This window comes from Curtobacterium poinsettiae (assembly GCF_047226435.1).
GTDB classification, from domain to species: Bacteria; Actinomycetota; Actinomycetes; order Actinomycetales; family Microbacteriaceae; genus Curtobacterium; species Curtobacterium poinsettiae.
The window spans coordinates 1591319-1645851 of record NZ_CP178434.1 but is presented as its reverse complement, the minus strand read 5'-3'; the positions used below and the strand labels follow the sequence as shown (position 1 = coordinate 1645851).

The window sequence follows — 54533 nt, the reverse complement described above, 5'->3', positions numbered from 1 at the left end:
TAACCTTACTGATGCGCGCGTCAAGCAGGGATCACCCAGGTGACGCCGAACCTCCGAGAGGAAGCTCCCCCACGATGAGCTCGAAACCCAAACGCCAGCAGCACGTCTTCGTCGTCGACCGCACCGAGCGACTCTCGCCCCACATGGTGCGCGTGCACCTGGGCGGCTCGGCGTTCGAGGACTTCGTCGCCCAGGCCGACCCCGACCGCCTCGCCGCCACCGACAAGTACGTGAAGCTCCTGCTCGCGAAGCCGTCGCTGGGGCTCGTGCCGCCGTACGACCTCGAGGCCCTGCGCGAGACCCTGCCGAAGCACGACCGCCCCGCCCGCCGCACCTACACCGTGCGCGCCGTCGACCACACCACGCGGACGATCGCGATCGACTTCGTCGTGCACGGCGACGCGGGCCTCGCCGGTCCGTGGGCAGCCTCCGCGCAGCCCGGCGACCGGATCGCCCTGTCCGGACCCGGCGGCGGCTACGCACCGACCACCGACCCGGCCCTCACGCACGTGCTGCTCGGTGACGACAGCGCCCTGCCCGCGATCGGGGCCGCACTCGAGTCGATGCCCGACACCGCCACCGGGGTCGCCCTGGTCGAGGTGGCCGCGCCCGCGGACGAGCAGGACCTCCGGCACCCGGCCGGGGTCGACCTGCGGTGGCTGCACCGGGACGCCACCGGCGCACAGCCGGGCACGCTCCTGCTGGAGACGGCCCGCGGGCTGCCGCGTGCCTCCCGGCCGGTCCAGGTCTTCGCGCACGGCGAGCGGACCGCGATGAAGGCGATCCGTCGACTGCTGCAGGACGACTGGGGGCTGGAGAAGCGCGAGATGTCGCTGTCGGCGTACTGGGCGCTCGGTCGTGGCGAGGACGAGTTCCAGGAGGAGAAGCGCGAGCCGGTCGGGGTGATCTTCACCGACTGACGGCGGGCCTGCGTGCCCGTTCTAGGTCGGTACGCCCGATTCGACCAGGGACGCCCGGCGCGCGCAACGGCCGGGAGGGCCGGGGCACGTCGGTGGGTCCGGCTAGCGTTCGGCGCATGGTCACCTCGTCGTGCTGCGTGCCGGGTTGCGCAGGCGTCCTCACGGACGGACTCGCGGGCGTCCCCCTGTGCGGCACGCACGTCGCGTTGGTCGCCGACCTCGCGGCCGAGCACCCCGGCGTCGAGGACGCCCTGCCCGGCCCGTGCCCGGTGTGCGCGTCGCGGATCGGGGTGCGCTACCCCTCCGGTGCGGTGTGCGCCCGATGCGAGTGGCGGTGGGGCGAGGTACCCGACGGCGATCTGGCTCCCCCACGGGTCGACGTCGTCTACTACCTGCGCATGCGCGACGACTTCGGTGACCGCATCAAGATCGGCACGACGATGAACCCCCGGCAGCGGCTGGCGGCCATCCCGCACCAGGACCTGCTGGCGTTCGAGCTCGGTGACCGGACGCTCGAGCGCCGGCGGCACGCCACGTTCGCGGCCAGCCGATACCCGGGTACCGAGTGGTTCCGGGTGACGCCGGAGCTGCTCGCCCACGTCGACGCCGTCGCCGCCGGGGCCCACGACCCGTGGGACCTGCACGCCCGGTGGACGAGCGAGGCGCTCGCCTTGCGGGGCTGAGCCGCGGCAGGGCGGTCGGGGCGCGTGCGCAGCCGGTCGGGACGCCTGCTCAGGCGGCCTGCAGCATGCGGTCCGCGGTGCGGAGCGAGAGCGCCATGATCGTCAGCGCCGGGTTCGCGATGACCGCGCTCGGGAACACCGAGTTGTCAGCGATCCACAGGTTCGGGACGTCCCACGAGCGGCCGTCCTGGTCGACGACGGAGGTCTCGCGGTCCGTGCCCATCCGCGCGGTGCCGATGGTGTGCGCCGTGCGTTCGAGCACCCGGACGTCCTTGCCGCCGGCAGCCTCGACGATGGTCGTCATCGTGCGGACCGCGTGGCGGCGGATCGCTTCCTCGTTGGAGCCCGGGGTGAACGAGACCCGCGCACGCGGGACGCCGTGCTCGTCGAGTTCGTCGGAGAGCTCGAGCCGGTTGTCGTCGTACGGCAGGCACTCGGCGTTGATGCCGACGCCGGCCGAGAACGGGTAGTCGTGCAGCGCCCGGACGAGTTCTGCGCCGCGGAGTCCGCCGCCTCTGACCAGCGACGTGGCGAAGGTCTGCGGCTGCGCGCCCAGGCTCTGGATGAGGTAGCCGCCGGCGAAGTCGGCGTCCGCCGGCCGCACGAAGTCCTCGGTGATGATCGACGACGGGTACCCGCGGTACGAACGCATCGACTCGTCGAACCGCGCCCACACCTGGGTGGCTCCGTGCGCGGTGAAGTTGCGACCGACCTGCCCGCTGCCGTTCGCGACACCGGTGTGCAGCAGCAGCCGCGGGGTCTCGACACCGCCCGCGGCGAGGACCAGGGACCGGCAGCGCTGGCGGTGCTCGCGCCCACCCGCGGTGTACACGACCGCCTCGACGCGACCACTCGAGTCGAGCTCGATGCCGTGCACGAAGGACTCCGGTCGGATCTCGGCACCGAAGGCCACGGCCGCCGGCAGGTAGGTCGTGTCCATCGACACCTTCGCACCGTTGCGGCACCCCTGGTGGCACGACCCGCAGGACACGCAGGCCTGGCGCAGCCCGTGGTGCTCCTGGTGGCGGTCCTCGGTGGTCAGCCCGACCGGGGCATCGGTCGCGGTGATCCCTGCGGCAGCGGTGCCGCGCATCATCATGTCCGAAGAAGCGTTCCGGGCCGGCGGGCGCATCCGGTAGCGGCGGGACGGGTCCCACGGGTAGTGCTCGGGACCGGCGACACCGACGTCGTGCTCGACCTGCTCGATCCATCCGGTGAGCTCGGCGTGGCTGATCGGCCAGTCCTGCCCTTCGCCGCTCTCGGTGCGGAGCCGCAGGTCGTGGGCGCTCGGCCGCGGGGTGAACGCGCCCCAGTGCAGCGTCGAACCGCCGACACCCGTCCCGCTGTTGTTCGGACCGAAGGCCGTCGGGGCTCCGCCACCGCTCAGCCGCTCGTCCATCCAGTTGATGTCACCGGGGGCGGCGACCTCGTCCGGCACGTGGTCGCCCGGCTCGGTGTTGCGGCCGGCCTCGAGCGCGACGACCGTCAGGCCACGGCGGGCCAGCGATGCGAGGAGCGGGGCTCCGCCGGCTCCGGTGCCGACCACCACCACGTCGACGACGTCGTCCGTTCCGTACGTGCGTTGTCCGTCGAGTCTCATCGTGCAGCTCCGGTCGTCGGTGCGGTGTCGATCGTGGTGTGGGGTGCGGCGGCTTCGGGCTCCCAGGCCTCGCGCTCCCCCGCCGCGAACAGTCGGAAGCCCTGCTTGCGGACGCCGTCGCCACCGTTCGCGTAGCCGTCGAAGTCGATGGCGGCCATGGTGGCGGGGTGCGCGAGCCAGTGCTTCACCAGGTCGACGCTGGCGTCCTCGAACCACGCACGCAGCTGTTCGGCGTCGAGGCCACCGTCGGCGCGGTACCGACCGACCGCCACGGCCTCGAGCGCCTGGTCGAGCGCACCGTCGCGGGCGGGTGCGGCGAGGACGTCGAGCGCGGCACGGTAAGCCTCGGCGTCCACCGGCAGCCCGTCGGGTCGCCAGCCGTCGCCGAGCCCGGCGGCGAGCTGCGCGTCGACCCGCAGCGCCAGGTCGACCTGGTCGGAACCGGGCTGCGGGACGACGATCCTGGCGACCGCACGGAGGGTGTCCAGCTGCGTCGGGGTGAGGGCCTGCGGTGCGGCGGCCGGGTCATCGGGCAGGGCACGAGCGGCGAGCAGGCCCCGGGTGCGGGCGCTGACCCGCGGCGAGGCGATCACGCGGGCGTGCTCCACGGGGACGACCGGTGACCCAGCGACCCGGCGTTGCCAGAAGTCGCGGATGCGCGCGGCCACGGCCTCGGGCTGCTCCCACGGCAGCAGGTGGGCGGCGCCGTCGACGACGTGGAGCTCGTTGTTCGGCCAGTGCGGCACGGTCAGGCGGCGCTGGGCGTCGGCATCGAGGTCGCCGTCCTCGGCACCGGCGAGCACGAGGGCGGGCACCGGGTTCGGCGCCGCGTCGGACCAGTCTTCACGGCTGCCGCGGGTCAGCCAGTCCCGCCAGGCCTCGGGGTCGGTCCGCTCGACGTCTCGCACCGCCGCCGTGTGGCGCGACGGTGCGAGGGCCGACGCCGTGTTCGCGGCGACGAACTCCTCGGCGTCGTCGGCGCTGATCGGGCCGTCGGCCGCCCACGACAGCATGGACCGGCGGCGGTCCTCGTCCATCGGCTCCGGGGCGAGCGGGGACGCGGCGAGGAGCACCACGGCACGCAGGCCGAACAGACCGTTCGCACCGGAGATCGTCCGGTCGGCGACCACCGTGGCGACCTTGCCGCCCATCGAGTGCCCGAGGAGTACCCATTCGGTCGAGCCGCTCGCGCCGATCGCGCGCTCCACCAGGACGGCCATCTCCTCGACGGTGGTGCCGGACGACGCCGGGCTGCGGCCGAAGCCGGGCAGGTCGATGCCGATCAGGTCGAGGTCGCCGACGAGTTCGGCGCGCAGCAGCGCGAACTCCTCGGAACTCGCGCCGAGGGCGTGGAGACAGAAGACGGTGGTCACCATGTATGCCTACCCGTCCCTTGCGGCCGCTCCCAGCCGGGCCGTACCCCGCCGGGTCGTGCGTGTACCCCGATCGACGGCGTCACCGGGCGTACGCGTCGACGAACAGGGCGCCCCGGAGATCACGCAGGGTGTCCGCCAGGCGATCGACGGTGCGGCCGGAGATGCCCGACACCTGCAGGTCGTGCGGGCCGAGCGCCGGCAGCCGTCCGGTGCGGATGCGGACGACCTCCCACCCCACGGCGCGGACGGCGCGGTCCTTCTTCCGGTCGGTCTCCTGCCGCGGGCCGACGTGCTCGAGCCCGTGCCGCCCGGTGGAGTCGTACTCGATGGCGACGCGCAGCTCGGGCAGGATGATGTCCGGCCAGGCCTCGACGTGGTCGAAGAACGGGCGGTCGAGCCGGATCGCGGAGTGGTCGTAGGTGAACGCGAACCGCTCGGACAGCATGCCCCGGAGCTCGGCCTCGACCGCCGAGGCCGTCGCCGGGGCGCAGACGCTCGTGAACGACTCACCCGACGGCAGCCGCGGGGTCTTCGGGCAGATCGTGCGGGGAACGGACTGGGCGCTCCGCCGTGGCGCCCCACCGGCCGACCCGGCGACGGGCCGACGGGACCGGGAACGGCTCGACGCGACGGCGCCGGCCGGGACCCCGCGCACCGGAGCCGCGGGCAGCGTCTGTCGTCCCGCGCTCCGGACGACCCGCTGCGGCACGGGGACCGCCTGGGGCCAGTCCGACGGCAGCACCGGCCACCGCTGCGGCTGCGCCTGCACCGCGCACTCGGGGCACCAGACGGAGCGGCGGCGCTCACGGCCCGGACGGGACCGCTGTTCGGACGGGGTCGCCACGAAGACGTGCCCGACGTCGCACTCCCAGGTGAGCAGGACCTCGGCCGCCGGGGGGACCTGGGTCAGGACGACGCCGTGGTTCCAGTCGGGGTGGTACTGCCGGATGAGCACCGGGTACGGCGCCCAGTCGGCGCGGAACTGTCCGACGGCGTACGGCACCGCTTCGCCGCGCGACCACTGTCGGCGGCGCCACCACGCATCGACGGGTTCGGCCACGCCACCACGCTAGGAACGACCACCGACAACCACCGCGGCCGGCATTGTTCGGTGCGAGGTTGCCCTCTCGGTGCGGTGGAACAGGGCGGCACGGAGCGGGCAACCTCGCACCAGACTGGGCCAGGGGCGGGCGGGCGCGCACCGTGCGAGGATCGCCGGATGGTCTCGTCGTTCCTGACCCACGCTGAAGTGGTCGTCGACCCCGCGGTCCCGATCGAGTCGTGGGGGCTGTCGCACGAGGGCCGCGCACGGGCCAGGGCCGCGCACCCGTTCGCGTGGACCCCGGACTCCCGCCGCATCGTCTCGAGCACCGAACGCAAGGCCGTCGAGACCGCCGATCTGCTCGCCCTCGCCGTCGAGCTGCCCGTCGAGCAGGACCCCCTGCTCGGCGAGATCGACCGGAGCGCGACCGGCTACCTGCCGCCGTCCGAGTTCGAGGCCGTCGTCGACGCGTTCTTCGCCGAGCCCGAGCAGTCGGTCCGCGGCTGGGAACGGGCGGTCGACGCGCAGGAGCGCATCGTCGCGGCCGTCCGCCGGCACTGCGCCACCGGCGACGTCACGATCGTGTCGCACGGTGCGGTCGGCGCGCTGCTCCTGGCCCACCTGCGCGGCGTCCCGATCACGCGCGCCCTCGACCAACCCGGCATGGGCAGCGTCTTCCACTTCGACGCGCCCGCCTGGCGGGCGACCAGCGACTGGAGACGCGTCCCCGCGCCCTGACGGGAGGCCCGGGGCGGGGCCGCCACGGGCCTCCCGTCCGCCGCCTTCGCGGCCCGACCGCCGCGCTCGTCAGACCACGCGCGTCGCGCCCGTCACGGGGCCGGGAGCGGCGTCCTCGTCGTCGGCGTCGTGCAGGGTCCGCTCGGCCTGCCCGAGCAGGTGGTGCACGGCGAGGCCGATGGAGCGGGCACCGACGACCGCGACGAGCACGCTCAGCAGCGCCAGCAACGCGGCGGTGGGGATCCAGGCGGACGGCAGCGCGAGTGCCCGGAACCACTCCACTGCGGCGGTGGCGACCGCGGCGGCCGGGAACACGAACGACCAGAACCCGAGCGAGAACGCCAGGCGGACGTACCGCGGCAGCAGGGCCAGCTGCACGAGGACCATCAGGACGCCGAGGCCCGCGATGGCCTGCACGGGCAGGGTCACAGCACCGTCGGTGAGGGCGAACACCGACAGGGTGGCGACCGCCGGCGGCGCGACCAGGATCGCCATCGTCGGCACGAGCGGCCCCGGCAGCGCCGGTCGGAACGCCAGCCGGATGAGCAGCAGGCCGGTCATCACGCCCCAGAAGAACACGCCGACGCCGAGGGCCGGCCAGGACAGCCAGCCGACGCCGACCTCGTGCGTGGCGACCGAGGCGACCAGGGCCGCGGCGACGGTCGGCAGCAGGTAGCCGCCGTGCACGGACTCCAGGGCGAGCCGGCCCTCGAACCAGGTGCTCAGCAGCCAGGCGGCGAACCCGGCAGCGGTGGCCACGGCGGCGAGCACGACGACCTGCCCGGCGACGGGGGCGAACCGCGCGAGGTCGACGCCGAGCAGCATCGCGGTCGCGGGGACGAGCGCGGCGATCGGCCCCTGGGCCGGGTGGCGGAGCTGGTCGACCAGCCGTTCGCTGACGCGTGCGCCCCGGACGGCGTGCGCCCCGAGCAGCCACACCCACGCGACGGCCGCGATCGCCCAGAACACCTGCGGCACCACGGTGGGCAGGTGCAGCACGGGGGCGGCGTACGACCACGTCTCGGCGAAGCCGGCGAGGCCGAACGGGACGGCGAGGGTGTTGAGCGGGATGCGGGAAGTGGGTCGTGGCATGGCTCCCCTATTCTCGTGGACGGGTTGGCTGCGCCGGTGCGCGGCTGGGGCCGGGCGTGCGCGGCGGGGCGTGCGTGCCCGCGGGCCGTGTGTGCTCGGCGGGCCGTGCGTGCTCCGCGGTCAGGCGGCGGGCAGCTGCTCGCCCGCCTCGATCGCCACGTCGAGCCGGTTCTCGGCGGGCGGCAGCGGGCAGGTCGCGTGCGGGGTGTACGCGCACGGCAGGTTCGTCGACCGGTTGAAGTCGATGCGGGTGGCACCGTCGGCATCCGGTGCGGCGATGTCGAGACTCCGGTTCGCCGCGTACGTCGTGACCCCGCTCGTGCGGTCGGTGAACAGCACGTGCAGGCCGCCGGCGTGCCCGTTGAACGCCAGGAGCGACCGTGGCCCGTCGAGGTCGAACGTCAGGACGCCGGGGGCCTCGTAGACGTGCAGCAGGCCGTCGACGACGCTGCCGACGGTGACCTCGCGCGGGGTGTCGAACGGCTCGAAGTGGGCGTCCACGACGAAGCGTTCGGTGGGTGCGTACGCGGGGGTGCCGCGGTACGCGACGCGCGTCGGGTTTGAGGGGTGCCGCGGACGCAGCAGGTCGCTGCCGCCGCGCCGGGCGACCTCGATCACCACGGTCTAGTCGCCGTCGCGCCACACCACGTTCGTGCTCGAGCGCTCCGGCAGCGGGCCGAACCGGTGCGTCCCGCTGACGTGCTGCCCGTCGACCTCGATCGTCTCGTCCTCGGCCAGTGCGACCATCGGGCCGTCCTCGTCCGTCGACCAGCTGCCGGGTGCGTCCTCGAAGCGTTCCGGCGTGGCGGTGAGCCAACGGATGCTGGTGATCGCGAGGAACCCGTGTTCGCTCGCCCGGTCCTGTTCGTGGTCGTCGTGCCAGGCGGTCCACGCTCCGGCGAAGGTCGGAGCGGCCGGGGTGGTCGGGTTCGTCGTGCTCATGGGTCGACCGTACGATGGGCGGCCCGACGGCGCGACGATCGTGTCCCCGTGCGTCGGCGGGCGTGCGCGGGCCGGGGCGGGCGGCGGGGCGGGCGGCGCGATGCGCGGCGGCGCGGGCGGCGCGATGCGGAACGACACCGTCGACGTCGCACGACATCGACCCTGTCGTTCGCACGCGCCTGTAACCGTCCGCGCGCGCAACGAGCGACCGAGTCGGTGTCGGACGACGTCGGCCATGTCGTTCGACGTCCGCACGCATCCACAGTCGCGGAACGTAACGGGCCCGATCCCTCGTGGCAGAGTGGCACTGCAGCGCACCGCGAAGCCTCGCGCGCGGCCCCCGACTCCCGACAGTCCGCACCCATCGAGAGGAAGGCAGCGCATGCCCTTCGAGAACACCGACCGCATCCAGGCCACCACCGCCGGATCACTCCCCCGCACCCCGGAGCTCATCGCCGCGAACGCCGCGCGGCCCGTCGCCGCCGACGGCTTCACGCTCGAGACCACCGACGAGGTCCGGGCCCTGACGAGCGCGGCCGTCGACGACGTCGTCGCACGGCAGACCGCGCTCGGCATCACGCAGCCCGGCGACGGCGAGTTCGGCAAGGCGATGTCGAACAGCGTCGACTACGGCGCCTGGTGGGGCTACTCGTTCCAGCGCGTCAGCGGCCTGAGCCTGACCGACGAGAACATCTTCTCGCAGCAGCCGGTCCGGTCCGCCCCGGGGAACATCCGGCTGACGAGCTTTCCGGACCGCCGCGACTGGACGATCTTCCACGACGCCTACACGGACCCCGAGTCGGGCATCGGCACCGGCAAGAACGCCACCGCGTTCCCGACCACCACGGGCCCGATCACCTACACCGGACACGAGGCCGCGGCCACCGACGCCGCGAACCTCAAGCACGCGGTCGAGGCCGCCGGCGCGGACAACGGCTTCATCACGGCACTCTCCCCCGGTTCGGCCGCCCGCATCGCGAACGAGTACTACGCGACCGAGGAAGAACACATCTGGGCCTGGGCCGATGCTCTGCGCGAGGAGTACACGACGGTCCTCGACGCCGGCCTCGTGCTGCAGATCGACGACCCCTCGATCGCCGAGAACTGGGACCAGATCAACCCCGAGCCGAGCATCGAGGACTACCGGGCCTTCACCCGCATCCGCGTCGAGGCGCTCAACCACGCGCTCCGCGGCCTCGACACGAGCCGGGTGCGCTTCCACCTGTGCTGGGGGTCCTGGCACGGCCCGCACACCACCGACATCGAGCTCCGCCACATCGTCGACCTGATGCTCGACATCGACGCCGGCGCGTACTCGTTCGAGGCGGCGAACGCCCGCCACGAGCACGAGTGGGCGCTCTGGCAGGACGTCACGCTGCCCGACGGCAAGGTCATCGTCCCAGGGGTCGTCAGCCACGCCACGAACGTCGTCGAGCACCCCGACCTGGTTACGCAGCGCATCGAGCGGTTCGCCTCGGTCGTCGGACGCGAGCGTGTCATCGCCAGCACCGACTGTGGCCTGGGCGGACGGGTGCACCCGCAGATCGCCGCGGCGAAGCTCGAGTCGCTGGGCGAGGGTGCCCGGCGCGCGAGCGCGAAGCTCTTCTAGCCGCCCGTTCCTTCCCAGAACGGCTGCGGTACCTGGCGAGACCGGGCGCACGCACGAGCGGACTGGAGGCCCGGTGCCAGCTGGCACCGGGCCTCCAGTCCGTCAGCGGCGTCGGCCCAGGGCGACGGCCGCGATCGCCACGAGCGCTCCGGCCCACAGCACCGGGCGCGTGACGCGCCGTCGCTTCGCGACCCAGCCGCCGTCCGTCGCGTTCGCGGCGTCGGCGGGGGCGTAGAGGTTGCCGTCGGTCGGGGCGCCCTTGCCGCGGAGCGCGAACGTCTCCACCATCGGCTTCGTGATCTTGTGGAACAGGCCCGGGAACACGTACTGCAGCGGCACGAGCGATGCCTGCAGTCGCCCGACGAAGCGGTAGCGCTTGGGGTGCGTGGCGGCGTGCACCACGGCACGGCCGGCACGCTCGACCGAGACGGTGGGCGGCAGCGGGTGCGAGTTCTTGCCGGTGTAGTTGGCGCCGTTCTGGTAGATCGGGGTGTCGATCGTGGACGGCAGCAGGGCGGTGAACCTGATGCCGGTGCCCGCGAACTCGTCGCCGAGCACGTCGACCAGGCCGAGCGCCGCGTGCTTGCTCGTCACGTACGCCGACTGGTACGGGGCGGACAGCAGCGACTGGATCGAGCCGACCAGCAAGTAGGTGCCCTTCCCGCGCTGCTTCCAGTGCGGCAGCAGGTGCGTGATGGCGTTGAGGTGCCCGTAGAGGTTCGTGTCGACGACGCGCTTGAACGCCTCGGTGGGGGTCTGCTCGAACAGGCCGTAGACGAACAGCGCCGCGTTGCCGACGAAGACGTCGATGCGACCGAAGCGCGTCGTGACGGTGCCGATGAGGTCCTTGACCTGGCGCTCGTCGGCGACGTCCGTCGGGATCGCGATCGCCTCGGCGCCGAGCTTCCGGCACTCGGCGGCAGCGGCCTCGAGCGAGTCGTGCCCGCGCGCGGCGAGCACGAGTGTGGCGCCCTGCCGGGCGAACTCGTGTGCGGCGGCCCTCCCGATGCCGCTCGATGCTCCGGTGATGACGACGATCTTCCCGCGGTACCGATGTCCCATGCGTCCTTGGTACCCGTCGTCGGTCCGTTCCCGCACAGCCGGGCCGTACCCCTGAGCACGGTGCGAAGATGGAGCATGCGCAAGGACGACCTGACCGTCGACGAAGCCGCGGTCATCGCCGAACACGCCCGCTCCGGTGCCCTCGACGTCGACGACCCCGAGGTGCGGAAGGTCGTCGAGCAGGCGAACCGGGTGCTCGTGCGTGCGCAGATGTGGGGCGAGGAGCGGAGCCCGAAGCTGCGGCGCCGCCGACGGTTCATCGCGATCGGCGCCCTCGTGATGGTGCTCGTCTGGGTCGCCGGGTTGCTCGTGCCGCTGGCACTGCGCTTCGGCTGACGGGTCCGTCAGCGCCGGCCGCGGTGTGCGCGGTGTGGACCGAACACGGTCAGACCCTGGTCAGACGCGCCCCGATGGTGCATGATCCGACGACCACACCACCGCCGCGCTGCAGGGAGCACGACTTGGACCAGCACATCGATCGACGGCGCTTCGTGTCGCTCGGACTCGCAGGCGCTGCCGCCACCGCGCTCGGCGTCTCGGCGATCGGCGCGGACGGGTCGGCGCAGGCGGCGACCGGGGCTGCGGCCCCGACTGCCGAACCCGTCCTGCTCGCCGCCGACGAGTTCGACGGCCCGGCCGGCAGTGCACCGAACCCGGCGGTCTGGCGGTACGACCTGGGTGCCGGCGGCTGGGGAAACGCCGAACTGGAGACCTACACGGACTCGCGGCGGAACGCGGCGCTCGACGGCGCGGGCAACCTCGTCATCACCGCACAGCGCGAAGCCGACGGCTCGTACACCTCGGCCCGGCTGAAGTCCGAAGGCACCTCCACCGCGCAGTACGGCCGCATCGAGGCGCGGATCCGGATCCCTCGGGGGCAGGGCATCTGGCCGGCGTTCTGGATGCTCGGCGCCGACATCGGGCAGGTCGGCTGGCCCGCGTGCGGGGAGATCGACGTCATGGAGAACGTCGGGTACGAGCCGGGGATCGTGCACGGCACGGTGCACGGGCCCGGGTACTCCGGTGCCCAGGGCATCTCGGCGTCGTACACGGCTCCGTCCGGCGCAGCGTTCGCCGACGACTTCCACGTGTACGGGGTCGACTGGCGCCCCGGTTCGATCACCTGGACGGTCGACGGTGTCGCGTACCGGACCCTCACCCGCGACGACGTGGGGTCGAACCCGTGGGTCTTCGACAAGCCGTTCTTCGTCATCCTCAACGTCGCGGTCGGCGGCACGTGGCCCGGCTCGCCCGACGACTCGACGCAGTTCCCGCAGCAGATGACCGTCGACTGGCTGCGGGTCCACCAGAACGCCTAGCCGGAGTCGCGCCGCGGCAGGAGCGTGTCAGGGACGACGGTTCGCCCGGGCGACGAGCCACAGGTAGGTGCTGTGCCCGACCAGGGCGAGTCCGAAGAACACCGCGGCGACCGCGTACACCCGGTCGAGCTTGCCCTGCCCGATCACGAGCATCACGACGCAGAACACGACGGCGATCGCGAGGACACCGACCTGCACGGTCGACCAGATCCGTCGGAAGCGCGGCATGCCCGTCTCGTTCACGTCACCCATTCTGCCCGATGCCGTCAGTGCTTCTCCGGGTCGTGTCCCCAGTTCATGAGCGAGTACCGCCACGGGGTGTCGTGCACGTCGCCGTCGGGGCGCTGCTCCGCGTGCCGGGCGACGTAGCCGACGACCTTCCGCATGTGCGCCAGGTCGTCGTCGGTGCGGTCGGCCTTGTGCTTCTGGAGGATGCGGATGATGTGCCGACCGCTCTCGTGCCCGGTCGACTCGCTGCCGCCGGAGGGCTTCTGCCCGACGGACTTCGACTCGTCGGTGTCGAGCCACTTCCGCAGCTCGGTGGCGGTCATGTTCACCGCGTCATCGAAGTCGGCCCGGGTCTGCTCGTCGTCGTGCTCGCTCATGCGGTCGAGACAACCCGTCGGTCCTGGACGACTGCGCAGTGCGGGCCGGGTCAGATGGGAATGGAACGACCCCGCGCGGTGTCGAACTCTCCACTGACCACGAAGGAGCCCACCATGAGCGTCGACCTCCACGAGAGCACCGGCACCCGGATCGTCATCGACGAGCGGACCTGCCTGCAGACGACCGTCCTGCCGAAGCTGCACGACGAGCGCACCCCGTCCTTCGGCCGCTGGCTCGGACAGATCAACCACACCGGCTGAGCCGGCGCCCGGCGACGGCACGCACGGCCCGGCCCCGACGCCACTCCCCCGTCGTCGCCGCCGCCGGGCGCTGCTACCGTGCACCCATGTCCTGGGGCCGGCGGTACTACGCGCTGCAAGCCGTCGGCGGAGCGGCCTGGTGGATCGCCGTCGCCACGCTGCCGTGGGTCCGGACCACCACGCTCGGTTCGCTCGACCCGGTGCTCGTCGCCGTCCTCGACGTCCCGTTGTTCGTCGTGGCCTCGGCCCTCGCCGCCGCCGGTGTCCGGGCCGCCGCGGTCGTCACGACGGGATGGACCGCCGTGGTGCTCTGCGCGCTCGCCGTCTGGGCAACGGCCACCGGCGAGGCCGGCTGGGGCGTGCTGATCATGCTCGCGGCCACGATCGGCTCGGTGCTCGCGCTCGGTCTCGTACTGCTCGGACGGATCCCGACCGAGTGGGTGACGAGCGGCCCGCTGCGGATCCGCACCGCCGACGCCGACGCCCCGCGGTCCCGGCACGTCGCCGCGACCGTGCTGCAGATCGTCGTGTTCTGGGGTCTGTTCCTCGGGGTGTTCCCCCTGGTCATCGCGTTCGCGGAGCACCGATGGGGCCTGCACCCGGACCCGCCCGTTCCCCTGGTGAGCGCCTCGACCGTCCTCGGGGTGGTCGTGCTCCTGCTGGCGAGCGCACTCGGCATCGCGTCGGCGGCGGCCATGTCGACGAAGGGCGGCGGCACCCCGCTGCCCTCGGCGACGGCGAACCGCCTGGTCGTCGCGGGGCCGTACCGTTCGGTGCGGAACCCGATGGCCCTGGCCGGCATCACCCAGGGCGTCGCCGTCGGCCTGCTGCTGTCGTCGTGGCTGGTCGTCGTCTACGCGGTCGCGGGTTCCGTCGTGTGGAACTGCATCGTCCGACCACTCGAGGAAGCCGACCTCGACGAGCGGTTCGGCGACGACTTCCGCCGGTACGCCGAGCAGGTGCGCTGCTGGGTGCCTCGGTGGCCGATCCCCGCTCGGGTGGGCTCGGTGCCGCTCACCTCGTCGCGCCGCTGAGCGGTTTAACGACGCCGGCGTCGTCGTTCGGCGCCGCCGGGTCGTCGAGACGCCTCCGTTTGGGGCGGCGTCTCGACGACGGGGCGGCGTCTCGACGAAACGGCGGCGTCTCGACGACGGGGCGGCGTCTCGACGACACGCCGGCGTCTCGACGTGACGCCGGCGTGTCCGGACCGGCACCGACACCGGCCTGGAGGCGCCAGGCGGCGCCGCCACGGGCCTCCTGTCCGTCAGCCGGCCGGGTCCACCACCGGCGGCCGCGCGGACGGGGCGAGCGCACGGATCCGCTTGGCGGGGACGCCGGCGTAGACGCCGTGCGCCGCCAGGCGGCCGACCACCACGGCGCCGGCTGCGACCACCACGTCGTGCTCGATGTGGGCCCCCGGCAGGATGGTGGCCCGACCGCCGATCCAGACGTGCTCCTCGATGAGGACCGGGCGGCCCGTCGGGACGTCGTTCCACCGGCCGTCGGCGTCGATGTCGTGGTGGCTCGTCATGATGAGCACCTGCATGCCGATCGCGGTGTTCGCACCGATCGTCACGGGTGCCACGGCCTCGACGGTGACGTTCCGGTTGCAGAACACGCCCCGGCCGATCGTCAGGTGCCTGGGATCGCCCGTCAGCGAGAACCCGGCGCCCACACCGGACTCCGCGCGGGCCCCGGCGACGAGCAGCAGGAGCCGCCGCACGATCCGCGGCAGCAGCGCCGACCCGAGCACGGCGGTGAAGAGCAGGTGCTCCCTGGCGTGTGCGGCATCCTCGAGGAGCCGCCGACCGAACGTCGACGGGGCAGCAACCGCCGGAGCGGGTGCCGAGGTCGGGACGGGTGGTGCTGCTGAGCCGGCCATGGGGTCTCCAGTCGTCGTGGCTGCGTGTCCGTGCAGCGCCACCGTAGGACGACGACCGTCGGCGACCGGCCGGACGACGGGCGGTTGCGGGATTCTTGCGGGGCCGCGCCGCTCGGCGGCCACGCGCCGGCTCGGCTACGCGCGTGCGCCGTCGCGGGCGGTGGACGCCGTCTGCCGGGGCAGCTCGCCGAACTCCTCGCGGTAGCTCCCCGCGAACCGGCCCAGGTGGGCGAACCCGGTGGCACGGGCGATCTCGGCGACGCTCCGGCCGTCTCCGGACTCGAGCTGTTCGCGCGCGAGCAGCAGCCGGATCCGACGCAGGTACATCGTCGGGGTGATGCCGTGGTGGCGCTGGAACGCCGCCTGCACGCCGCGCACGCTCAGGCCGGCGGCCTCGGCGACGTCGTCGACGCTGATCGGTTCGGTGGCGTGCTCGAGCAGGAACGTCTCGGCTCGGGCGAACCGGGCCGTGGCGGCCACGACCGGTTCGTGCTGGCCGACGGGCCAGTGCGGGATGGCGGTGAGCAGGCCACCGGCCGCGAAGCGGGCGAGTTCCCGCTCACGCTCGACCGGCACGGTCTCCGGTCCGGCCAGGACCTCCTGGGCGACGGACCGGACCATCAGCCACCAGGCCGCCAGCGGTGCGCCCTCGGGGACGTGCCGCGGACGGAACTCGAGCGGGCCCGGGGCCCAGTCCCCACGCTCCGCTGCGACCTGCTCGACGATCGCGCGGTCGATGCGCAGGACGTCCTTGTTGCAGTCGATCCACCGGAAGCGCTGCGGGCCCTGCCGGAACAGCATCGGGCGGCCGATCTGCACCGGCTCGCCGTCGAGCTGCGCGACGCCCGACTTCATCCAGACGATCATCATCTCGCTGCCCGGCTCGATCGCTCCGCGCAGGTCGCCCGTGCAGCGGGTGGACTCGAGCGACAGCAGCGACGTCCCGCGGATCCGTTCCTCGAAGACGAACTCGGCGTCCGTCGGCTCGACCGACAGGTCGTGCGTGGTGTGCGTCCGAGCCAGGGCCTCGGCCGCGACCGACGGCTCGACGGTCTGGATCTCCCGCAGCAGGCGGTGCATCGTCTCGGGCACGTGACGATCCTCCCGAGATCTCGGCGTCCGCGCAACGAGCGACGCGCCGGGTTCCTGGACGGCGACCAGCGAGGGCACTGTTTGCTGTGCTCCAGGAGGTCGCCACATGAAGCAGATCCAGTACGACCGCTCGACGATCCTGACGAGCGACGACGTGGCCGATGCCGTGATCGAGTACGCCGCGGCCCTGGCCGGCGGCAACCGGGCGGACACCGTCGCGATCCCCTCGGTGGCGGCGGACGGCACCATGACGACCACCAAGGTGCTCATCGGCCCGTCGAGCCAGCTCGTCGTCGCCGATGCCGACGAGGACGAGCTCGAGCGCGAGGACGCGGACTTCGTCGAGCGGTTGCGTGCCGCCGCACTGACGTTCGAGCACGACGAGGTGATCCACGCGGACACCCGGTCGGACCTGACCGAGGGGCCCGTGGCCTAGCAGGGCCTGCGGGCGCGGGGAGGTGGACCGCTGGACTAGCGCCCGAAGTCCGGCGGCTCGGCGCTCGTGTCCACGGCGAGCACCGCTTCGGTGCGGCGCGCGACCTCGAGCAGGAACGCTTCGCCCTCGGGTTCGAGGTCGTCGTCGGGTGCGGGCTCCACCGCGACCGGGACACCCGGGGCCAGCAACACCTCGACGGTGCTCGCCACCCCGAAGTCGTCGGCGGTGGGGATCGACACGACGTCGCTCAGTCGGCTCTGGTGCAGCGCGGCCGCGTAGCGGATCACCGCTTCGGCGATCGAGTCGCTCGTCAGGACACGGACGGTGCCCGCGTAGTTCACGTACTTCAACGTTGCTCCCTGGTGAAGAGGAGCATCCGCCGCGGTGACGGTTCCCTGATCCGGTGCCACGGTAGGCCGCCGTCGGGCCACGCACACATCTTCGCGGACAGAACGGGGTACGCGGCGCCCGGCCGGTCGGTGCCGGGTGACCGGTGTCGGGGGACGCTCCCCCTGAACCGTCGCCCACCGCGAGCGGCCTACGTTCTGGCCCATGTCCACGCGAGCGAAGACCGTCACGGCGCTGTTCGGCGCCGCCACCGTAGCCCTGCTGCTCACCGCCTGCGACCCCGGCGGAGCGCAGAACATCGACCCCGTCGGCAAGGTGCCCGGCTCCGAGCAGAAGTCCCAGTCGGCGCAGTGCGATGTTGCCGCGAGTGCCACCGTCGACATGATCGACGAGGCGGTCGGGTCGCACGACACCACCGAGTTCGCGAACGTCCAGGAGGGCGACGGCGGCTGGTACCTCGGTGCGGCGATCGTCCCGGCGGACAGCAACGACTCGAACGACGACGAGATCACCGTCTGGGCGACCACCGCCGACCCCACGGCCGACGGCTTCGACGGTCCGCTGTACGCCGTGAACGACGTCGCGAAGCAGGCCGTCGCCGACGAGTCGACCACCACCTCGGACGCGCCGACGCCGTTCGCCGACGACTCCGAGGCCGCCCAGCAGGTCGAGAGCTGCGTCGTCGAGGCGTCCGACCGCTAGTCGCCGGACACCCTGCCGTGGCCGGTCAGCCCTTGGGCTGGTCGGCCACTTCCACGTCCACGTGGTATTCGTCGCCCCCGTCGGTGCTGATGGTGGACACCGAGTCGTAGACCACGTCGTAGCCCGCGGTGTTCACGTCGCAGTGCACCTCGGCGCCGTCCTCGATCGCGATGTCGTCCTCGCCGCAGTCGACCTCGGGCGTCGCGTCCGAGATGTCCGCCAGCGCGTCGACGACGACCTGTTCGAAGGCCTCCGGCGTGACGGTCCGCGAGGACGAAGCGGTCGAAGTCGACGTCGTCACCGTGCACCCGCTGAGCGTCACCGCCAGCGCGATCGTCGCGGTGAGCGTCGCGAGCGTGGTGGTGGTGCGCTGCTGCATGGTGTCCCCCGTCGTCCCCTGGCCGGTGGCTGCCCCGCGATCGGGGCCGGCCGTTCCCGACGGTAGTCGCCGCGACGGTGCGAGGACGCCGTCTGGTCCGAATCCGGTGGCGCACCGGCGGCTGGACGTCCGCCCGGGGTGTCGTGAAGGGGCGCTCAGCCGGTGGGCGAGTTCACTAGACGATCGTCTTCTGAACCCCTACGGTTCCGAACACCCCGTCCTGCCACGAACCGTGAGAGACCGCATGCGCACCCCTCGTCAGACCACACCCCTGATCGGGCCCGGCAGCTGACGTGGCAGCTGCGAAGGTCACCGTCCTGCTCGTGAGCGACTTCCCGCTGTCGGCGATGCGCGGCGAACGAGCCGCCCTGGTCCAGCAGGCGAAGGCGTTCGCCGCGTCCGGACACGTCGTCTGGGTGGCGACTCCCCCGACGAGCGACACCGCCGACCTGCGGAAGTCCGGTGTGCGCCTGCTCGAGGTCGAGCCGTCGATCAGCGTCCCGGGGGCGGACCTGCCGGTGGTCCGCAACTCGGTGCGGGTGCGTCGGCACCTCGGCACGGTGATGCTCGAGGAACGGATCGGTCTCGTCGTCACCCACTCGGACTTCGGTCTCGCCGCCGCAGCCCTGACCACGGCGCGCTCGCTCGGGCTGCCGACGATCCACACCGTGCACGGTTCCGCTCCGATCCGCGGGCGGACCGCCGCGGCGTTCGCGCCCCTGGCACGTCGTGCCCACCGCGTCGTGACCGGGCTCCGGACCGGCCGGCACCGCGTCGGCGGCCACCCCATGGAGGACGCGCGCCGCAGGATGGCCGTCGCCGTCTCCGCGGCCGCCGACGTCGTCGTCACCTCGACCACCCGACAGGCGGGAGTCCTGCGTGCCGCCGGCCTGGACGAGGTGCACGTCGTGCCCAACGCCATCGGGAACCGCACGGTGACACCGCCGCCACCGCCGGAGCTCGGCCCGCTCCGGCTCGTCTGGGCGTCGCGGTTCACGCCGGACAAGCGCCTCGACGTGCTGTTCAACGCGATCCGGCTGGTCGAGATCCGGTTGGGGGCGCACGCGGTCCGGGTCGACGTCGCCGGCGGGACCGTCCCTCCGACGCGCACGCCGGTGTCGGTGCGCGTGCACGGCCGCCTGTCCCTGCAGGGCGTCCACGACCTGCTGCTCTGCGGGCACGCAGCGGTCATCTGCTCGCTCGAGCACGACGGCCAGCCGATGACCGCGCTCGAGGCGTTCCGCGACCACCGTCCGGTCATCGTCTCCGACATCCGTCTGGCGAGCGAGTTCGGATCCGCCGCCGTCCTGACGGACGACGAGACCGCGTTCGGGCTCGCCACGACGATCATCGAACTCGCCTCGGACCGGGACCTGCTGCGACCGCACACCGACGCCGCGATCGAGCACGCCCGACTCGCGACGGCGGAACGCCACACCGAGCAGGTCCTCGGGCTCGTCGCGGATCACTGCGGTCCCTGAACGCACCGTCCCGGAGCGCGCGGTCCCCGCGGCGACGCGCTCGGCCGTGGGGCCGCCACGGGACGGACGGGAGGCACGGTGCAGGCCCGCCCCGAGCCTCCCGCCCGGCGGTGCGTGCCGACCACGGCACAGGGAGAACGCCCCGATGAGGAGGGGGGATCTCATCGGGGCGTTCCGTTCGTGGGGCCGCGTCAGGCGGCGAGGCGCGCAGCGAGCGCCGTGGCGCGGGACCGGAGGTCCGCGTAGGTGGCCTCGTACGCGTCCGGCGTGCCGGTGCGCGAGGGGTTCGGCAGTGACCAGTGCAGGCTGTCACCGTCGTCGATCGACTCGTGCGCACGGTCGCAGACCGTGACGACCAGGTCGCCGTCGGCGACGACGTCGTGGAAGGACCGCGGGACGTGGTCGCCGAGGTCGAGGCCGTGGCGCGCACCGACGGCGACCGCGCCGGGGACGATGGCGGGGGCGGGACGCGTCCCGCCGGACAGGGAACCGATCTCGCTGACCTGTGCCCAGACGCCCGCGGCCAGCGGGGAGCGCGCGGAGTTGCCGGTGCAGACGAACAGCACGCGCGACACCGGGCCCGGCACCGCCGCCGCCCCGTGCGGGACACCGCTCGGTTCGAGGTGCAGGTAGCTGCGACGGCCGTCGCCGTCGGAGCGGCGCCGCGTGACCAGGCCGGCCTGCTCGAGGACGCGCAGGTGGTGCGCGAGGAGCGGGCCGGACAGGCCGAGGGCGGCCCGGACCTCGCTCGGGCTGGCGTCGGAGGCCGCGAGCAGGTCGATGACCGCCAGGCGTGCGACGTCACCGAGGGCCGCGTGCTGCGCCGCGCGCTGCTCGAGGTCCTGCTGCCGCATGTTCATCAGTTCAATGTTGACTGAACCATCTGCCGTCGTCAAGATGAGCGGGTGACGACGAGCCCCGAGCCCCTGCGGTCGTCCGCGGCCTCGGTGTTCCTGGTGTTCCTGCGGCTCGGGCTGACCTCGTTCGGCGGGCCGGTCGCGCACCTCGGGTACTTCCGAGAAACCTTCGTGGTGCGTCGGCGGTGGCTGGGCGACGACGCCTACGCCGACCTCGTCGCGCTCTGCCAGTTCCTGCCCGGGCCGGCGTCGAGCCAGGTCGGGATGGCACTCGGCCTGCAGCGCGCCGGGCTGCTCGGACTCCTCGCCGCCTGGTGCGGGTTCACGCTGCCGTCCGCGGTGCTGCTCGTCGCGTTCGCCCTGCTCGTGTCCGGCACGCCCGACATGGCCGGCGCCGGGTGGCTGCTCGGGCTGCAGGCCGCCGCAGCCGCGGTGGTGGCGCAGGCGGTGCTCGGCATGGCGCGCTCGCTCACGCCGGACCGCCGACGGGCGACCGTCGCTGCCGCAGCCGCGATCGTGGTGCTGCTCGTCCCCGGCCCGGGGCCGCAGGTCGCGGTGATCGCGGTGTGCGGTGTGGTCGGCGCCGTGTGGCTCCGCGGCGTCGTCGCCGTGGGCGTGGATGCAGGCGCCACCGACACGGGCGGCGCCGTCCGGCTCCCCCGCTGGGTCGCGGTGTCGGCGCTCGTCGCGTTCGCCGCCCTGCTCGTCGCGGCCCCGATCGCCGCGAACGGCACCGGTGCCGTGCGCCTGTTCGGGGTCTTCGCGCAGGCGGGCTCGCTCGTCTTCGGCGGCGGCCACGTCGTCCTGCCGCTGCTCGAGTCGCAGACCGTGGCCACACACCTGGTGGGGCACGCCGACTTCCTGGCCGGGTACGGCGCCGCACAGGCCGTACCCGGGCCGCTGTTCACCTTCGCCGCGTACCTCGGCGCCGTCGCCCACGGCAGCCCCGGCGGGGTCCTCGGCGCAACCGTCGCACTCGTCGCGATCTTCCTGCCCGCCGCGCTCCTGGTCATCGGCGCACTGCCGTTCTGGCACGTGCTCCGCGCCCTGCCGTGGGCCCGACGCGTGCTCGCCGGAGTGAACGCGGGGGTCGTCGGGCTCCTCGCCGCAGCGCTCTGGGACCCGGTCATCACCGAGGGGGTCCGCTCGGCACCCGCACTGGCGCTCGCCGTGGCTGCCTTCACCGCCCTCACCCGCTGGTCCGCTCCCCCGTGGGCCGTCGTCATCGGAGCCGGCCTGCTCGGCGCCGTCGTCCTCTGATCGGAGCACCCCGCATGCCCACCGTCCTGTTCGTCTGCGTCCACAACGCCGGCCGTTCCCAGATGGCCGCCGGCTTCCTGCAGCACCTGGCCGGTGACCGCGTCGACGTCCGGAGCGCCGGCTCCGAACCGGCCGACCAGCTCAACCCCGTGGTCGTCGAGGCGATGCTCGAGGAGGGCATCGACATCCGGGGCGAGCAGCCCGCCCTGCTCCGCACCGACGCCGTCCGTGCCGCCGACGTCGTCATCACGATGGGCTGCGGGGACGCCTGCCCGGTGTTCCCCGGCAAGCGCTACGAGGACTGGGAGCTCCCGGACCCCGCAGGGCTCGACCTCGACGCCGTCCGGCCGATCCGCGACGACGTGCGTGCGCGGGTGCAGGACCTCATCGCCCGGACCGCTCCCTGACGCGCTCGAGCAGGCGGTCGACGAGCTGCTCGCGCCACGGGACCGACGACCAGACGTGGTCCGCACCCTCGACCGCGGTGAACGTCGCCCCGCTGAGCAGTTCGCCGTAGCGCCGACCGTACTCGACCGGGACGATCTCGTCGGCGGTACCGTGCAGCACGTCGACCGGCCCGTCGTACCCGCGCGCCTGGGCGTAGACGTCGAGTCCGTCCCGGACCTCGTCGACGAACCCGCGCCCGAGGGCGGTCCCAGCGAAGTCGAACCAGCCGCGGTCGCGGACGGGCGCGAGCGGCTGCCCCTGGATGGTGTCGTGCACGGCGATGTCGTCGACCACGACCCCGGCCGGCGACCACAGGGTCAGGCTCCGCACCAGGTCGGGGACCCTCGCCGCCGCCATCGCCGACTCGACGGCGCCCAGGCTGTGGGCGACGACGTGGATCGGTGCCCCCTGGTCGGCCGAGAACGCCCGGATCATCGTGACGACCTGCTCGACCTCGTCGCCGATCGAGATGTCCGCGAAGCGTCCGTCGCTCGTGCCGTGCCCGAGACGGTCGTAGGAGCGGACCGTCAGACCGCTGTCGGTCAGGGCGGTCGCGGCCTGCACGAAGAGCTGGCGCGGACCGATCGACGAGTCACCGAACCCGTGCACGAACAGCACCGAGCCGCCGGCAGCCGCGGGCGCCGGGTGGTACTCCCACCCCCGGAGCGCCCCGCCCCGGTGCTCGAGCCGGATGCTCGTCAGGGCACGCTCCAGCGGACGTTCTGCAGTCACGCTCAGTTGCTCCGGTCGGCGAACCCGGCCGGCAGGTCGGCGGGCGCGGTGTCGACGACGGTCTCGTCGTCCTGGCCGACGAACTCGAACAGGGTGATGTGGGCGAACTCGGGGACGACGTAGATCGGGTAGGTGGGGCCGGCGTCGCGGTACTCGCGCATCCGGTCCAGGTGGTCGTTCTGGAACAGCACGGTCTTGCTGCCGTCCTCCTCGACCCAGTGCGGGAAGAAGATCGTGCCGTGCAGCACGCGCTCCCCCGGCACCACGGTCACGACGACGCTCGTGCCGGTCGGCTCGTTCCACGACACCTTGTAGACGCCGGCGGTGAGCACCACGAGGTCGACCTGCTGGTCCTTGACCCAGCGCCCGCCGACCATGCCGGAGTGGATGCGGTAGTCGATGGTGGTGGCGTTCTTGACGTACATCTCGTACTGCCAGCCGTTGGCGTACGTGTAGATGAACCGGTGTCCGACGATGCCGGAGAGGTCCTGCGACGGGACGGGCTGTGCGACTGAGGTGGTGATCGTCATGCACCCATCCTGCGCCAAACATAGTTTTGTTGCAAACCTTTTTCGAGGACCTAAGCTGAGGACATGGGCAGCGAGCACGACACCGCAGGACTCCGGGACATCGCTCGGCGGCTCAGCGACCAGGTCGGCCCGTTCCGCCGCACCCTGCTGAACGCGTCACGCCGTGACGGTGCGCTGCCGGAACTGCCCGACGCCCAGATCGAGGTGCTGCGACGCCTCGACGAGGCCGGGTGGCTCACGCCGACGGCGCTCGGCCGGTCCCTCGGCCTCGCCCGCTCCACGGTCAGCAACCTCGTCACCGCGATGGAGCGCGGCGGGCTCGTCCACCGGCGGCTCGCCACCGGCGACGGCCGCAGCACCGAGATCGCCCTGACCGAGCTCGCGTCCGAGCGGCTCCGGGTCTACGACGCCTCGGCCGAGCACGTCCTGGTCGGCGCGCTCGAACGCCTGGGCCCGGACGGGGTCGACGCGCTGCGCGCCGCGCTGCCCGTCCTCGCCGAGCTCCGTCTGGCCATCGACGAACCCGGAGCGTAGGGATCGGCTGACAGTGCGCGTGAGCCGTCGCACAGGTCCGGCTCGTCGATCACCAGCGGGAGCGGGTCACCCTGGCAGGGTGTTCGCAGACCACCCGGGAGGCCCGCACCGCGCCTGAGAAGTCGGTCACGGTCGCAGCACGCGACGGCTCCAGGGCGCGCGGCGGCCCCCAGGGACCGGTTCCATCGTTCTGCCGTGCAGACGACATCACTTCTCCCCATCATCGCCAAGGCGTGTGCGGTGGCAGCTCCGGTCGCCATCGCCGTGTCGCTCGTGGCCGGCCCGGCCGTGGCGGCACCCCTCCACACCTCCACCACCACGACCTCCGCGCACCACACGGTGTCCCGCGCGGCGCGGACCACCGAGGGCGGCACGGCCGTCTCGCGGCTCGACCGTCGCGCCGAGCAGCGCAACGAGGCCACCGTCCGGCACCTGTTCCGGTGCGCCTTCCGCTCCCCCGCCTCGGCGACGGCACGCGCTGCCGCCCGGACCGCCGTGGCATCGGGTGCCGTCGCCCACGGTGCGAAGAGCGCCTCGGGTCCGGCTGCACTGCTCGCCGAGTTCACCGCCGACCGCGCCCGGGTCCCCGGTGCCCACGCCGTGATCAAGCACATCGCCGGTGACGCCGACCTGGTGGCCGTGCACTGGCAGATCACCGCGAAGCCGAAGGACGAACGCACCGGTGACGCCGCCGTCGACCTGTTCCGCATGCGCAACGGCCGCATCAGCGAGTGGTGGGCGCTCCGGCAGACGGTCCCGACGGGCACGCCGGCCAGCGGCAACACGAACAGCATGTTCAGCGACCTGTACCCGGCCGCCAAGCGTGACCACCACCTGACCGAGCGGCAGGAGGAGCACAACCGGGTGCTCGCGGTGACCGCGTACAACCGGCTGTTCCGCGACCACGACGTGTCCGTGCTGGACGAGAAGTTCGACCCGGCGTACCTGCAGCACAACTCGGTCGCCGCGAACGGCACCGCCGCGCTCAAGCAGTTCTTCGCCGGCAGTGCCGCGCAGGGTCTGCCGAAGCAGGAGTCCGTCATCTCGCTGGCCGACGGCGACCTGGTGTGGACGTTCTCGAAGCAGGTCGGGGCGAAGGCCGACGCACCGTTCGGCGCAGCCGACCTGTTCCGGGTGGACGGCAACCTGATCCGCGAGCACTGGGACGTCGTCCCGACGAGCTGAGACCGGGCAGCGGGAACCGGAGCCGCGCGTCTCAGGACGCGCGGCTCCGGCGCGCCCGCTCCTTGATCGCCGTGATGACGGCCGTCTTCGCGTCGGCGTAGGCGTTCATGTCGTCCCAGCTCCGGCCGAGCAGCTCCCGCTTGGTGCGCTCGTACAGCGCGCGGTCGTCGGCGTCGACGCGCAGGTGGTCGCGGAGGAGCAGGTACTCCTCGACCGCCGTCGCGCCCTGCTCGTAGACGTGCACGTGCACGTCGCGAGCCGGTGTCCGGACCAGGCGGTGGCCGGGTTCGCGCACGCGGAGCTCGTACCCGGCCGCGAGGAGCTGGTCGAGGTAGGTCGCCTCGGCGGTGATGTCGGCGACGACGACCACGATGTCGACGATGGGTTTCGCCGCCAGGCCGGGGACGGCCGTGGAGCCGATGTGCTCGACGACCGCAGCGTCCGCGCCGGAGCCGGGCAGGGCCTCCAGGATGCGTCGCCGGTGGTCCGCGAAGACCGCAGCCCACCCGCTGTCGGCGGGGTGCAGGGTCACGGTGACCGGTTCTGGGCCGCCGATGATCTCGACGGTCGTGACGTCCGGTCGGGGGTGGTCCTCGTCATGGTGCACCCGGCCATGATGGCAGCACCCGGAGCGCGGACCAGAGCAGTCCTTGACTTTCCGGCTACGCGTATTAGCCTTTGAGTTACTACCCGTAGCCGAAGGAGCCACGTCATGCTCGAACACCTGGACACCGAGGGCGGCACGATCGCCTACGACCTCTCCGGCTCAGGGCCGCTCGTGGTCCTCGCCCACGGGATGGGCGACAGCCGCCACTCCTACCGCTTCGTCGTGCCGGAGCTCGTCGCGGCCGGCGACCGGGTCGCGAACGTCGACCTGCGGGGTTGCGGCGACTCGAGCACCGGGTGGTCCGGGTACGAGCGCTCCGACATCGCACGCGACCTGGTCGCCGTCACCCGGCACCTCGGCGGCCCGGCCGTGGTCGTCGGGCAGTCGATCAGCGGCGGCGCAGCGACGATCGCCGCGGCCACCGCACCCGACCTGGTCGCCGGCATCGTCGAGCTGGCACCGTTCACGCGCAAGCAGTCCGTCGACCTCGGTGGGCTCCTGCGCAACCGCCGACACCGCGCCGGCACCGTCCAGCTCGCACGCGTGATGACGAGCGGCAGCCTGCCCGGCTGGCTCGCGTACCTGGACATCGCGATCCCCGCCAAGCCCGCCGACTGGGCGACCGAGCGCGGCCGCATCGAGACGACCCTGCGGCAACCGGAGCGGCTGGCGGTCCTCCGCGCCATGACCCGCACGTCGCCCGCCGACGCCGGCGAGCAGCTGGGTGCCGTCCGGTGCCCCGTGCTCGTCGTCGAGGGCAGCGCCGATCCGGACTGGGCCGACCCCCGCGCCGAGGGCGAGCGCGTCCTCGCCGACCTGCCCGACGGCCTCGGGGAGCTCGCCGTCATCGACGGCGCCGGCCACTACCCCCACACCGAGACGCCGACTGCACTCCTCGCCCTGCTGCTGCCGTTCCTCGCCCGCACCTTGCCCGTCGCAGGCCCCGTTGCCTAGGGCGGGGCTCGACCCGGCGACCGTCACCGAGACCGCGGCGACGCTGGCCGACGAGATCGGTCTGGCCCGACTGAGCATGAGCGTCGTCGCCGACCGCCTCGGGGTGAAGGCACCGTCGCTGTACAAGCACGTCGACGGACTCGGTGACCTCACGCGCAGGATCGCGATCCTCGGCGCGAACGAGCTCGGGGACGCACTCCGCGACGCCATGCAGGGGCGCAGCGGCCGGAGTGCGCTCGAGGCGGCGGTGCAGACCGTGCGCCGGAGCGTCCGGGAGCACCCGGCGCGGTACCAGGCAGCCGTCAGCGTCCGGCCGACCGACGCCCAGGACCCGCTGGCCGTCGCGCTCGGCCGCACCCTGGCGTCCTTCGCCGCGGCGCTCCGCGACCACCCGCTCGACCCCGCCGACGAGGTCCACGCACTCCGGGTGCTCCGCAGCGTCCTGCACGGGTTCGCCACGATCGAGACGTCCGGCGGGTTCCAGATGGACACGGACGTCGATGCGAGTGCTGCGTGGATGGTCGACTTCCTGGATCGCGGGTTCCGTGCCGCGACGACACGGTGACCGTCACCACGGCGGCGCGCGCGTCGAGGCCCGTCGGTCACGACCCGCTCCGTGGCGGCCTGCGGTTCACGGCGGAGCTCGTCGCATGGGTGGCCGTGCCCTGGGCGCTCTGGCCCCGTTCGCCGGTGCTCGCGATCGCCGCCGTCCTGCTCCTCGTCGTGCCGCCGGCGGTCTTCGGGACGCCGGGTGACCGCCCCGGCGGCGACCCACCCGTCGCGGCACCGGGAGTGGGGACGATCGCGTCGGTCCTCGCGCACCTGGTCGGAGCCATCGCCGCGTCCTGGGTCGTCTGGCCGGCTGCGGTCGCGGTCGCCGTCACGGTCCTGTGCGTCGCCGTCGTCATCTCGGAACAGCGGCGGTGGCGCGTCCTGGTGGGGCGCGGGCGCGGGCGCGGACGCGGGCGAACAGACGATCGTCTGGCCAAGCGGTAGCGTGTGGCGTGGCGACTTCCGCCACACGCCGTCCACGAAGGGGCCGACCATGTCGCGCAGCACCGACCGGGTCCGGGTGTCACCGATCGTCCTCGCCGCGGGGATCGCCGCGCTCGCCGTCGCGCTCGCCCTGCCGGCGCCGCCACCGACCACGACGGGTACCGAGACACTCGGCCTCGGGGCATCGGGAGCGCTCGGTGCCGCACTCGGCGCACCGCCCTCGACGAGCGGCGCGCACCGGTTCGCGATCCGCCCACCACGGACGGTCGGTACCGGCGGAGTCGTGAGCGTGCGCTTCGCCGGGAGGGGCACCCCCGGCGCCGTCGTGGTCATCCACTACGGCGAACCGCGGGACGGCACCGGGGACGATCGCGTCGCGGAGATCGCGCCGGGCAGCAGCGCGGTGGGTCGGACCGGCCGGTTCGCCTTCACCGCGGTCCTGCCGGAGTTGCCCCGTGACGCCGATCAGGCGTCCTGGAGCGCCCGACTGATCGACCCGGAGTCGCTGGACGTCATCGGGCGTGTCGACGGCGTCCACGTGGTCGAGCACACGGACCGCCGCTCCCACGATCCGCGGCCCACCGGATGAGAGGCCGCGCAGGGTGCTGGCCGCCGCTCGGTACTGCGGTTACGTTCGCTAGACGAACGTCTGGCCAGCAGTCAGCGGCGAGACCTGACCACGAGGAGCCCCCGTGTCGACACCCCACCGCACACCGTCATCCCGATCCGTCTCCGTCCTCCTCGGTGCCGCACTGGCCCTGAGCCTCGGACTCGCCGGCTGCTCCACGGCCGGCTCCGCGGCACCGTCGCCCTCGCCGTCCCCCGCCGCACAGGGCGACGCGCCCGCGACGACCGACTCGTCCCCCTCGGTCGACGCGACCGTCGCTTCGACGACACTCGGCAAGGTCGTCGTCGACGGCAAGGGCATGACCGCCTACTACTTCGACGCCGACGTCAAGGACTCCGGCACGAGCACGTGCACCGGTGCGTGCGCGGCGGCGTGGCCGGCGATCGAAGCGTCGACCACGAAGCCGAAGGTGTCGGGCATCACCGGGACGGTCGGCACCATCAAGGGCGTGGACGGCGGGCGGCAGATCACGATCGACGGGCGCCCGATCTACACCTTCGTCGGGGACAAGAAGGCCGGCGACGTGACGGGACAGGGCGACAAGGGCGTCTGGTACGTCGTCAACCCGGACGGCAGCGAGCAGAAGAAGTAGGCCCGGCGCCCCGGTGGACCAGCAGTCCGCCGGGGCCCCTCGGGAGGGGCGAGCCCTGCGGGGTCAGTCCCCCGGGGTGGCCGGGTGTCCGCCGACCCGCACGGGCTCCACCTGTTCGAGCAAGCCGTGCACGCCGGGCAGTCCGAGCCCGGTGAACAGTGCCGCCCACAGGTCCCGGAGCTGCCCCTCGGTGTCACGGGTCAGTCGTGCACTCGTCCGGGCCCACATCACCCCGAAGGTCGACGTCAGCACGAGGTCCGCCGCACGAGCCCACTCGGGATCGGTGGCGGGGCCGACACCCCCGCTCGAAGCCGACAGGTGCCGACGGACGTAGTCGTCCCACGTGAAGACCCGCGGGATCACCTCTCCCGCACCGCGGAGTTCGTGACTCAGACGGATGGCCCCGGCAGCCACCGGACACCGGATGGCATCGGAACAGGCGGACGTCAGCATGACGAGCAGGTGCTCGAGGCCCTCGGGTTGCGTGATCAGCGAGTCGATCACCGCCCAGCGGGCCTGCTGCCGCTCGATGACCGCGAAGGCGAGCTCGTGCTTGGACGAGAAGACGTGGTAGCCGATCGCCGACTTCGGGCGGTCCATGGCGGCGGCCACCCGGGCGAACGACGTCCCCGCGTAGCCGTGGCTCGCGAACACCGCCGCCGCGGCCTCGATGATCTGCTCGCGGGTCCGGGTCTTCGCCTGCTGCCGCTGGTTCATCGCACTCCTCGTTCGGGTCTCGGGTCATCATACGAACGTCTGACAGCACGAGGGGAGCACGCCGTCCGGACGGTTTGCCTCTGATCCACTCAGCTTCCGGCATTCGCTAGACGATCGTCTGGCCCGTTGTTAGCGTTCACGCACACCGAGTCGACCCGAGCCGAACCGAGGAGTCCCCATGCGTCCCACCCCGTCCACCGCCCGCAAGCCGGCGTCCCGGCGGCTGACCGCGCTCATCGCCGGCGTCGCCCTCGGCGGAGCACTCGCCGCCGGCGCCCTGGTCCCCGCGCAGGCCGGGGCCGCCACGATCCCGCACACCACGCACACCGCCCACGCCCCGACCCGGTCTGCAGCCGTGGCGTTCACCCTGAAGACCCACGGCGGACCAGACCGGACGAGCTTCACCGGCACCACCTTCGCCGGCGCCGGCAAGCCCGGCACCCTGGTCATCGTCTACTACGACGCACCGGGCAAGCCCCGCGGCCTGTTCAGCAAGCACATCGCCGAGGTCACGAGCGGGGACGACATGGTCAGCGCCAGCGGGCACTACCGCTTCACCGCGGCGTTCCCCGACCTGCCGCGCGGCACGACGACGCTGCACTGGCACGCCCGCCTCGCCGACCCGGACACCCTGTCCGTGATCGGACGCGTCAACGGCACCCGCCGGCTCGGCTGAACCGTGTTCCGTCACACGCAAGCGGTGCGCGTCCGCACCCTGGCCGTCGCCCTGTCCGTCGCGGCCGCCGTCGGCATCGCCCTCGCCGGCACCGCACCGGCCTCGGCTGCCACGAGCGACCCGGACCGCACCGCGGCACCGATCATCGCCGGCACCCAGGTCGGGGTCCCCGGCAGCACCTGCACGGTCGGGGCGGTCCTGACCGCCAAGGGCTTCCGGAGCCAGGTCACCGCGTACCAGCGGGCGACCAGGTGGGTCGTGCTGGCGAAGCGCTGCGCGCCGCTGCAGGCGCCGGTGCGGCTCGACGGCGCGGCCGTCGGCAGCGTGGTCTGGCAGTCCGCGGACTCCGACGTCGAGCTCGCGGTCATCCCACCCCTGGCGTGCACGCGCGTCCGGGCGGCCGCCGGGTCCTGCGACCCGTCCGTCTCGACGTACACGCCGCGAGCATCCGGTCGTGTCTTCACCCGCGTCGACGGCGACCCGGCACGTGCCGCCGTCAACGGCACCGGCCAGCCCGACGCCGATCCCTTCTGCACCAGCGGGGCGGCGAGCGGGGTGCTCTGCTCCTGGACGGCCACGCGGGTGCCGACAGCGAGCCGTGCCGGCGCGCAGCACCTCGCCGCCGCACGCACCGATGCCGGCGGGGGCATCGAGCCGGGTGACGCCGGCGGACCGGTGATCAGCGCCACGAACCGGCTGTACGGGATCATCTCGGGCGGTTCGACGACGGGCACGACGAGCACGACGAGCACGACGGTTCTGCTCTACACGCCCGTGCAGCAGGTGCTCAGCGAGCTGTTCCGGTACCGGCTGGCCCCGGCGTCCTGAGCCGGCTGCGACCGGGTGGTGCACCCGGCCGCGGCCGTCTCGGCGACTGAGCGCTGCCTCATGACCCGGACACACCCCGGTCACCTCGCAGCCACTCGGCCGACCACCCACCTCGCGATCCTGCGGGGATCCGGACGTCACCGCGTCCGGATCCCCGCGACCCCCGGGTCCTGATCAGATCGAGGATGCCCCGTGCCCCCGCTCCACCGCTCCCCCCTCACCCACTCCCCGCGCACCGCCCGTGTGGCCGCGACCGCACTCGCCGGCCTTGCCGTCGTCGCCTCCGCCGCGTTCTCCGTCACGGCCGCCCACGCCGACACCGCACTCCAGCCCGCGTTCACCGCCGCGGACCACCCGATCACCGACGTCCCCGGACTGGTCAACGGTCGCGAGCTCGCCGCGGTGCACGGCCGGTCCGGTCAGACCGTGAACGCTCCGCGGCTGATCCGTTCCGAGTCGCTCGACAAGATCACCGCAGCCGGGGCCACGACCCTGGCCGACGAGTACCACGTCGACCTCGTCGTCGACCTGCGGACGTCGTCCCAGATCGCCGCGAAGCCCGACGTCGCGATCCCCGGCGCGCGGCACGTCGACATCTCGATGTTCGGCGCGGACGGCGACTACAGCGACGACACGGCGATGTACCACGACCTGGTCGACAAGGGCCACGTCGACCCGGCGACCCCCGGGTCGATGATCACCGCCTACCGCCGTGTGCTCCGGATCCTCGCCTCGCACACCAGCGGCACGGTGCTCATCCACTGCTCGCACGGCATGGACCGAACCGGCACCGTGGTGGACCTGCTCGACCGGGTCCTCGGCGTGGACAGCGCCGACATCCTGCACGACTACCTGCTCTCGAACACGCAGCTCGGGGTCACCTGGGCCACCCCGCAGCTGCTGCAGGGCACCTTCGAGCAGGACATCGCCACCGACTTCGGTGGGATGGACGCGTACCTGCGCGACACCATCGGCGTGACGGGGCACGAGGCCGCCGCACTGCGCCAGCGGTTCCTCGTGTCGAGCGACGCCACCGTCTCCTCGATCACGGTCGCGGGCGTGCGCGTCCACCTGCCCGCCGCCGCCTCGTCGCAGGGTGCGACGGTGACGGCGCCGGTCCGGACGCTCCGGGCCGCCGACGTCCACGTGCACACGACGAACCCGAACGCGGTCGCCACCGTGCACGTCTCCGGCCGGACCGCACGCATCACGGTCACCGCGCAGGACGGCACCACGAAGAAGGAGTACCGCCTGACGGTCCGTCGACCGGCGACGCACCGCTGACCCGACACCGCCACCGCCACCGGCCGCCACCACCGGCCACCCACGCCGACCGCTCGGACTCCCCCGGGCGGTCGGCGTGACCAACTGTTCACCACCACCGTCGCCCGCTCCGGGCGTCCGTCCGGCTACCGTGACACTCGTGCAGTCCTCTGAACGACGGTGCCCGCGGTGACCGGACACCCGGCAGTCCCGACCATCCACGACGTCGCAGCCCTGGCCGGAGTGTCGAAGTCGGTCGTCTCCCGTGCCCTCGCGGGCTCGTACGGGGTGGCGCCGTCGACGACCGAACGCGTCAAGCGGGCGGCACTCGACCTGGGCTACGTGGCGAACGCGAACGCCCGCGGCATGTCGGCACACCGCACGCACACGCTCGGGGCGTTCGTCCGTGATGCCTCGACCCCGTTCTACGGGCACCTGCTCACCGCGTTCCAGCTGCAGGCCGCCGCGCGCGGGTACCGCGTCGTCACCGCCACCGGCGCGGGGTCGTTCCCGGTCAGCGAGGAACGCCGGGCGCTCGAGACCCTGGTGTCCCTGCGCGTCGAGGGGCTCATCGTCTGCAGCGGCGCGTTGCCCATCGACGACGTCCTGCCGTTCGCCCGACGCATCCCGACGGTGGTCTCCGGACGCCCCGAGACGGACCCGGCGGTGAGCAGCGCCTACTGCGACGAGCGCGGCGGCGGTCGCGGCCTCGCCGACCACGTCGCCGACCTGGGGCACCGTCGCGTCGCCGTGCTGACGGTCACACCGTCCGGGTCCCTGACGCAGTCGGCCCGCACCGACGCGATGGTGCGCCGGCTCCGTGCGCGCGGCGCCGAGGTGCTCCGGATCCGCTCCGAGGACCACGGCGCGGACCCCGAGGACCTCGACTCGTTCCTCGAGCAGGTCCTCGGCGCCGGCGGCGTGACGGCGGTCATGGCACCGAGCGACCGCTGGGCCGTCGGTGTGCTCGAGTCGATGCGCCGCCGTGGTCTCCGTGCACCAGACGACCTGTCGGTCACGGGCTACGACGGGGTCGCGCCGCTCGCCACCGAGCTGCTCGGCATCACCTCGTGGCGACAGCCGCTCGGCTTGATCGGCCGCCTGTCCGTCGACGACGTGGTCGACCAGATCGACGGCCGTTCGACGGGCGTCGCCCACAACGCCGTCGACGGCACCCTGGTGCCGGGCCGGACCGCCGCACGCGTCTGACCCGGCGTCGCCGACACCGATCGTTCACCGTCCCGTCACGGGCCGACGGGTGAGATCCGGGCCGCTCCGGTCGATCATGGGGAACGTTCCCGACGATCGGGAACGTTCCCCATCGACCGACCCCGGACGGACCCATGCCCCAGAACGTCACCGCCAAACTGCCGCGCGACCCGAGCGACCCCTACCGCCACGGCATCTACCTGCGCCCGGACGCCCGCACCTGCCGCGCCGTCACGGTCGTCACCGACCAGCTCCGCGCGCAGTACGGCCTGGTGTCCGCCGGCGCCTTCCCGCCGCACGCCACGCTCGTCGGCAGCCAGCCGTTCGGCAGCAACGAGGACCAGGTCATCGCGGCCGTCACGGCACTGCTCGGCTCTCGCCCGGCGTTCGACGTCCACAACGCCGGTGTCCGCGAGCAGGGCATCGGGTTCGTCTACGACGTCGCGACGCGGCCCGACGGCTCCCACAACGACGACTTCGTCCGGCTCGCCGCCGACATCGATGCCGCGGTCGCTCCGTTCCGGCAGCCGATGCAGGTCCCGCCGTCGAACGACTACGACCCGGAGCACTACCGCGCGCACCTCTCGCTCGCCTCGCACGACCTGTACGTCCGCCCGGACCTGCACGACGAGGTGGGCGCGTACATCCACGAACTCGACGTCGACGTGCCGACCGGGTTCCGCGGCGACACCGTCGTGCTCTACCGCACCGCGAGCCCGGACTGGTCCGGCCGCTGGTGGCAGACGATGACCTGGGAGCACGTCCACACCTGGAAGCTCGCCTGACCGTGGCCGCCACCCTCCGCGACGTCGCCGAGCGCTGCGCTGTCTCGCGATCGCTCGTGTCACTCGCCCTGCGGGGCGACGACGGTGTGTCGCGACCACGTCGGGAACTCGCGGTGCGGACGGCGGACGAGCTGGGCCTCCCGGTCGGCACGCTCGCCCGGCGACGCGCGCAGGGCGCGCCGCTCGTGCTCGGCGTGCTGGTCACCGAAGCCGCGAACCCGTTCCACGACGAAGCGCTCCGGAGCGCACGCGCGACAGCCGAGACCCTGGGGTTCGCGCTCCGCGTCGTGGACGGGTTCCGTGACCCCGCCCGGCTGGCCGACGGCCTGGAGGCCCTGCACGCCTCCCGCGGGTCGGCCGGAGGCGTCCTCGGGGTCGCGGTCCTGAGCAGCCGGGTCGCCCCGGCACGGCTCGCTGCGGTCGCGCGCGACCTGCCGGTCGCGGTCCTCGGCTCGAGCGGGTCGGGTCTCGCCGGACTCGGACTCGACACCGTGCGCGCCGACGAGGAATCGGGCATGCGCCACCTGGTGCACCACCTCGCCGCACTCGGGCACCGGCGCACGTGTTTCGTGGCGGAGTCGGACCACCCCTCGACGACCCGTCGCGCCGTCGCGCACGCCACGGTCTCGGCGCAGCTCGGCCGACCCGGTGACCACCGTGTCGACGACGTCGAGGCCCTGGCGGCGGACCCGGCGCGGATCGCCCGGCACCTGGGCGACGGGGTGACGGCGTTCGTCGCGACGAACGACGCGACCGCGGCGCGGCTCGTGGCGATCGCCGACGGCGCGGGACTCGCGCTCCCCCGGATGGCGGCGGTGACCGGGTTCGACGGCACCGGTCTCGGCGAACGGCTCGACCTGACGAGCGTCGACCAGCCGCGGGTCCGGATGGGCGCACGGGCGGTGGAGCTCGTCGTCGAACGGCTGCGCGGGCGACGCGGTGACCGCCACGAGGTCCTGCCGACGCGCCTGCTGCAGCGGGGGTCGACGGCACGGGCGGTCGCCGGGCACCAGGTCGGCTGAGCACCGCGACGCCGCCGACGGCGCGGCCGGCGGCGGATCGGTCCAGTGGGCGATGCGGTTCAGTGGGCGGTGCCGCTCGGTCGGCGGTGCGGCTCAGCCAGCGGTCGGGTCGGCGGCGGTTCGATCGGCGGCGGCTGCAGCGTCCGTGGAGGTCATCGCCGACAGGTCCTGCACCCGACGGACCAGCTCGGCGTGCGATCCCCCGGCGCCGGCAGCGACGTAGTCGTCGGCCAGGTGCGCACGGTCGACGGGCTGGCCCCCGCGGAAGCCCCGGAACCACCCACCGGCCCGCTCGAGCACCAGTGCCCCGGCGGCGACGTCCCAGGGGTGCGTGGCGAAGCCCATCGTGGCGTCCGACCACCCCGCAGCGACGTGCACCAGGTTGAGGGCGCCGCTGCCGAGGCTGTGGTGGTGGCGGTACCGCACCGTCAGGTCACGCAGCAGGTCGAACGCCGCGGCCTCGCCGAGCAGGTCGAGGTCCTGCTGCACCGGGAAGCTCGTCAGCACCGTCGCGGCGTCGTCGGGGCCGGACGACGAGTGCATCGGCGCACCGTCGAGCCAGGCTCCGTCGTCGTCCGCCGCGAACACGTGGTCGGCGACCGGGTCGAAGACCACCCCCGCGACGACCACGCCGTCGACCTCGGCCGCGATCGAGATGCACCAGTACGCGAGTCCGCGGGCGAAGTTCGCCGTGCCGTCGATCGGGTCGACGATCCACCGCACCACGGCGTCCCCGGTGGTGTCGGCGCTGCCGGGGCCGCCGGTGGTGCCGCCTTCTTCGCCGAGCACGACGGAACCCGGCACCGCCGCGGTGAGCACCGCGGTGATCGCCTCTTCGGCCGCGCGGTCGTGCAGGGTCACCACGTCGTGCGCATCGCGCTTCGTGCTGATCGTCATCGGGGCGCGGAACACGGCGAGGAGGTCGGGCGCGACGGCACGCGCGGCATCCTCGGCGATCACCCGGAGCGTCTGGGGAGCAGGAACGGTTCGCATGGTCCCCGGTTGTACGACGTCGAGGCCCCTGGACGGCGAACCACGCCGGTCGTCGGCCCGAACCGCAGGTGAACGGGTGGGTGCGAACGGTGAACGGCGGCTCTCCGCCGACGGAGGGGTTGAACGCCGCGTGAACGGGTGACGGCGGGTGATCGACGCGCCTTGACCCGTCTCCGGCACCCGCCGCAGAGTGGAGTCGTTCCCGGATAGGGAACGTTCCCTACTCGGAGGTGTCCGCCCCATGACGGTCCCCGTCACGTCCGGCCTGCTCGCCGGTCCCCCGCGTACCGCGGGATCGCCCCGGCCGCCGCAGTCGCGGCGTCCAGCACGGGCGGCCCGGTCGGCCCGGTCGTCGTTGCGCTCCGACCGACGGCTCGGTCTGGTGCTCCTCGCACCGGCGCTGCTCGCGTTCGCGGTCTTCGTCTTCTACCCGCTCGGCCGGGTCCTGGTCCTCAGCACCCAGGGCACCGACATCTTCGGCCAGCCGGCCGGCTCGGTCGGGCTGCAGAACTACGTCCGCACGTTCACCGACCCCGCGTTCGGACGGACGATGCTGACCACGGCCGTCTTCTGTGTCGGCGTGGTCGCCGGGCGGATCGTGTTCGGGCTGCTCGTCGTCGTGCCGCTCACCGTGAAGCTCCGCGGTCTGCCGGTGTTCCGAGCACTCCTGACCGCGCCGATGGTCGTCTCCGTGTCGGCCGGGTCCGTCGCGTTCGCGGCGATGCTCGCCCCCGGCAACGGGCTGTTGAACACGGTGATCACGCAGTTCGGCGGGGCACCCGTCCCGTTCCTGACGAGCACGCAGTGGGCCCTGGCGAGCGTCATCGTCGTCACGATCTGGGGGTCGCTCGGGTTCACCGTGCTGCTCCTGCTCGGAGCGTTCGGCGCCATCGACCAGGACGTCATCGAGGCCGCGCACCTCGACGGGGCCGGCCCCGTCCGGACACTGTGGTCGATCTCGTTGCCACTCGTCACCCCGACGCTCTTCTTCGTGGTCGTGACCGGCACCGTCGAGGCGTTGACGACCTTCGGACAGATCCAGATCCTGACCGGTGGCGGTCCAGCCGACTCGTCGAAGACCCTCGTCTACGCCATCTACCAGCAGGCGTTCGGCTCGGGCAGCGCGAACTTCGGCCTCGCCGCCGCGCTCGGGGTCGTGCTGTTCCTGCTGGTCCTGGGGCTGTCGATCGTGCAGTTCGGCGTGCTCGAGAAGCGGGTGAACTACTGATGCGCCCCGTCACCGTCCGCCGGCTCCGGAGCGCCTTCGTCTACGCCTGGCTCGTCATCGCGGTCGTCGTCGTCTGCTTCCCCCTGTACTACGTGTTCGAGGGCGCACTCACCCCGACCCGGTACCTGGACCAGGGCCTCGCCGGTCTCGTCCCGATCCACCTGACGCTCGACAACATCGTCCGCGCCACGCAGGTCGTCCCGCTCGGAGCGCAGTTCCTGAACAGCGTCGTCGTCACCCTCGCCCAGACGGTGCTGCAGGTCGTCATCGGCATCATGACCGCCTACGCGCTCGTGTTCTGCCGGCTCCGCGGCACCCGTGCCCTGTTCCTCGTCCTGCTCGCCAGCCTGATGATCCCCGGCGAGACGACCCTGATCGCGAACTACCTGACCGTGGCGTCCTGGCACCTCATCGACACGCTCCTGGTCGTCTTCCTGCCGTTCGTGGCCTCGGCGCTGACGATCTTCCTGTTCCGCCAGGCGTTCCTGAGCTTCCCCGACGAGCTGCGGGAAGCCGCGGTCCTCGACGGCGCCGGGCACTTCCGGTTCATCCGGTCCATGCTGCTGCCGCTCACCCGCCCGACGCTCGTCTCGGTCACGCTCGTGAGCGCGACGGCCGCGTGGAACGGGTTCTTCTGGCCGCTCCTCGTCACCAACTCGCCCGAGCACCGCACCGTGCAGGTCGGCATCGCCCAGCTGTCCGACGCCGAGGCCGCCGACATCGGCGTGGTCCTGGCCGGCGCCGCCATGGTGACCCTCCCCGTCCTCGTCCTGGTCCTCGTCGCCCAGCGGTTCCTCGCCGGTGGCCTCACCGCCGGCGCACTCAAGTGACGACGCACACGTTCCCCTCCCCGATCCCCGCCCGCCCCGCACCCGAAGGACGCACCATGCCCACTCGTCGTTCCACCGCCCTCACCGCACTCGCCACCGGCGCCGTCGCGGTCCTCGCCCTGACCGGATGCTCCACGTCGAGCTCGGCGTCGGAGCGCTCCGGCCCCGTCACCGTCGACTTCTGGCACGCCATGTCCGGTCCGGCGGCGACCGAACTCGACGCCCTCGTCGCACGCTTCAACAAGCAGAACGACCAGCACATCACCGTCAAGTCGTCGTTCCAGGGCGACTACGCGGCCGTCCAGACGAAGTACACGGCGGCGGTGCAGTCCGGCTCCACGCCCGACCTGCTCATGATGAACGACGTGTCGACCGGCTTCATGATCGACTCCGGCCAGACGGTGTCCCCCGCGACGGTGAGCGGCTCGACGTCGAGGACCGACACGATGGCACCGGCCGTCTCGACCTACTACAGCGACGGCAAGTCGCTCGCGGCGATGCCGTTCTCGGTCTCGATGCCCGTGCTCTACCTGAACAAGGCACTCGTCGCGAAGGCCGGCCTCGACGCTGCGAAGCCGCCGAAGACGCTGGCCCAGGTCGCGACCTGGGCCGAGAAGATCCACGCCGCGACCGGTGGCTACGGCATGAGCATGAACATGGGCGACTCGTGGATGCTCGAGGAACTGAGTGCCTCGGGCGGCCAGCCGTTCTGCACGCCGGACAACGGCCGGAAGGGCAAGCCCGTCACCGGCGTCTCGCTCACCTCGGACACCCAGGTGCAGTTCATGAGCACGCTGCAGAAGCTGTACCAGGACGGCGCCGCCCTGAACCCCGGCACCGACTCGACCGTGCAGAACTCGGCGTTCTCGAGCGACAAGGTCGGGATGCTGCTGACCTCGTCCGGCGCGTACACGACCGTCGACCCGGACGGCTCCAAGTCGGTCGTCGCCCGGTTCCCCACCACGTCGGACTCCGACGACGCCGGCCAGGTCATCGGCGGCAACGCCCTGTGGATCTCCGGCAAGGGCCACTCGACCGCCGAGCAGAAGGCGTCGTACACGTTCGCCAAGTGGCTCCAGAGTCCCGACGTGCAGGCCGAGTGGGCGAAGGCGACCGGCTACGTCGCGATGAACACCGACTCCGCGAAGACCACCGTCGGCAAGCGCTCCCTGTCCGACCCGAACATCGCCACCATGTACCAGCAGCTCACCGACGACCCCACGAGCGTCGCAGCGGCCGGCTGCATCACCGGCGCGTTCCCGACGGTCCGTGCCACCGTCATCGGAGCCTTCAACCGCATCGTCGAGGGTGCCGACGTCGAGTCGACGATGCAGGACGCGGAACAGCAGGCCGGCAAGCAGATCGCGTCCTACAACGAGGCCGCCGGCAAGTGAGCACGGTCGACGCGTGAGCGCCCCGCGAGGCTGACCAAGGGTTCATGGAGCACGGCCGCCGTTCGCCATACGGTTGTCTGACGAAGCGGGCAGGCAGCCCGCACGACGATCGGAGCCCTGTGGTGTCTGCTGCGAACGGCCGGCCCGGCAACGGTGCTCCGGAACCCCTGCGCATCGTGTTCTCGTTCCCACGGGGACGCGGACACCTCGCACCGATGCTGCCGCTCGCCCGCGCGGCCAGCACTGCCGGACACCGGACGGCCCTGAGCGGCGCACGCGAGGCAGTCCTCGAACAGACCGGCTTCTCGCACCGGCAACCGCGGGACGTGGAGCTGCCGGCGAGCAGGCCGGGCACCGGCACCCTGACCCCGATCGACCCGAGCACGGTGCTCACCCGCGTCCCCCAGGTGTTCCTGGGGGACGCGGCCGCCGGTGCCGTCGTCGACGTCGGACGACTGGTCACACGGTGGACCGCTGACCTCGTGGTCTGCGGGGAGTTCGACTTCGGCGCGATGACCGCCGCCGAACGAGCCGGGGTGCCGTGCGTGGTGGTCCTGGCCTTCGCCTCGGCCGGCGGGACCTGGCGCGAAGCGGTGCGAGAGCCGCTCGAGGCGCTCCGTCGACGCGCGGGACTCGGGCCCGACCCGGAGCAGCACATGCTCGGCGGCGCGCTCACCGTCGTCCCGTTCCCGGCGTCGATGCGATCCGGGCGCGAGCTGCGTGGCCCGGTGATCCGGATGCGACCGGACACCTGGTCGTCACCCCCGTCGGACGCCGCGGCGTGGTTGGCCGCCGGCGACGGACCCCGCGTCTACGTCACGCTCGGCACCGAGTTCAACACGAAGTCCGGCGACCTGTTCGCTCGGCTGATCGACGCGCTCGCCACCCTGCCTGCGCGGATCCTCGTGACGACCGGACCCTGGGTCGACCCGACGACCTTCCCGGTGCCGGCGGGTCCGGGGACGATCCGGGTCGAGCAGTACGTGCCGCAGGACTCGGTGCTCGGGCTCGTGGACCTGGTCGTGAACCACGGCGGATCCGGATCGGTGACCGGGGCGCTCGCGCACGGGGTGCCCCTGCTGGTCCTGCCGCTCGGTGCGGACCAGTTGCCGAACGGCGGCTGCGTCGAGGCCCTGGGCGCCGGACTCGTCCTCGACGCCGCGACGGCGACCGCGGAGGACATCCGCACCACCGCGTCGCGGCTCCTGACCGACCCGGCGTTCCGCGTCGCCGCCGGACGGATCCGGACCGAGATCGCTGCCGGCGAGACCCCGGCCGTCGTGCTGGACGCCGTCGAGCGCCTGGTCGGTGGGTGAGCGCGCACCGCGGTGACGAGCGCCGATCAGCCCGATGCTCGGCGCACCAGGCACGTGTGAGGACGGCGTCTCGCCCGTCCTTCGGAAGGATGCACTCCCCTTCCGCTCGGCCCGCTCGTTGCACCGGGCCAACAGGTTGGGTCCGAGAGTCCCCGATTCGACCCTCACACGGCGCGAGGGCAGAACGTGGAGCCCGTCAGCAACCACTACGACGCCTTTGCGATGAGCCCGGTCCCCGCTCCCAGCCCTGACGCCGTCGCTGCCAGCGAGGTCGCCGCTGTGGTGCGTTTGGCGCCCCTTCACCGGGCATTTTTGCGGGACAGGCATGCGGCAACACCCCCGGTCAGGCGGCAGTACACAACAGAGGCTGTCGAAGGCGGCAACTGTCATGGAGCGGTGAACCACCGCCTTACGGGCACGTTCTGCCGCCCGCCAGACACACCACTATTTGTCGTAGACCGGTACGGAAGGAAGACCTCGGTCAGCTCGGGCACGATCAACGATGGACTGGATGACTGCCGTCTTGGCTGCGTTATACGAAGCTCCGCGCTGCTGAGCTCCCTCTGCGGCAGCAACTTTCGCCGCCTCGTAACGCCTCATGTCCTCGGGGTGGTTGAGGAGCCAATCCCGCAAGATGCGCTGGTTGTTGTGCTCCCATTCGTCTGCCGTGAAGAAGTGCGCGATACGAAGTCTTCGCCCGTCGCGCTCGAAGACCATCACGGGATGGGAACGCACGCTGCTTCCAAGTTCCCATCCGCCAGCTTCCAAGCGCTGGCGGTGGGCCTCGAAGTCCGCGCCGTCGCAGACCCGGACTGCAAGATCGATGATTGGCTTCGCGGCCAGACCAGGAACAGAGGTCGAGCCGATGTGCTCGACGAGCCAAACACTGTTCCCCAGCTTCTGGATCTCCTCAGCGGCAGCCTCGAATTGGTGTGGCCAGGACGGATCGTACGGAACGAGCACAGTTCGCACTCTAGATCCCGCTGCCGTCGAGCCGCTGCCCGGCCACCGATCGGTCTGCGGGACGATCAGCGACCGAACTTGCCGGTGGTTCGCTTGGACTCCCATCGATCGAGCTGGTGCAGCTCATTCCGAGAGTGCCCGACCGCGGCCATGGCCTCCTTGATGCGCGCGAGCGACAGGTCTGCGGCGGCCGCTTGTTCCAACAGCCGCGGCATCATCTCGTCGCTCTGGCCGTTGCGATCCCACCCGTTGTTGCCGATGAAGTGCAGCGTCTCGAGAAGGTCGCGCTGCTGGTTGGTGAAACCGATCCAAGAGAGATCAGCAGGAGGGGTCGTCATGACTCGATTCTGCTGGTCCACTCCGGTGTTCGATGACCGATCGTCCACCGGACACTCCGAGATCTGCGCCAGCCCCCCCCCCCCGGAATCCGTCTGTGGGCAGCTTCGCTCCGTGTCGTCGGAATCGCTTCCTTCGGTGTCGGGACGTCACGGGTGCGCGAGACGGCTCGCGTGACGAGGGGTTCGGGTGCATACTGGTGGTGTCTTCGGACCCGGTAGTGGGGCTTGCCGGACCCAACCTCGACAGTTGTCGACAACAGTCCCTATCTCAGCTGGTCGCGTTTCTGCGCGCCTGAGGTAGGGAGTGTCATGACAGCACCAATAGGTACCGGACCGGTCGTCGTCGGTGTCCTACCCGGCCTCGCGCCGGCGGTGATCGAGGTTGCGTCGTCCATCGCGCGGCGCTTCGGTACGACGCTGGTGTGCGTCAGCGTGGATGCGTCGCTCATCGATGCCGGTACGCGCTCGGACGGGTCGGTGATGGCGGAACCGATCGACCCTGACACCGCTGACACGACACCGCAGGGCTTGTCTGACAGTGACGAGGCGGCAGTACGTGCTGCCGCAACGACCTACGGCGTCGACGTCACGTTCGTTGCCGGTGTCGGGGATCCGAGCCGGGCATTGTCGCAGGTGGCCGAAGACCGCGACGCGGCGATGCTGGTCGTCGGGGCCAGGACGGGAGCGGGTCGAATCGCGGAGTTCTTCACGGGGTCGGTCGCGGCACGACTGACCCATCGACAGCACCGTTCAGTGCTCGTGGTGCCCGTTGATCCGGTCGGGTTCGATGCCCCGCTGCCGTGGGACACCCCGTGACCGGCCAGCTTGTTCTGCTCCGCCACGGACAGAGCACTGCGAACGATGCCGGCACCTTCACCGGCTTGCGAGACGTCGCGCTGACCGAACAGGGCACCGCCGAAGCGAATCGGGCTGGGTTGCTGCTCCTGCATGCGGGCATCCGACCGGACCTCGTGCTCACGTCGACGCTCGAGCGGGCGCTCCACACGGCGGAGCTCGTCACCGACGTCGTCGGACGTGATGCGCCGATCGAGTCGTCGTGGCGGTTGAACGAGCGGAACTACGGCGCACTCACCGGCATGTCCAAGCAGAGTACGCAAGCGGCGTTGGGGGCGGAGCAGTTCTTCGCTGTTCGCCGGACCCGCACGGGTCGGCCGCCACGCATGTCGATCCGCGCGTGGTTGGCGCTCCGGCGGACGCCGGCGCTTCGTGGACTGCCGTGGGCGGCAGTTCGTCGAACCGAGACACTGTCCGACGTCATCCTCCGGGTCCGACCCGTCCTGTCGGACCGAATCACCCCGGCACTCCGCGACGGGCAGACAGTGCTCGTCGTCGCGCACGGCAACTCATTGCGGGCACTGTGTGCCTGCATGGACGGCCTGACCGACGGTGAGCTCGCGGACCTGAACCTCCCCACGGGCGAACCCCTGGTCTACCGGTTCGACGGCGACGGTGGGTTCTGTCCGCGGGGTGGGGAGTACCTGCATCCGGCAGCACGAGCAGCAGCGGCAGCGGTCGCTGCGGAAGGTGGAACATGACCTCCAGAACGGACACGGACCTGCCCGATGGGCAGCTCCCGCCCGACCCGGACATCGACGCCGATGACCCGGAACGTATCGCCAGGCCAGTGCATCTGCGGTGGCGGTACCTCGGTGTCGTCGCACTCGGCGGCGCCATCGGTACCGCCGCACGTGACGGACTCAGCACCGCGTTCCCCGCTCAGCACGGGGTGTCCTGGGCGATCTTCTGGATCAACATCGCCGGCGCGCTCCTACTCGGTGTGCTGCTGGAACACCTCGCGCATCGCGGACCTGACGAAGGGCGCCGCCGGGCACTGCGCCTGCTTCTGGGAACCGGTGTCCTCGGCGGGTTCACCACCTACAGCACCCTCGCGACCAGCACCGCGGTGTTGTTCCTCGCCGGCCGCGGGTTGTCCGGCACCGGGTACGGGCTCCTGACGGTCCTGGCCGGCGCGATCGCCACCGGGAGCGGCCTCGCGATCGCGGGCTTGGTCCGACCGAACGGAGCCACATCATGAGCGCCCTGGCATTCCTCAGCGTCGCTGTCGCTGGCGGCGTCGGCGCGGCCGCACGGTTCTTCGTGGATGGTGCGATCAACCGGGGTCGGCAGTTCCGGCTCCCGGTCGGGACGCTGACGATCAACATCACCGGCTCGTTCCTGCTGGGCTTGATCACCGGCGCCGCCGGTCACCTCGGCGCTACCCCCGTCGCGCTGCTCGGAACCGGGCTCATGGGTGGCTACACCACGTTCAGCACCGCCAGCTTCGAGACCGTCCGCCTCGCACGCACCGGCCGCACCACCGCGGCTGCCGTGAACGGGCTCGGGATGCTCGTCGTCTCCGTCGCCGCAGCCGCCGGGGGCGTCACCCTCGGCACCCTCACTTGACCATCCGACTGGGAGAAGAACAGCTCATGCACTTCGACATCACGATCGAGATCCCCCGCGGCAGCGGCAACAAGTACGAGGTCGACCACGCCACCGGACGGATCCGCCTGGACCGGGCGGTGTTCACCAGCATGGTGTTCCCGCAGGACTACGGCTCGATCGACGACACGCTCGGCGATGACGGCGACCCCCTCGACGCACTCGTGCTGCTGCCCCGGCCCACGTTCCCCGGCGTCGTCGTCGACGTCCGCCCGGTCGGGATGCTCCGCATGGTCGACGAGAACGGCGGCGATGACAAGATCCTCACCGTCCCCGCCGGAGACGTCCGCTTCGACCACGTCCAGGACATCTCCGACGTCGCCGAGCCGGTCTTGGCGGAGATCGAGCACTTCTTCGCCCACTACAAGGAGATCGAGCACGGCAAGCACGTCACCACCAGCGGGTGGGCGAACCGTGTCGACGCCGAAGCCATCATCCGCTCCGCACAGGAACGGTTCACCCCGCACCCCTGACCGGCACCCGCGCACCATCCAGTGCGCGCCCTGAACCGCCGTGGGGAGGCAACTGGCGCCCAGTGATCGCCAGGAGGTCGTCCCTCCGCCTCCCCGCGGCCCACACCAGCACGACCAACCCGAAAGGCGACAACCGCCATGAACGACTACATCAGCAACGTCCACCACACCACCCACCATCAGGGCGAGTACGTGACCCACACCAGCCGCCCCGTCACCATCAGAAGCCTGCACGGCTCCCGGATCCTCGACTCCCGCGGCTGCCCGACGATCCAGGTGCGTCTCGAGCTCGAGGACGGCACCGTCGTCACCGGTGACGCCCCCGCAGGCGCATCGACCGGCGCGCATGAGGCTGTCGAGCTTCGCGACGGCGGCAGCAGCTACGGCGGCCGCGACGTGAGCCAGGCGCTGCACCTCATCGCGACGGACGTCGCACCGATGATCACCGGTCAGTCGTGGACCTCGATCGGGCAGGTCGACGCCGCCCTCGCTGCCCTCGACGGCACCCCGAACTACCGCCGGCTCGGTGCGAACAGTGTCGTCGCGACCTCGATCGCCCTGGCACGCGCTCTCGCCGCCGCAGCGGAGCTGCCGCTCTGGCGTTGGATCGCAGACGTCACCGGCAGCACGCCCCGCCTGCCCGTCCCGCACTTCAACGTGCTCAACGGCGGAGCGCACGCAGCGAACGCGCTCGACTTCCAGGAGTTCATGATCGCCCCGGTGAACGCCGACACCATGACCGACGCGGTTCGGATCGGGTCGGACGTGTACCACGCACTGGCGGCACTGGTCCGGGAACGGTTCGGCAGTCTCGGTCTCGGGGACGAAGGCGGCTTCGCCCCATCGATCGCCGCGCCCGAGGAGGCCCTCGACCTCCTCGTCGCCGCGATCAGTGCCGCTGGCTACGAGCCCGGCGTCGACACCGTCGCGATCGCACTCGACCCGGCGGCGAACGAGTTCGCGCTCGGCGACGGTAGCTACCGGGTCGTGGATCGCCGTCTCGACCGCGCAGGCATGGTCGACTACTACCGCGACCTCACCAGCCGGTATCCGATCCGGAGCATCGAAGACGGCTTCTCCGAAGATGACCACGGCGGCTGGAAGGCGATGTCGTCCGCGCTCGGCGGCATGCTCCAGATCGTCGGCGACGATCTCTACGTCACCGATCCACAGCGCATCCGCGACGGCGGGAAGGACGGGCTCTCGAACGCAGCGCTCATCAAGCCGAACCAGATCGGCACCGTCTCCCAGACCCTCGACGCGATCGGCGTCGCACGCTCGCTCGGGATGCGGAGCATGGTGTCGCACCGGTCCGGAGAGACCACCGACACGTTCATCGCGGACCTCGTCGTCGGCACCGGAACCGGGCAGATCAAGTCAGGCGCCCCCGCCCGCGGAGAACGCGTCGCGAAGTACAACCGGCTCACCGAGATCGCGGAGAACAATCCGGAGCTGCCCTACGGGCTGCGCTGACCCCGACCGGTCACCTCGTGGGCGACGCGCAGGAAAGCAGAAACAGCTGGCTGGGGCTCTCCCGACCAGATCGCCCGCAACGGCCGGGCAAGTGGCGCTCCAGAGAGCGGGACCCGCACCAGCGACCCGTCGTTGATGTCGGCGGCGACCGTGCGAAGGCTCATCACCGCCGGTGCAATCCCAGCCTGCGCGTTCGCCCGGATGATGCTCGTGGTCTCCAGCACCGCGGCCGGAACCGACATGTTCAAACCGGCCTCCCTGAGCCATGCGGCGAGGGTCGCGCGAGTCCCGGAACCTTCTTCCCGCAGGAGCAGAGCCGTCGCCGCCAGGACCTCCGCACTGATCCCGGTCGACCGAGCCCAGGGATGGCCCGGCGCAACGACGACCGCGAGCTCATCGTCCGCGATCACCTGCGCGGACACACCTGCTGCCGTCACCGGGGTTTCCGTGAACCCGAGGTTCGCGCCACCCGACTGCACGAGGTCCGTCACCGCGGCGGAGTTGCCCGCGATCAAACGCACCCGCACGTCGGGTTCACGGCGTCGGAATTCGAGCAGCCAGCCCGGCAGCAGCAGCTCCGCGATCGTCTGTGACGCTGCGACGACGAGCGAACCCGTGGGAGCCCGCAGCGCAGCCACTCCTGCCTCGAGGTGGCGAGACCCGTCGAGGACCGGTCCGGCCAGCCCGACGACGAGCCGGCCGGTCTCGGTCAGCACCGACCCCGTGGTCGAGCGGTGCACCAACAAGTGGCCGACCATGCGCTCGGCGACCCGGATCCGAGCAGACACTGCCTGTTGCGTGACGCCGAGCGCTCCAGCGGCAGCGGAGAAGGAGCCGGTCTCGGCGACGCATGCGAGCGCGTCGAGTGTGTCGAGGTCGAACGTTCGGTCCGTGAGTCGCCGTAGTGCCACAACCAACGATTGTGCCCCGCCAAGAGGTTCCCGGTACCGCCAGAGGCAGGATTCGCGCAGGCTTGGCCCATGACAACGCTCCGCACCGACCCTGCACCCGCGAACGGTAGCCAGCTGCCCCAACGGCCGCAGACGACGTTGTTCCGTGACCTGGAGCGGCCAGGCCTGATCGTGTCGAATCTCACACCGAACTGGTTCGCATCAATCATGGGCACTGGGATCGTCGCTGTCGCAGCTGCGTCACTCCCACTGCAGTTCCCCGGTCTGCGCATCGCGGCGACGGTCGTGTGGGCGATCGCCGCGGTGCTCCTCGTCGCCCTCACGATCGCGACGGTGCTGCACTGGATCCGCTACCGGAGCACCGCAGCCAGGCACCACCTCAACCCGGTCATCTCCCACTTCTACGGCGCACCACCGATGGCGTTCCTCACCGTCGGCGCCGGGACACTCCTGCTCGGCAAGGACTGGGTCGGCCTGCCCGCCGCCGTCACCATCGACTGGGTCCTGTGGACCATCGGCACCATCGGAGGGCTGCTCACGGCAGTCCTGGTGCCGTACCTGGCGTTCATCCGCCACGAGAACAAGCCCGACTCCGCGTTCGGCGGCTGGCTGATGCCCATCGTCCCGCCGATGGTGTCCGCCTCCACCGGCGCCCTGCTGCTGCCGTACGCTCCCGCCGGACAGGCGCGGGAGACGCTGCTGTGGTCCTGCTACGGCTTCTTCGGGCTCAGTCTCGTGACGTCGCTGGTCGTGATCACGCTGATCTGGAACCGGCTCGCGCACCACAAGGTCGGGGCCGCCGGCATGGTGCCGACCCTGTGGATCGTCCTCGGACCCGTCGGACAATCCATCACGGCGGTGAACCTCCTCGCATCGAACGCACCCACCGTCGTCGACGCATCCACCGCCCACGCGCTCCTCGTCGTGGCGCTGGTGTACGGGTTCGCGATGCTCGGCTTCGCGCTGCTGTGGACCGTCATCGCCCTCGCGGTCACCGTCCGGACCGCCCGCGAACACCTGCCGTTCAGCCTGACCTGGTGGTCGTTCACGTTCCCCGTCGGCACCTGCGTCACCGGACTCAACGGGCTCGCCCTGCACTCAGGCCTGACCGTCGTTGCCGTCCTCGCCGTCATCTACTACGCCGGCCTCGTCGCCGCATGGATCACCGTTGCCCTTCGCACCTTTCACGGATCCGTCATCCGTGGCACCCTGCTGGCACCGCCACAGCCGTCATGAGTACCCCCGAGGAACTCGCTGACGTTCGATCGCTGAACGGTCTTGCGGAGACGTGGCGGACCGCGCCCGACGGCAGCCGACGGTTCGTCCCGAGCTTCGACCCACGATCCGGCGGCAGATCCAGCCGCGTCCTGGTCCTGATGCAGTCGCCCGGCCCCCAGACCATCGCCGCAGCGCACGCAGCCATCTGCAGCGAGGACAACCCGGGCCCGACCGCGGCCGCGTTCCGAGCAGCCCGTATCGAGTCAGGGCTCGCACGCGGCGAGTACGTCCGCTGGAACCTCATCCCATGGGAACTGCCCGACCGCGTGCGACTCGCGGACGTCGACGAGGGGCGGCATGCCCTTGCCACACTGCTCGCGGCGCTGCCCGCTCTCACTGCGATCGTCACGTACGGGGCCGTCGCCCTCGACGGCGTCATGCGACACCTCACCCTGGACGAGCACCCCCGACTCCTCCCGGTCATCGCAGCACCACATCCGTCTCCCGCCAACGGCCGCCATCGCTCGGAACAACACTTCCGTTCCGTGCAAGCACTCCGGCTCGCCGCGCGAGCGCGACCCACGTAACAAACACCTCCGATTCCGCTGCACCGGAGCTTGAGCAGGTCGGAGCGTGGCTCAGACCGGCGTGTCTTGGAGCGAAACCCAGTTCCTGCATCCACGTGCCGCTACCGCGCCGGTCGGTCGAGTTTCGCTCCGTTCTCCTCACGGGTCACCTCCTCGGGTACGCGCGCGTGTCCACCACCGACCAGGACGCGTCGCTGCAGATCGATGTGCTCAACGCCGTCGGCTGCTGCCGCGTGTTCGTCGACACCATCTCCGGCTCGCTCCGACACCCGCCCGAGCTCGACAAGCTCCTCGACCAGCTCCGCGCCGGCGACACCCTCGTCGTCTGGCGGCTCGATCGGCAAGGTCGCTCCATCCGGCACCTCATCGACCACCTGCACGCCCTCGCTGAGCGCGGCAGCGGGCTCCGCTCGCTGCAGGAGACCATCGACACCACCTCGCCCGGCGGGCGGCTCGTGTTCCACGTCTTCGCCGCACTGGCGGAGTTCGAACGGGACCTCAGCAAGGAACGCACGAACGCCGGCCGTGCCGCCGCCCGAGCCCGCGGCCGGACCGGTGGCCGTCCGTCGCGGCTCTCCGTGGACCAGGTGCGCACCGCGCGCCGGCTCGACGAGCAGCAAGCGATGACCGTCGCGCAGATCGGCGACGTCCTCCGCGTCAGCCCCACCACCATCTACCGGGCTCTCGGCCGTCACACTGAACCAGTCACCGCGAGGCGGTCCAGGCCCGCACCCAACCTGTAGCCAGCGCTGGGACGCGCGCGACTGAGCCCGACACCGACCGCCGCGAAAACGACGACACAGAGCGAACCCGCTCACAGCCCGGAGGCCCCACCACGGCATGAGCCCTCAGCGCACCAGGCAGATCGTGCGGAAGTCGACGTCCGGTCCGGGCCGCGTGTACGACGAGGTGCTCTCGAGCCAGTCGGCTGTGGGTGAGATCTGGTCGGGGACCAGGTCCGCCTCGGAGCGGGCACCGATGCCCTCGGACTCCCAGTACGCGCGGACGCGGTCCACGTCGCGGTTCGCACCCTCGATCATCGTGTGGTCCTCGGGCAGGAGCTCCTTGCCGTCGGCGTCGGTGTACTCCCCCGGGGCGTACCAGTACGTCCACCGCACCCCCTGGTGGGCGTTCGACAGCTTGCACTCCTCGCTGTACGCACCACCGGCTCGCTTGCCATCGCGGTAGGCGGACTTCCGGTCGCCGCCGAGGATCCGCACGGTGCGGTCCCCGATCCGTTCGAGTGTGGCCCCGGCGTCGCCGTCGGCGAAGTGCCGCTCGGCGGCGGTCGCCGGCTGCGCCCACTGCCGGGCGTCGGCGGCCATGCTCCGCACCTGTGACGTCAGGACCAGACCGTTCCACGGCACGGCGATGACCAGCACGACGATCGCCGCGACCACGGCGGCCAGCGAATGCCGCGGTTCGCGCCGGCGAGCCCGGACCTGCACGACGACCACCACCGCCGGGATCCCCACGGCCAGCACCGCCCCGATCACCAGTCGGGTCAGCACGCCCCCTGGGCCGAGCCGGTCGTCCGTCGACCCGAAGTCACGCTCCAGGTACGCCCCGATCTGGACCACCCAACTCACGACGAACAGCACCGGCAACACGAGCGCGATGGCGATCGCGTTGCCCCGTCCCGTCGTCGGGCCCGTCCCGTGGTCGCGCCAGTCCTGCTGTTCCGTGCTCATGTCCGCCCCGCCCCCGTGGTGTCGGGACCATCCTGCCAGCAGAACGCACCACCGGCCCCGCGACCGTCGCCTCCGTTCCACCCCCGAAGCGGTGGTGCCGCAGCGGCACCGGTTGCTGCCAAGATGACCGACGTGACCACGACCACTCCCCACGCCGATCCCGACGCCGCTGCCGGCGACTTCGAAGGCGGATGGTTCCGCATCGACGACGACGTGGAGCACCTGGACTACCTGGTGTGGCGCCCCGCCACGGACACCGACGCCGCTGCTGCAGCCCCGGGCCCGGCCGCCGTCATCGTCGGCGGCGAACCGCGTGAGCACATCGGTTCGACGCTCCCGCTGGCGCAGCTGCCGGAACTCGACGCGGCACGTCAGCGCACCGTGCGGAAGCTCTGGAGCAGTCTGATCAACCTCGTCGTGGGCGCGATCGTCATCACGGTGCTCGAGCTGTCCGGGCTGCCCTGGCGAACGGATCTCGGCAGACAGCTCCTGATCGGACTCGGGACGATCCTGCCGACCACGTCGCTCTGCACCGCGATCTGGTGGCGCATCACCCGTGACCCCTCGGGCGCAGTCGTGCGCAAGATGGGCGGACACCGGACCCGCCAGCAGTACGACCAGCAGCGCGCCGTCCTCGACCGCTGACCGCGCCGCGGCCCCTCACCGAACCCGCGCCGTCGCCGTCACCGCGGCCGCACCCGCAGCACCCGAACCACCCGCAGCAGACTCCGGCTCCGACGACGGCCGGACCCCGCGCCCGGGCCGCAGCACCGCGTCCACCCGCTCACGGTCGAGCGCACCCTGCCACCGCGCCACCACCAGCGTCGCGACGCAGTTGCCGAGCAGGTTCACGCTCACCCGCATCGCGTCCATGATCCGGTCGGCGCCGAGCAGCAGCGCGACGCCCGCGACCGGGAACAGCCCGAGACTCGTCGCCGTCGCGGACAGCGCCAGGAACGACGACCCCGGCACCCCGGCCATGCCCTTCGACGTCAGCAGCAGCACCCCGAGCGCGGCGACCTGCTGCTCGAGCGTCAACGGCACCCCGAACGCCTGCGTCAGGAACAGCAGCGAGATCGACAGGTAGATCGCCGCCCCGTCCAGGTTGAACGAGTACCCCGTCGGCACGACGAGCCCGGCGACGCTCCGTGAGACGCCGACCTCGGTGAGCCGGGTGATCATCCGCGGCAGCACGGCCTCGGTCGACGCGGTGCCGAGGGCCAGCCCGAACTCGGCCCGGGTGTGCCACACGAACCGCCAGATCGGCACCCCGGACAGCAGCCGCCCACCGACGAGCAACGCCACGATGAACACCGCCGCGGCGCCGTAGCAGGCGGCGATGAGGAGTCCGTACGACCCCAGGGTGTCGATGCCGTACTGCCCCACCACGTACGCCATCGCGCCGAACGCACCGAGCGGCGACAGGCGCATGACCCAGCCCAGGATCCGGTAGACGACCTCGAGGCACAGGTCGAGCCCCCGGACCAGCGGCCGCGCACGCTCGCTCCCGATCGCGGCGATGGCCGCGCCGACGAACACCGCGAAGACGAGCACCTGCAGGATGTCGTTCGTCGCGAACGCGTTCACGACGCTCGACGGGATGAGGTCGAGGATGAAGGTGCCGGCGTCCGGAGCCGTGCCGCCCGCGGTCTTCGCCGCCACGGCCGAGGCGTCGAGCGACGACGGGTCGATCCGCAGGCCGGCGCCGGGGCGCACGAGGTTGCCGACCAGCAGACCGAACACGAGCGCACACGACGACGCGAGCAGGAAGTAGACCATCGCCTTGCCGGCGATCCGTCCCACCGACCGCAGGTCGCCGACGTGCACGATGCCGGTCACCACGACGATGAAGACGAGCGGCGCGATCACCATCTCGATCAGGCGGATGAACCCCTGCCCGACGACGTTGAGCACCGGCGCCGCGGCCGGGAAGCAGACCCCGACCGCGATGCCGAGGGCGACGCCGATCGCGATCTGCACGAACAGCGACTGGTACCAGCGAGCGGGGGCACGATCCGTGGTGGTGACGTCCATGCACCCACCCCACCGTGCGCGTGTTTCGACGACGTTGCGAGCCTGTTCCCACCTGACGCGCCCCACGCACGCCGAAACGGGCCGGAACAGGGCCCCGCGAACGCCGAAACAGGCCGGAACAAGGCCGCGCACGCCGAAGAACGGCCCCGCACGCCGAAACCGGGCCGTGGTCCGCCTCAGGTGCGCGTGACGACCGTCAGGGTGGGCCGGTGCCGGGCACCCGAGTGGTCCTCGGCCGTCAGCACGCTCCACGACCGGACGACACCGGCCGACGGACCGGCCGACGGACCGACCAGGGTGTGGTCGATCGGCATCGCCAGCCGCGGATCGAGCCACGTCGGCCACGTGCCGAGTGCCGCGGCGTGCACGGCCGACGCGGCGTCCCGGCACGACCCGAGGCGGCCGCCGTCGAAGCTGTCGACCGATCCGTTGAAGTCCCCCGACACGATGACGTCCGCGCCGCGGCCGCACTGCTCACCGATCCACCGCAGGTCGGTCCGCCAGCCCGCCAGGCCGCCGGGCAGCACCGGCTGCGGGGCGTGCACCGCGACGATCGTCGGGATCGACGGTCCGGACACCGTCATCGTCTTCACCGGGTCGACACCGGGACGCATCGATGCTCCGGAGGCCAGGTCGGCGCGGACGAGCACCGCCACCTGCGCGCCCTGCCGGCGCATGAACAGCCGCACCGGCCGACCGTGCTCGCCCATCGAACGCGCCACCGCGGCGGCAGCGCGTCGGTCCCCCGCGTCGGGCAGCACGACGACGTCCGCCCGTGCGGACAGCGCCGCCCGGGCGACACCCTGCGGACCGACGAGTCCCCCGTTGGTGTTCCACTCGAACACCCGGAGCGAGTCACCCGCACCGCTGACGGCCCCGACGTCCCACCCCCGCGCGCCGAGGACGGCCGTGTTGGCCACGGCGACGACGAGCACGACCACACCGACCGACGCGGCAACGAGTCGCACGCGACGCACGACGACGGCGACGAGCAGCAGCGCGAGGCCGACGGCGGCCAGCCCCACGGTCACGAGGGAACGTGCCGGCAGCACGGCGGCGAGCACCGGCGCTCGCCCGATCCCGAGCCACGGAGCGGTGACGAAGGCGACACCGACCAGCAGGGTCGCGACCACCACGGTGGTCCGGACAGCAGCCGCACGACGAGACACCCCTGGATCCTCGCGCACGGACCCCCTCGTCCGCCGGCGAACGGCGACGACGCGCTGAGGA

The 54533-nt window shown here is 72.1% G+C and carries 65 protein-coding genes; 40 read left to right on the top strand and 25 right to left on the bottom strand.

The genetic code is table 11. The features are described from left to right. Positions 1-74: 74 nt before the first annotated feature. On the top strand, positions 75-920 hold the full coding sequence (locus tag ACL00U_RS07835; RefSeq protein ID WP_412874025.1) for a siderophore-interacting protein: 846 nt from the start codon (positions 75-77) through the stop codon (positions 918-920). Positions 921-1036: 116 nt separating this feature from the next. After that, positions 1037-1603 carry a GIY-YIG nuclease family protein gene (locus ACL00U_RS07830; protein WP_159555985.1) on the top strand — a complete coding sequence of 189 codons (567 nt, stop codon included), beginning with the start codon at positions 1037-1039 and terminating at the stop codon, positions 1601-1603. Between the two features lie 49 nt (positions 1604-1652). On the opposite strand, the gene ACL00U_RS07825 is transcribed toward ACL00U_RS07830, so the two are convergent. The 3 genes from ACL00U_RS07825 to ACL00U_RS07815 all read right to left on the bottom strand — a co-directional run bounded on the left by ACL00U_RS07825 (position 1653) and on the right by ACL00U_RS07815 (position 5639). Further along, positions 1653-3203 (bottom strand): GMC family oxidoreductase, encoded by a 1551-nt coding sequence (locus ACL00U_RS07825; RefSeq protein ID WP_412874024.1) that lies wholly within the window; start codon positions 3201-3203, stop codon positions 1653-1655. After that, positions 3200-4579, bottom strand: a complete 1380-nt coding sequence (locus tag ACL00U_RS07820; protein WP_412874023.1) for an alpha/beta fold hydrolase — start codon at positions 4577-4579, stop codon at positions 3200-3202. The genes ACL00U_RS07825 and ACL00U_RS07820 overlap by 4 nt, the downstream gene beginning before the upstream one ends. A gap of 79 nt (positions 4580-4658) precedes the next feature. Next, entirely contained in the window at positions 4659-5639 is a 981-nt protein-coding gene (locus ACL00U_RS07815) for a hypothetical protein (RefSeq protein ID WP_017885640.1), read from the bottom strand. Between the two features lie 159 nt (positions 5640-5798). On the opposite strand from ACL00U_RS07815, the gene ACL00U_RS07810 reads away from it, so the two are divergent. Continuing rightward, positions 5799-6359, top strand: a complete 561-nt coding sequence (locus ACL00U_RS07810) for a histidine phosphatase family protein (protein ID WP_194590543.1) — start codon at positions 5799-5801, stop codon at positions 6357-6359. A 69-nt stretch (positions 6360-6428) separates the two neighbouring features. Here the strand turns inward: ACL00U_RS07810 and ACL00U_RS07805 are convergent, their stop codons facing one another. From ACL00U_RS07805 to ACL00U_RS07795, 3 genes are all read right to left on the bottom strand, one after another. Continuing rightward, the gene (locus ACL00U_RS07805; RefSeq protein ID WP_027465426.1) at positions 6429-7451 is read right to left on the bottom strand and encodes a transporter; all 1023 of its coding nucleotides are present in this window, start codon (positions 7449-7451) and stop codon (positions 6429-6431) included. A 120-nt stretch (positions 7452-7571) separates the two neighbouring features. Continuing rightward, positions 7572-8072, bottom strand: coding sequence for a DUF1684 domain-containing protein (locus ACL00U_RS07800; RefSeq protein WP_412874022.1), 501 nt, complete (start codon positions 8070-8072; stop codon positions 7572-7574). Positions 8073-8075: 3 nt separating this feature from the next. Then, positions 8076-8393 (bottom strand): hypothetical protein, encoded by a 318-nt coding sequence (locus tag ACL00U_RS07795; protein ID WP_412874021.1) that lies wholly within the window; start codon positions 8391-8393, stop codon positions 8076-8078. Positions 8394-8775: 382 nt separating this feature from the next. On the opposite strand from ACL00U_RS07795, the gene ACL00U_RS07790 reads away from it, so the two are divergent. Then, positions 8776-10002 carry a cobalamin-independent methionine synthase II family protein gene (locus ACL00U_RS07790; protein ID WP_412874020.1) on the top strand — a complete coding sequence of 409 codons (1227 nt, stop codon included), beginning with the start codon at positions 8776-8778 and terminating at the stop codon, positions 10000-10002. Positions 10003-10104: 102 nt separating this feature from the next. Here the strand turns inward: ACL00U_RS07790 and ACL00U_RS07785 are convergent, their stop codons facing one another. Beyond that, complete coding sequence (locus ACL00U_RS07785) at positions 10105-11064, bottom strand: SDR family NAD(P)-dependent oxidoreductase (RefSeq protein WP_412874019.1); 960 nt, start codon at positions 11062-11064, stop codon at positions 10105-10107. A 75-nt stretch (positions 11065-11139) separates the two neighbouring features. Here ACL00U_RS07785 and ACL00U_RS07780 point away from each other — a divergent pair, with 75 nt between their 5' ends. Together ACL00U_RS07780 and ACL00U_RS07775 are read left to right on the top strand one after the other, a co-directional pair. Next, on the top strand, positions 11140-11400 hold the full coding sequence (locus tag ACL00U_RS07780; RefSeq protein ID WP_017885652.1) for a hypothetical protein: 261 nt from the start codon (positions 11140-11142) through the stop codon (positions 11398-11400). A 125-nt stretch (positions 11401-11525) separates the two neighbouring features. Then, positions 11526-12383, top strand: a complete 858-nt coding sequence (locus ACL00U_RS07775) for a family 16 glycosylhydrolase (RefSeq protein ID WP_412874018.1) — start codon at positions 11526-11528, stop codon at positions 12381-12383. 27 nt (positions 12384-12410) lie between these two features. Here ACL00U_RS07775 and ACL00U_RS07770 read toward each other — a convergent pair whose 3' ends face one another. After that, positions 12411-12626 carry a hypothetical protein gene (locus ACL00U_RS07770; protein ID WP_139179681.1) on the bottom strand — a complete coding sequence of 72 codons (216 nt, stop codon included), beginning with the start codon at positions 12624-12626 and terminating at the stop codon, positions 12411-12413. A gap of 23 nt (positions 12627-12649) precedes the next feature. Then, positions 12650-12988, bottom strand: coding sequence for a DUF3140 domain-containing protein (locus ACL00U_RS07765; RefSeq protein ID WP_259495947.1), 339 nt, complete (start codon positions 12986-12988; stop codon positions 12650-12652). A 114-nt stretch (positions 12989-13102) separates the two neighbouring features. Between ACL00U_RS07765 and ACL00U_RS07760 the strand changes: the two genes are divergently transcribed. After that, on the top strand, positions 13103-13249 hold the full coding sequence (locus tag ACL00U_RS07760) for a hypothetical protein (protein ID WP_259495949.1): 147 nt from the start codon (positions 13103-13105) through the stop codon (positions 13247-13249). Between the two features lie 86 nt (positions 13250-13335). Continuing rightward, complete coding sequence (locus tag ACL00U_RS07755; protein ID WP_056068402.1) at positions 13336-14283, top strand: methyltransferase family protein; 948 nt, start codon at positions 13336-13338, stop codon at positions 14281-14283. Positions 14284-14513: 230 nt separating this feature from the next. Here the strand turns inward: ACL00U_RS07755 and ACL00U_RS07750 are convergent, their stop codons facing one another. Next, positions 14514-15131: an acyltransferase gene (locus ACL00U_RS07750; RefSeq protein WP_017885658.1), complete on the bottom strand. Its 618-nt coding sequence runs from the start codon at positions 15129-15131 to the stop codon at positions 14514-14516. Positions 15132-15266: 135 nt separating this feature from the next. Further along, positions 15267-16223 (bottom strand): AraC family transcriptional regulator, encoded by a 957-nt coding sequence (locus ACL00U_RS07745; protein ID WP_017885659.1) that lies wholly within the window; start codon positions 16221-16223, stop codon positions 15267-15269. Between the two features lie 106 nt (positions 16224-16329). Between ACL00U_RS07745 and ACL00U_RS07740 the strand changes: the two genes are divergently transcribed. Then, positions 16330-16659, top strand: coding sequence for a hypothetical protein (locus ACL00U_RS07740; RefSeq protein WP_017885660.1), 330 nt, complete (start codon positions 16330-16332; stop codon positions 16657-16659). Positions 16660-16694: 35 nt separating this feature from the next. Here the strand turns inward: ACL00U_RS07740 and ACL00U_RS07735 are convergent, their stop codons facing one another. Further along, positions 16695-17009 (bottom strand): hypothetical protein, encoded by a 315-nt coding sequence (locus ACL00U_RS07735; RefSeq protein ID WP_152427129.1) that lies wholly within the window; start codon positions 17007-17009, stop codon positions 16695-16697. 202 nt (positions 17010-17211) lie between these two features. Between ACL00U_RS07735 and ACL00U_RS07730 the strand changes: the two genes are divergently transcribed. Continuing rightward, positions 17212-17709 carry a hypothetical protein gene (locus ACL00U_RS07730; RefSeq protein ID WP_017885662.1) on the top strand — a complete coding sequence of 166 codons (498 nt, stop codon included), beginning with the start codon at positions 17212-17214 and terminating at the stop codon, positions 17707-17709. 25 nt (positions 17710-17734) lie between these two features. On the opposite strand, the gene ACL00U_RS07725 is transcribed toward ACL00U_RS07730, so the two are convergent. Then, complete coding sequence (locus tag ACL00U_RS07725; protein WP_017885663.1) at positions 17735-18088, bottom strand: hypothetical protein; 354 nt, start codon at positions 18086-18088, stop codon at positions 17735-17737. 293 nt (positions 18089-18381) lie between these two features. On the opposite strand from ACL00U_RS07725, the gene ACL00U_RS07720 reads away from it, so the two are divergent. Beyond that, entirely contained in the window at positions 18382-19569 is a 1188-nt protein-coding gene (locus tag ACL00U_RS07720) for a glycosyltransferase (protein WP_017885664.1), read from the top strand. A 191-nt stretch (positions 19570-19760) separates the two neighbouring features. Here ACL00U_RS07720 and ACL00U_RS07715 read toward each other — a convergent pair whose 3' ends face one another. Then, the gene (locus tag ACL00U_RS07715; protein ID WP_017885665.1) at positions 19761-20429 is read right to left on the bottom strand and encodes a MarR family transcriptional regulator; all 669 of its coding nucleotides are present in this window, start codon (positions 20427-20429) and stop codon (positions 19761-19763) included. A gap of 45 nt (positions 20430-20474) precedes the next feature. On the opposite strand from ACL00U_RS07715, the gene chrA reads away from it, so the two are divergent. Together chrA and ACL00U_RS07705 are read left to right on the top strand one after the other, a co-directional pair. Continuing rightward, entirely contained in the window at positions 20475-21686 is a 1212-nt protein-coding gene (gene chrA / locus ACL00U_RS07710; RefSeq protein WP_017885666.1) for a chromate efflux transporter, read from the top strand. A gap of 14 nt (positions 21687-21700) precedes the next feature. Continuing rightward, the gene (locus ACL00U_RS07705) at positions 21701-22093 is read left to right on the top strand and encodes an arsenate reductase ArsC (RefSeq protein WP_017885667.1); all 393 of its coding nucleotides are present in this window, start codon (positions 21701-21703) and stop codon (positions 22091-22093) included. On the opposite strand, the gene ACL00U_RS07700 is transcribed toward ACL00U_RS07705, so the two are convergent. Next, positions 22071-22865 (bottom strand): alpha/beta hydrolase, encoded by a 795-nt coding sequence (locus ACL00U_RS07700; protein WP_017885668.1) that lies wholly within the window; start codon positions 22863-22865, stop codon positions 22071-22073. The two genes, ACL00U_RS07705 and ACL00U_RS07700, sit on opposite strands and share 23 nt — an antisense overlap. Before the next feature lie 2 nt (positions 22866-22867). Then, entirely contained in the window at positions 22868-23395 is a 528-nt protein-coding gene (locus ACL00U_RS07695; protein WP_017885669.1) for a phenolic acid decarboxylase, read from the bottom strand. A gap of 63 nt (positions 23396-23458) precedes the next feature. Here ACL00U_RS07695 and ACL00U_RS07690 point away from each other — a divergent pair, with 63 nt between their 5' ends. Both ACL00U_RS07690 and ACL00U_RS07685 read left to right on the top strand, forming a co-directional pair. Next, on the top strand, positions 23459-23929 hold the full coding sequence (locus ACL00U_RS07690) for a MarR family winged helix-turn-helix transcriptional regulator (RefSeq protein ID WP_017885670.1): 471 nt from the start codon (positions 23459-23461) through the stop codon (positions 23927-23929). 240 nt (positions 23930-24169) lie between these two features. Beyond that, positions 24170-25114, top strand: coding sequence for a nuclear transport factor 2 family protein (locus tag ACL00U_RS07685; RefSeq protein WP_017885671.1), 945 nt, complete (start codon positions 24170-24172; stop codon positions 25112-25114). Between the two features lie 31 nt (positions 25115-25145). On the opposite strand, the gene ACL00U_RS07680 is transcribed toward ACL00U_RS07685, so the two are convergent. Then, a complete protein-coding gene (locus ACL00U_RS07680) occupies positions 25146-25721 on the bottom strand; it encodes a GrpB family protein (RefSeq protein WP_017885672.1) in 576 nt (191 codons plus the stop codon). 105 nt (positions 25722-25826) lie between these two features. Here ACL00U_RS07680 and ACL00U_RS07675 point away from each other — a divergent pair, with 105 nt between their 5' ends. From ACL00U_RS07675 to ACL00U_RS07655, 5 genes are all read left to right on the top strand, one after another. Further along, positions 25827-26675, top strand: a complete 849-nt coding sequence (locus ACL00U_RS07675; RefSeq protein ID WP_412874017.1) for an alpha/beta fold hydrolase — start codon at positions 25827-25829, stop codon at positions 26673-26675. Then, positions 26668-27240 carry a TetR/AcrR family transcriptional regulator gene (locus ACL00U_RS07670; RefSeq protein WP_017885674.1) on the top strand — a complete coding sequence of 191 codons (573 nt, stop codon included), beginning with the start codon at positions 26668-26670 and terminating at the stop codon, positions 27238-27240. Before ACL00U_RS07675 ends, ACL00U_RS07670 begins: the two co-directional genes overlap by 8 nt. Continuing rightward, on the top strand, positions 27237-27671 hold the full coding sequence (locus ACL00U_RS07665) for a hypothetical protein (protein ID WP_017885675.1): 435 nt from the start codon (positions 27237-27239) through the stop codon (positions 27669-27671). Before ACL00U_RS07670 ends, ACL00U_RS07665 begins: the two co-directional genes overlap by 4 nt. Positions 27672-27720: 49 nt before the next feature. Then, entirely contained in the window at positions 27721-28260 is a 540-nt protein-coding gene (locus ACL00U_RS07660; RefSeq protein WP_139179683.1) for a hypothetical protein, read from the top strand. Between the two features lie 103 nt (positions 28261-28363). Beyond that, complete coding sequence (locus tag ACL00U_RS07655) at positions 28364-28891, top strand: hypothetical protein (RefSeq protein ID WP_017885677.1); 528 nt, start codon at positions 28364-28366, stop codon at positions 28889-28891. Between the two features lie 63 nt (positions 28892-28954). Here ACL00U_RS07655 and ACL00U_RS07650 read toward each other — a convergent pair whose 3' ends face one another. Then, positions 28955-29608 (bottom strand): helix-turn-helix domain-containing protein, encoded by a 654-nt coding sequence (locus tag ACL00U_RS07650; protein ID WP_017885678.1) that lies wholly within the window; start codon positions 29606-29608, stop codon positions 28955-28957. A 178-nt stretch (positions 29609-29786) separates the two neighbouring features. On the opposite strand from ACL00U_RS07650, the gene ACL00U_RS07645 reads away from it, so the two are divergent. The 6 genes from ACL00U_RS07645 to ACL00U_RS07620 all read left to right on the top strand — a co-directional run bounded on the left by ACL00U_RS07645 (position 29787) and on the right by ACL00U_RS07620 (position 35391). Then, positions 29787-30284 (top strand): hypothetical protein, encoded by a 498-nt coding sequence (locus ACL00U_RS07645; protein WP_017885679.1) that lies wholly within the window; start codon positions 29787-29789, stop codon positions 30282-30284. A gap of 24 nt (positions 30285-30308) precedes the next feature. Then, a complete protein-coding gene (locus tag ACL00U_RS07640; protein ID WP_412874016.1) occupies positions 30309-31112 on the top strand; it encodes a trypsin-like serine protease in 804 nt (267 codons plus the stop codon). 192 nt (positions 31113-31304) lie between these two features. Beyond that, positions 31305-32396: a tyrosine-protein phosphatase gene (locus ACL00U_RS07635; RefSeq protein ID WP_194590561.1), complete on the top strand. Its 1092-nt coding sequence runs from the start codon at positions 31305-31307 to the stop codon at positions 32394-32396. A gap of 168 nt (positions 32397-32564) precedes the next feature. Further along, positions 32565-33584: a LacI family DNA-binding transcriptional regulator gene (locus ACL00U_RS07630; protein WP_017885682.1), complete on the top strand. Its 1020-nt coding sequence runs from the start codon at positions 32565-32567 to the stop codon at positions 33582-33584. Positions 33585-33718: 134 nt separating this feature from the next. Beyond that, the gene (locus ACL00U_RS07625; RefSeq protein WP_307359357.1) at positions 33719-34369 is read left to right on the top strand and encodes a 2'-5' RNA ligase family protein; all 651 of its coding nucleotides are present in this window, start codon (positions 33719-33721) and stop codon (positions 34367-34369) included. A 2-nt stretch (positions 34370-34371) separates the two neighbouring features. Continuing rightward, on the top strand, positions 34372-35391 hold the full coding sequence (locus ACL00U_RS07620; protein WP_412874015.1) for a LacI family DNA-binding transcriptional regulator: 1020 nt from the start codon (positions 34372-34374) through the stop codon (positions 35389-35391). A gap of 93 nt (positions 35392-35484) precedes the next feature. On the opposite strand, the gene ACL00U_RS07615 is transcribed toward ACL00U_RS07620, so the two are convergent. Continuing rightward, complete coding sequence (locus ACL00U_RS07615) at positions 35485-36384, bottom strand: inositol monophosphatase family protein (protein WP_412874014.1); 900 nt, start codon at positions 36382-36384, stop codon at positions 35485-35487. Between the two features lie 241 nt (positions 36385-36625). Here ACL00U_RS07615 and ACL00U_RS07610 point away from each other — a divergent pair, with 241 nt between their 5' ends. From ACL00U_RS07610 to ACL00U_RS07595, 4 genes are all read left to right on the top strand, one after another. Continuing rightward, on the top strand, positions 36626-37612 hold the full coding sequence (locus tag ACL00U_RS07610; protein WP_017885686.1) for a carbohydrate ABC transporter permease: 987 nt from the start codon (positions 36626-36628) through the stop codon (positions 37610-37612). Next, the gene (locus ACL00U_RS07605; RefSeq protein ID WP_017885687.1) at positions 37612-38442 is read left to right on the top strand and encodes a carbohydrate ABC transporter permease; all 831 of its coding nucleotides are present in this window, start codon (positions 37612-37614) and stop codon (positions 38440-38442) included. Before ACL00U_RS07610 ends, ACL00U_RS07605 begins: the two co-directional genes overlap by 1 nt. Positions 38443-38498: 56 nt before the next feature. Further along, positions 38499-39836 (top strand): ABC transporter substrate-binding protein, encoded by a 1338-nt coding sequence (locus ACL00U_RS07600; RefSeq protein WP_017885688.1) that lies wholly within the window; start codon positions 38499-38501, stop codon positions 39834-39836. Positions 39837-39958: 122 nt separating this feature from the next. Then, a complete protein-coding gene (locus ACL00U_RS07595) occupies positions 39959-41152 on the top strand; it encodes a glycosyltransferase (protein WP_051067346.1) in 1194 nt (397 codons plus the stop codon). A 444-nt stretch (positions 41153-41596) separates the two neighbouring features. Here the strand turns inward: ACL00U_RS07595 and ACL00U_RS07590 are convergent, their stop codons facing one another. Continuing rightward, complete coding sequence (locus tag ACL00U_RS07590) at positions 41597-42115, bottom strand: GrpB family protein (RefSeq protein WP_161598062.1); 519 nt, start codon at positions 42113-42115, stop codon at positions 41597-41599. 65 nt (positions 42116-42180) lie between these two features. Further along, entirely contained in the window at positions 42181-42453 is a 273-nt protein-coding gene (locus ACL00U_RS07585) for a hypothetical protein (RefSeq protein ID WP_139179685.1), read from the bottom strand. A 309-nt stretch (positions 42454-42762) separates the two neighbouring features. Here ACL00U_RS07585 and ACL00U_RS07580 point away from each other — a divergent pair, with 309 nt between their 5' ends. The 6 genes from ACL00U_RS07580 to eno all read left to right on the top strand — a co-directional run bounded on the left by ACL00U_RS07580 (position 42763) and on the right by eno (position 46862). Beyond that, on the top strand, positions 42763-43269 hold the full coding sequence (locus tag ACL00U_RS07580; RefSeq protein ID WP_031259090.1) for a universal stress protein: 507 nt from the start codon (positions 42763-42765) through the stop codon (positions 43267-43269). Then, positions 43254-44009 carry a 2,3-bisphosphoglycerate-dependent phosphoglycerate mutase gene (locus ACL00U_RS07575; protein WP_017885692.1) on the top strand — a complete coding sequence of 252 codons (756 nt, stop codon included), beginning with the start codon at positions 43254-43256 and terminating at the stop codon, positions 44007-44009. The genes ACL00U_RS07580 and ACL00U_RS07575 overlap by 16 nt, the downstream gene beginning before the upstream one ends. Continuing rightward, on the top strand, positions 44006-44509 hold the full coding sequence (locus tag ACL00U_RS07570) for a FluC/FEX family fluoride channel (RefSeq protein WP_175470743.1): 504 nt from the start codon (positions 44006-44008) through the stop codon (positions 44507-44509). Before ACL00U_RS07575 ends, ACL00U_RS07570 begins: the two co-directional genes overlap by 4 nt. Further along, a complete protein-coding gene (locus tag ACL00U_RS07565; protein WP_017885694.1) occupies positions 44506-44877 on the top strand; it encodes a fluoride efflux transporter FluC in 372 nt (123 codons plus the stop codon). Before ACL00U_RS07570 ends, ACL00U_RS07565 begins: the two co-directional genes overlap by 4 nt. Positions 44878-44903: 26 nt before the next feature. Next, positions 44904-45389 (top strand): inorganic diphosphatase, encoded by a 486-nt coding sequence (locus ACL00U_RS07560; RefSeq protein WP_017885695.1) that lies wholly within the window; start codon positions 44904-44906, stop codon positions 45387-45389. A 138-nt stretch (positions 45390-45527) separates the two neighbouring features. Then, entirely contained in the window at positions 45528-46862 is a 1335-nt protein-coding gene (gene eno, locus ACL00U_RS07555) for a phosphopyruvate hydratase (RefSeq protein WP_017885696.1), read from the top strand. Here the strand turns inward: eno and ACL00U_RS07550 are convergent. Next, positions 46847-47773, bottom strand: coding sequence for a LysR substrate-binding domain-containing protein (locus ACL00U_RS07550; RefSeq protein WP_017885697.1), 927 nt, complete (start codon positions 47771-47773; stop codon positions 46847-46849). The two genes, eno and ACL00U_RS07550, sit on opposite strands and share 16 nt — an antisense overlap. Before the next feature lie 207 nt (positions 47774-47980). Here ACL00U_RS07550 and ACL00U_RS07545 point away from each other — a divergent pair, with 207 nt between their 5' ends. The 3 genes from ACL00U_RS07545 to ACL00U_RS07535 all read left to right on the top strand — a co-directional run bounded on the left by ACL00U_RS07545 (position 47981) and on the right by ACL00U_RS07535 (position 50321). Continuing rightward, positions 47981-49009 carry a TDT family transporter gene (locus tag ACL00U_RS07545; RefSeq protein ID WP_017885698.1) on the top strand — a complete coding sequence of 343 codons (1029 nt, stop codon included), beginning with the start codon at positions 47981-47983 and terminating at the stop codon, positions 49007-49009. Then, on the top strand, positions 49006-49578 hold the full coding sequence (locus tag ACL00U_RS07540; RefSeq protein ID WP_042538953.1) for a uracil-DNA glycosylase: 573 nt from the start codon (positions 49006-49008) through the stop codon (positions 49576-49578). Before ACL00U_RS07545 ends, ACL00U_RS07540 begins: the two co-directional genes overlap by 4 nt. Before the next feature lie 95 nt (positions 49579-49673). Further along, a complete protein-coding gene (locus tag ACL00U_RS07535) occupies positions 49674-50321 on the top strand; it encodes a recombinase family protein (RefSeq protein ID WP_056068369.1) in 648 nt (215 codons plus the stop codon). Between the two features lie 105 nt (positions 50322-50426). Here the strand turns inward: ACL00U_RS07535 and ACL00U_RS07530 are convergent, their stop codons facing one another. After that, positions 50427-51269 carry a hypothetical protein gene (locus ACL00U_RS07530; protein WP_259575366.1) on the bottom strand — a complete coding sequence of 281 codons (843 nt, stop codon included), beginning with the start codon at positions 51267-51269 and terminating at the stop codon, positions 50427-50429. Between the two features lie 132 nt (positions 51270-51401). Here ACL00U_RS07530 and ACL00U_RS07525 point away from each other — a divergent pair, with 132 nt between their 5' ends. Continuing rightward, positions 51402-51914 carry a hypothetical protein gene (locus tag ACL00U_RS07525; RefSeq protein ID WP_139179712.1) on the top strand — a complete coding sequence of 171 codons (513 nt, stop codon included), beginning with the start codon at positions 51402-51404 and terminating at the stop codon, positions 51912-51914. Positions 51915-51929: 15 nt separating this feature from the next. On the opposite strand, the gene ACL00U_RS07520 is transcribed toward ACL00U_RS07525, so the two are convergent. Beyond that, complete coding sequence (locus ACL00U_RS07520) at positions 51930-53303, bottom strand: cation:dicarboxylate symporter family transporter (RefSeq protein WP_259552407.1); 1374 nt, start codon at positions 53301-53303, stop codon at positions 51930-51932. Positions 53304-53479: 176 nt separating this feature from the next. After that, positions 53480-54472 carry an endonuclease/exonuclease/phosphatase family protein gene (locus tag ACL00U_RS07515; RefSeq protein ID WP_412874013.1) on the bottom strand — a complete coding sequence of 331 codons (993 nt, stop codon included), beginning with the start codon at positions 54470-54472 and terminating at the stop codon, positions 53480-53482. Positions 54473-54533: the final 61 nt, after the last annotated feature.

Excerpts from the sequence above, each read along its gene's own strand:
- ACL00U_RS07835 (WP_412874025.1), top strand. The coding sequence starts at position 75 with ATGAGCTCGAAACCCAAACGCCAGCAGCACGTCTTCGTCGTCGACCGC.
- ACL00U_RS07830 (WP_159555985.1), top strand. The coding sequence starts at position 1,037 with ATGGTCACCTCGTCGTGCTGCGTGCCGGGTTGCGCAGGCGTCCTCACG.
- ACL00U_RS07825 (WP_412874024.1), bottom strand. The coding sequence starts at position 3,203 with ATGAGACTCGACGGACAACGCACGTACGGAACGGACGACGTCGTCGAC.
- ACL00U_RS07820 (WP_412874023.1), bottom strand. The coding sequence starts at position 4,579 with ATGGTGACCACCGTCTTCTGTCTCCACGCCCTCGGCGCGAGTTCCGAG.
- ACL00U_RS07810 (WP_194590543.1), top strand. The coding sequence starts at position 5,799 with ATGGTCTCGTCGTTCCTGACCCACGCTGAAGTGGTCGTCGACCCCGCG.
- ACL00U_RS07805 (WP_027465426.1), bottom strand. The coding sequence starts at position 7,451 with ATGCCACGACCCACTTCCCGCATCCCGCTCAACACCCTCGCCGTCCCG.
- ACL00U_RS07795 (WP_412874021.1), bottom strand. The coding sequence starts at position 8,393 with ATGAGCACGACGAACCCGACCACCCCGGCCGCTCCGACCTTCGCCGGA.
- ACL00U_RS07790 (WP_412874020.1), top strand. The coding sequence starts at position 8,776 with ATGCCCTTCGAGAACACCGACCGCATCCAGGCCACCACCGCCGGATCA.
- ACL00U_RS07785 (WP_412874019.1), bottom strand. The coding sequence starts at position 11,064 with ATGGGACATCGGTACCGCGGGAAGATCGTCGTCATCACCGGAGCATCG.
- ACL00U_RS07780 (WP_017885652.1), top strand. The coding sequence starts at position 11,140 with ATGCGCAAGGACGACCTGACCGTCGACGAAGCCGCGGTCATCGCCGAA.
- ACL00U_RS07765 (WP_259495947.1), bottom strand. The coding sequence starts at position 12,988 with ATGAGCGAGCACGACGACGAGCAGACCCGGGCCGACTTCGATGACGCG.
- ACL00U_RS07760 (WP_259495949.1), top strand. The coding sequence starts at position 13,103 with ATGAGCGTCGACCTCCACGAGAGCACCGGCACCCGGATCGTCATCGAC.
- ACL00U_RS07755 (WP_056068402.1), top strand. The coding sequence starts at position 13,336 with ATGTCCTGGGGCCGGCGGTACTACGCGCTGCAAGCCGTCGGCGGAGCG.
- ACL00U_RS07750 (WP_017885658.1), bottom strand. The coding sequence starts at position 15,131 with ATGGCCGGCTCAGCAGCACCACCCGTCCCGACCTCGGCACCCGCTCCG.
- ACL00U_RS07740 (WP_017885660.1), top strand. The coding sequence starts at position 16,330 with ATGAAGCAGATCCAGTACGACCGCTCGACGATCCTGACGAGCGACGAC.
- ACL00U_RS07730 (WP_017885662.1), top strand. The coding sequence starts at position 17,212 with ATGTCCACGCGAGCGAAGACCGTCACGGCGCTGTTCGGCGCCGCCACC.
- ACL00U_RS07725 (WP_017885663.1), bottom strand. The coding sequence starts at position 18,088 with ATGCAGCAGCGCACCACCACCACGCTCGCGACGCTCACCGCGACGATC.
- ACL00U_RS07715 (WP_017885665.1), bottom strand. The coding sequence starts at position 20,429 with ATGAACATGCGGCAGCAGGACCTCGAGCAGCGCGCGGCGCAGCACGCG.
- ACL00U_RS07705 (WP_017885667.1), top strand. The coding sequence starts at position 21,701 with ATGCCCACCGTCCTGTTCGTCTGCGTCCACAACGCCGGCCGTTCCCAG.
- ACL00U_RS07695 (WP_017885669.1), bottom strand. The coding sequence starts at position 23,395 with ATGACGATCACCACCTCAGTCGCACAGCCCGTCCCGTCGCAGGACCTC.
- ACL00U_RS07690 (WP_017885670.1), top strand. The coding sequence starts at position 23,459 with ATGGGCAGCGAGCACGACACCGCAGGACTCCGGGACATCGCTCGGCGG.
- ACL00U_RS07675 (WP_412874017.1), top strand. The coding sequence starts at position 25,827 with ATGCTCGAACACCTGGACACCGAGGGCGGCACGATCGCCTACGACCTC.
- ACL00U_RS07660 (WP_139179683.1), top strand. The coding sequence starts at position 27,721 with ATGTCGCGCAGCACCGACCGGGTCCGGGTGTCACCGATCGTCCTCGCC.
- ACL00U_RS07650 (WP_017885678.1), bottom strand. The coding sequence starts at position 29,608 with ATGAACCAGCGGCAGCAGGCGAAGACCCGGACCCGCGAGCAGATCATC.
- ACL00U_RS07645 (WP_017885679.1), top strand. The coding sequence starts at position 29,787 with ATGCGTCCCACCCCGTCCACCGCCCGCAAGCCGGCGTCCCGGCGGCTG.
- ACL00U_RS07625 (WP_307359357.1), top strand. The coding sequence starts at position 33,719 with ATGCCCCAGAACGTCACCGCCAAACTGCCGCGCGACCCGAGCGACCCC.
- ACL00U_RS07615 (WP_412874014.1), bottom strand. The coding sequence starts at position 36,384 with ATGCGAACCGTTCCTGCTCCCCAGACGCTCCGGGTGATCGCCGAGGAT.
- ACL00U_RS07610 (WP_017885686.1), top strand. The coding sequence starts at position 36,626 with ATGACGGTCCCCGTCACGTCCGGCCTGCTCGCCGGTCCCCCGCGTACC.
- ACL00U_RS07605 (WP_017885687.1), top strand. The coding sequence starts at position 37,612 with ATGCGCCCCGTCACCGTCCGCCGGCTCCGGAGCGCCTTCGTCTACGCC.
- ACL00U_RS07600 (WP_017885688.1), top strand. The coding sequence starts at position 38,499 with ATGCCCACTCGTCGTTCCACCGCCCTCACCGCACTCGCCACCGGCGCC.
- ACL00U_RS07585 (WP_139179685.1), bottom strand. The coding sequence starts at position 42,453 with ATGACGACCCCTCCTGCTGATCTCTCTTGGATCGGTTTCACCAACCAG.
- ACL00U_RS07580 (WP_031259090.1), top strand. The coding sequence starts at position 42,763 with ATGACAGCACCAATAGGTACCGGACCGGTCGTCGTCGGTGTCCTACCC.
- ACL00U_RS07570 (WP_175470743.1), top strand. The coding sequence starts at position 44,006 with ATGACCTCCAGAACGGACACGGACCTGCCCGATGGGCAGCTCCCGCCC.
- ACL00U_RS07565 (WP_017885694.1), top strand. The coding sequence starts at position 44,506 with ATGAGCGCCCTGGCATTCCTCAGCGTCGCTGTCGCTGGCGGCGTCGGC.
- ACL00U_RS07560 (WP_017885695.1), top strand. The coding sequence starts at position 44,904 with ATGCACTTCGACATCACGATCGAGATCCCCCGCGGCAGCGGCAACAAG.
- eno (WP_017885696.1), top strand. The coding sequence starts at position 45,528 with ATGAACGACTACATCAGCAACGTCCACCACACCACCCACCATCAGGGC.
- ACL00U_RS07545 (WP_017885698.1), top strand. The coding sequence starts at position 47,981 with ATGGGCACTGGGATCGTCGCTGTCGCAGCTGCGTCACTCCCACTGCAG.
- ACL00U_RS07540 (WP_042538953.1), top strand. The coding sequence starts at position 49,006 with ATGAGTACCCCCGAGGAACTCGCTGACGTTCGATCGCTGAACGGTCTT.
- ACL00U_RS07530 (WP_259575366.1), bottom strand. The coding sequence starts at position 51,269 with ATGAGCACGGAACAGCAGGACTGGCGCGACCACGGGACGGGCCCGACG.
- ACL00U_RS07520 (WP_259552407.1), bottom strand. The coding sequence starts at position 53,303 with ATGGACGTCACCACCACGGATCGTGCCCCCGCTCGCTGGTACCAGTCG.